The 54,908-nt window shown below is 69.5% G+C and carries 48 protein-coding genes and 3 pseudogenes (1 of these 51 only partly in view); 22 read left to right on the top strand and 29 right to left on the bottom strand.

Annotation, left to right across the window (positions count from 1 at the left end):
• Nucleotides 1-263, top strand: partial view of a choice-of-anchor P family protein gene (locus QIT00_RS01535; RefSeq protein ID WP_282533166.1) — the final stretch only. Its footprint begins 1,156 nt before the window's first position; 263 of the gene's 1,419 nt are visible here — the last part of the coding sequence; its start codon lies beyond the left edge, outside the window; the stop codon is at nt 261-263.
• A gap of 148 nt (nt 264-411) precedes the next feature.
• Here the strand turns inward: QIT00_RS01535 and QIT00_RS01540 are convergent, their stop codons facing one another.
• The 3 genes from QIT00_RS01540 to QIT00_RS01550 form a co-directional block, all read right to left on the bottom strand.
• The gene (locus tag QIT00_RS01540; protein ID WP_282533167.1) at nt 412-1,266 is read right to left on the bottom strand and encodes a hypothetical protein; all 855 of its coding nucleotides are present in this window, start codon (nt 1,264-1,266) and stop codon (nt 412-414) included.
• Nucleotides 1,266-1,505 (bottom strand): hypothetical protein, encoded by a 240-nt coding sequence (locus QIT00_RS01545; RefSeq protein WP_282533168.1) that lies wholly within the window; start codon nt 1,503-1,505, stop codon nt 1,266-1,268. Before QIT00_RS01545 ends, QIT00_RS01540 begins: the two co-directional genes overlap by 1 nt.
• A gap of 157 nt (nt 1,506-1,662) precedes the next feature.
• Nucleotides 1,663-2,499: an endonuclease/exonuclease/phosphatase family protein gene (locus tag QIT00_RS01550; protein ID WP_282533234.1), complete on the bottom strand. Its 837-nt coding sequence runs from the start codon at nt 2,497-2,499 to the stop codon at nt 1,663-1,665.
• Between the two features lie 288 nt (nt 2,500-2,787).
• On the opposite strand from QIT00_RS01550, the pseudogene QIT00_RS01555 reads away from it, so the two are divergent.
• The 4 genes and pseudogenes from QIT00_RS01555 to QIT00_RS01570 form a co-directional block, all read left to right on the top strand.
• Nucleotides 2,788-3,732: pseudogene (locus tag QIT00_RS01555) on the top strand (glycoside hydrolase family 16 protein); the annotation flags it as partial.
• 142 nt (nt 3,733-3,874) lie between these two features.
• Nucleotides 3,875-4,312: a MerR family transcriptional regulator gene (locus QIT00_RS01560; RefSeq protein ID WP_282533169.1), complete on the top strand. Its 438-nt coding sequence runs from the start codon at nt 3,875-3,877 to the stop codon at nt 4,310-4,312.
• On the top strand, nt 4,309-4,641 hold the full coding sequence (gene trxA / locus QIT00_RS01565) for a thioredoxin (RefSeq protein ID WP_282533170.1): 333 nt from the start codon (nt 4,309-4,311) through the stop codon (nt 4,639-4,641). The genes QIT00_RS01560 and trxA overlap by 4 nt, the downstream gene beginning before the upstream one ends.
• A gap of 194 nt (nt 4,642-4,835) precedes the next feature.
• Nucleotides 4,836-7,106 carry a HelD family protein gene (locus tag QIT00_RS01570; RefSeq protein ID WP_282533171.1) on the top strand — a complete coding sequence of 757 codons (2,271 nt, stop codon included), beginning with the start codon at nt 4,836-4,838 and terminating at the stop codon, nt 7,104-7,106.
• A gap of 17 nt (nt 7,107-7,123) precedes the next feature.
• Here QIT00_RS01570 and QIT00_RS01575 read toward each other — a convergent pair.
• From QIT00_RS01575 to QIT00_RS01600, 6 genes and pseudogenes are all read right to left on the bottom strand, one after another.
• Nucleotides 7,124-8,027: pseudogene (locus QIT00_RS01575) on the bottom strand (RNA-guided endonuclease InsQ/TnpB family protein).
• Between the two features lie 144 nt (nt 8,028-8,171).
• Nucleotides 8,172-9,554 (bottom strand): maltokinase N-terminal cap-like domain-containing protein, encoded by a 1,383-nt coding sequence (locus tag QIT00_RS01580; protein ID WP_282533172.1) that lies wholly within the window; start codon nt 9,552-9,554, stop codon nt 8,172-8,174.
• Between the two features lie 182 nt (nt 9,555-9,736).
• The gene (locus QIT00_RS01585; protein WP_282533173.1) at nt 9,737-11,236 is read right to left on the bottom strand and encodes a sensor histidine kinase; all 1,500 of its coding nucleotides are present in this window, start codon (nt 11,234-11,236) and stop codon (nt 9,737-9,739) included.
• A gap of 62 nt (nt 11,237-11,298) precedes the next feature.
• Nucleotides 11,299-11,997 carry a response regulator transcription factor gene (locus QIT00_RS01590; protein WP_282533174.1) on the bottom strand — a complete coding sequence of 233 codons (699 nt, stop codon included), beginning with the start codon at nt 11,995-11,997 and terminating at the stop codon, nt 11,299-11,301.
• Nucleotides 11,998-12,098: 101 nt separating this feature from the next.
• Entirely contained in the window at nt 12,099-13,673 is a 1,575-nt protein-coding gene (locus QIT00_RS01595; RefSeq protein ID WP_282533175.1) for a M4 family metallopeptidase, read from the bottom strand.
• Nucleotides 13,674-14,042: 369 nt separating this feature from the next.
• A complete protein-coding gene (locus tag QIT00_RS01600; protein WP_282533176.1) occupies nt 14,043-16,064 on the bottom strand; it encodes a M4 family metallopeptidase in 2,022 nt (673 codons plus the stop codon).
• A 371-nt stretch (nt 16,065-16,435) separates the two neighbouring features.
• Here QIT00_RS01600 and QIT00_RS01605 point away from each other — a divergent pair, with 371 nt between their 5' ends.
• Nucleotides 16,436-17,014, top strand: coding sequence for an O-methyltransferase (locus QIT00_RS01605; RefSeq protein WP_282533177.1), 579 nt, complete (start codon nt 16,436-16,438; stop codon nt 17,012-17,014).
• Nucleotides 17,015-17,187: 173 nt separating this feature from the next.
• Here the strand turns inward: QIT00_RS01605 and QIT00_RS01610 are convergent, their stop codons facing one another.
• From QIT00_RS01610 to QIT00_RS01640, 7 genes are all read right to left on the bottom strand, one after another.
• A complete protein-coding gene (locus QIT00_RS01610) occupies nt 17,188-17,463 on the bottom strand; it encodes a hypothetical protein (protein ID WP_282533178.1) in 276 nt (91 codons plus the stop codon).
• On the bottom strand, nt 17,463-18,605 hold the full coding sequence (locus QIT00_RS01615; protein WP_282533179.1) for a hypothetical protein: 1,143 nt from the start codon (nt 18,603-18,605) through the stop codon (nt 17,463-17,465). The genes QIT00_RS01610 and QIT00_RS01615 overlap by 1 nt, the downstream gene beginning before the upstream one ends.
• Before the next feature lie 16 nt (nt 18,606-18,621).
• Complete coding sequence (locus QIT00_RS01620; protein WP_282533180.1) at nt 18,622-19,029, bottom strand: hypothetical protein; 408 nt, start codon at nt 19,027-19,029, stop codon at nt 18,622-18,624.
• A 128-nt stretch (nt 19,030-19,157) separates the two neighbouring features.
• Nucleotides 19,158-19,790 (bottom strand): response regulator, encoded by a 633-nt coding sequence (locus QIT00_RS01625; RefSeq protein ID WP_282533181.1) that lies wholly within the window; start codon nt 19,788-19,790, stop codon nt 19,158-19,160.
• Nucleotides 19,780-21,144 carry a sensor histidine kinase gene (locus QIT00_RS01630; RefSeq protein WP_282533182.1) on the bottom strand — a complete coding sequence of 455 codons (1,365 nt, stop codon included), beginning with the start codon at nt 21,142-21,144 and terminating at the stop codon, nt 19,780-19,782. The genes QIT00_RS01625 and QIT00_RS01630 overlap by 11 nt, the downstream gene beginning before the upstream one ends.
• A 26-nt stretch (nt 21,145-21,170) precedes the next feature.
• Nucleotides 21,171-21,953 (bottom strand): ABC transporter permease, encoded by a 783-nt coding sequence (locus QIT00_RS01635; RefSeq protein WP_282533183.1) that lies wholly within the window; start codon nt 21,951-21,953, stop codon nt 21,171-21,173.
• Nucleotides 21,950-22,858 (bottom strand): ABC transporter ATP-binding protein, encoded by a 909-nt coding sequence (locus tag QIT00_RS01640; protein WP_282533184.1) that lies wholly within the window; start codon nt 22,856-22,858, stop codon nt 21,950-21,952. Before QIT00_RS01640 ends, QIT00_RS01635 begins: the two co-directional genes overlap by 4 nt.
• Before the next feature lie 280 nt (nt 22,859-23,138).
• Here QIT00_RS01640 and QIT00_RS01645 point away from each other — a divergent pair, with 280 nt between their 5' ends.
• The 10 genes from QIT00_RS01645 to QIT00_RS01690 all read left to right on the top strand — a co-directional run bounded on the left by QIT00_RS01645 (nt 23,139) and on the right by QIT00_RS01690 (nt 33,047).
• Nucleotides 23,139-24,329: a L,D-transpeptidase gene (locus tag QIT00_RS01645; protein ID WP_282533185.1), complete on the top strand. Its 1,191-nt coding sequence runs from the start codon at nt 23,139-23,141 to the stop codon at nt 24,327-24,329.
• Between the two features lie 199 nt (nt 24,330-24,528).
• Nucleotides 24,529-25,770, top strand: a complete 1,242-nt coding sequence (locus tag QIT00_RS01650; RefSeq protein ID WP_282533186.1) for a L,D-transpeptidase — start codon at nt 24,529-24,531, stop codon at nt 25,768-25,770.
• A 66-nt stretch (nt 25,771-25,836) separates the two neighbouring features.
• Nucleotides 25,837-26,604, top strand: coding sequence for an enoyl-CoA hydratase/isomerase family protein (locus QIT00_RS01655; protein ID WP_282533187.1), 768 nt, complete (start codon nt 25,837-25,839; stop codon nt 26,602-26,604).
• Nucleotides 26,605-26,955: 351 nt separating this feature from the next.
• Nucleotides 26,956-27,405 carry an ATP-binding protein gene (locus QIT00_RS01660; RefSeq protein ID WP_282533188.1) on the top strand — a complete coding sequence of 150 codons (450 nt, stop codon included), beginning with the start codon at nt 26,956-26,958 and terminating at the stop codon, nt 27,403-27,405.
• A 376-nt stretch (nt 27,406-27,781) separates the two neighbouring features.
• Complete coding sequence (locus QIT00_RS01665; RefSeq protein WP_282533189.1) at nt 27,782-28,552, top strand: polysaccharide deacetylase family protein; 771 nt, start codon at nt 27,782-27,784, stop codon at nt 28,550-28,552.
• Nucleotides 28,549-29,754 carry a YncE family protein gene (locus QIT00_RS01670; RefSeq protein ID WP_282533190.1) on the top strand — a complete coding sequence of 402 codons (1,206 nt, stop codon included), beginning with the start codon at nt 28,549-28,551 and terminating at the stop codon, nt 29,752-29,754. Before QIT00_RS01665 ends, QIT00_RS01670 begins: the two co-directional genes overlap by 4 nt.
• A gap of 95 nt (nt 29,755-29,849) precedes the next feature.
• Nucleotides 29,850-30,065: an EF-hand domain-containing protein gene (locus QIT00_RS01675; protein WP_282533191.1), complete on the top strand. Its 216-nt coding sequence runs from the start codon at nt 29,850-29,852 to the stop codon at nt 30,063-30,065.
• Between the two features lie 232 nt (nt 30,066-30,297).
• Entirely contained in the window at nt 30,298-30,810 is a 513-nt protein-coding gene (locus QIT00_RS01680; protein WP_282533192.1) for a plasmid mobilization protein, read from the top strand.
• Nucleotides 30,811-32,538 (top strand): relaxase/mobilization nuclease domain-containing protein, encoded by a 1,728-nt coding sequence (locus QIT00_RS01685; RefSeq protein ID WP_282533193.1) that lies wholly within the window; start codon nt 30,811-30,813, stop codon nt 32,536-32,538.
• A gap of 344 nt (nt 32,539-32,882) precedes the next feature.
• Complete coding sequence (locus QIT00_RS01690) at nt 32,883-33,047, top strand: hypothetical protein (protein ID WP_282533194.1); 165 nt, start codon at nt 32,883-32,885, stop codon at nt 33,045-33,047.
• Nucleotides 33,048-33,132: 85 nt separating this feature from the next.
• Here the strand turns inward: QIT00_RS01690 and QIT00_RS01695 are convergent, their stop codons facing one another.
• From QIT00_RS01695 to QIT00_RS01705, 3 genes are all read right to left on the bottom strand, one after another.
• Nucleotides 33,133-33,831 carry a hypothetical protein gene (locus tag QIT00_RS01695; RefSeq protein WP_282533195.1) on the bottom strand — a complete coding sequence of 233 codons (699 nt, stop codon included), beginning with the start codon at nt 33,829-33,831 and terminating at the stop codon, nt 33,133-33,135.
• A 99-nt stretch (nt 33,832-33,930) separates the two neighbouring features.
• Entirely contained in the window at nt 33,931-34,407 is a 477-nt protein-coding gene (locus QIT00_RS01700) for a hypothetical protein (protein WP_282533196.1), read from the bottom strand.
• 92 nt (nt 34,408-34,499) lie between these two features.
• Entirely contained in the window at nt 34,500-35,249 is a 750-nt protein-coding gene (locus tag QIT00_RS01705; RefSeq protein WP_282533197.1) for a DUF317 domain-containing protein, read from the bottom strand.
• 582 nt (nt 35,250-35,831) lie between these two features.
• Between QIT00_RS01705 and QIT00_RS01715 the strand changes: the two genes are divergently transcribed.
• Nucleotides 35,832-36,752, top strand: coding sequence for a hypothetical protein (locus tag QIT00_RS01715; protein ID WP_282533198.1), 921 nt, complete (start codon nt 35,832-35,834; stop codon nt 36,750-36,752).
• Nucleotides 36,753-37,115: 363 nt separating this feature from the next.
• On the opposite strand, the gene QIT00_RS01720 is transcribed toward QIT00_RS01715, so the two are convergent.
• The 9 genes from QIT00_RS01720 to QIT00_RS01760 all read right to left on the bottom strand — a co-directional run bounded on the left by QIT00_RS01720 (nt 37,116) and on the right by QIT00_RS01760 (nt 45,799).
• Complete coding sequence (locus tag QIT00_RS01720) at nt 37,116-37,565, bottom strand: hypothetical protein (protein ID WP_282533199.1); 450 nt, start codon at nt 37,563-37,565, stop codon at nt 37,116-37,118.
• A 25-nt stretch (nt 37,566-37,590) separates the two neighbouring features.
• Nucleotides 37,591-39,138, bottom strand: coding sequence for a restriction endonuclease fold toxin-2 domain-containing protein (locus tag QIT00_RS01725; RefSeq protein WP_282533200.1), 1,548 nt, complete (start codon nt 39,136-39,138; stop codon nt 37,591-37,593).
• Nucleotides 39,139-39,324: 186 nt separating this feature from the next.
• Nucleotides 39,325-39,519, bottom strand: a complete 195-nt coding sequence (locus tag QIT00_RS01730) for a hypothetical protein (protein WP_282533201.1) — start codon at nt 39,517-39,519, stop codon at nt 39,325-39,327.
• Nucleotides 39,519-40,307: a hypothetical protein gene (locus QIT00_RS01735; RefSeq protein WP_282533202.1), complete on the bottom strand. Its 789-nt coding sequence runs from the start codon at nt 40,305-40,307 to the stop codon at nt 39,519-39,521. Before QIT00_RS01735 ends, QIT00_RS01730 begins: the two co-directional genes overlap by 1 nt.
• 269 nt (nt 40,308-40,576) lie before the next feature.
• Nucleotides 40,577-41,593, bottom strand: a complete 1,017-nt coding sequence (locus QIT00_RS01740) for a glycosyltransferase family protein (RefSeq protein ID WP_282533203.1) — start codon at nt 41,591-41,593, stop codon at nt 40,577-40,579.
• The gene (gene serS, locus QIT00_RS01745) at nt 41,594-42,889 is read right to left on the bottom strand and encodes a serine--tRNA ligase (protein ID WP_282533204.1); all 1,296 of its coding nucleotides are present in this window, start codon (nt 42,887-42,889) and stop codon (nt 41,594-41,596) included.
• Nucleotides 42,882-43,592: a histidine phosphatase family protein gene (locus QIT00_RS01750; RefSeq protein WP_282533205.1), complete on the bottom strand. Its 711-nt coding sequence runs from the start codon at nt 43,590-43,592 to the stop codon at nt 42,882-42,884. The genes serS and QIT00_RS01750 overlap by 8 nt, the downstream gene beginning before the upstream one ends.
• 6 nt (nt 43,593-43,598) lie before the next feature.
• Entirely contained in the window at nt 43,599-44,465 is an 867-nt protein-coding gene (locus QIT00_RS01755) for an aminoglycoside phosphotransferase family protein (protein WP_282533206.1), read from the bottom strand.
• A gap of 50 nt (nt 44,466-44,515) precedes the next feature.
• Nucleotides 44,516-45,799: a methionine adenosyltransferase gene (locus QIT00_RS01760; RefSeq protein ID WP_282533207.1), complete on the bottom strand. Its 1,284-nt coding sequence runs from the start codon at nt 45,797-45,799 to the stop codon at nt 44,516-44,518.
• A gap of 170 nt (nt 45,800-45,969) precedes the next feature.
• Between QIT00_RS01760 and QIT00_RS01765 the strand changes: the two are divergent.
• The 4 genes and pseudogenes from QIT00_RS01765 to QIT00_RS01780 all read left to right on the top strand — a co-directional run bounded on the left by QIT00_RS01765 (nt 45,970) and on the right by QIT00_RS01780 (nt 51,525).
• Nucleotides 45,970-47,314 (top strand): annotated as a pseudogene (locus tag QIT00_RS01765) (tetratricopeptide repeat protein).
• A gap of 63 nt (nt 47,315-47,377) precedes the next feature.
• Nucleotides 47,378-48,550, top strand: a complete 1,173-nt coding sequence (locus QIT00_RS01770; RefSeq protein WP_282533208.1) for a serine hydrolase domain-containing protein — start codon at nt 47,378-47,380, stop codon at nt 48,548-48,550.
• A 253-nt stretch (nt 48,551-48,803) separates the two neighbouring features.
• Nucleotides 48,804-50,291: a hypothetical protein gene (locus QIT00_RS01775; RefSeq protein WP_282533209.1), complete on the top strand. Its 1,488-nt coding sequence runs from the start codon at nt 48,804-48,806 to the stop codon at nt 50,289-50,291.
• Nucleotides 50,292-50,415: 124 nt separating this feature from the next.
• The gene (locus tag QIT00_RS01780; RefSeq protein WP_282533210.1) at nt 50,416-51,525 is read left to right on the top strand and encodes a hypothetical protein; all 1,110 of its coding nucleotides are present in this window, start codon (nt 50,416-50,418) and stop codon (nt 51,523-51,525) included.
• Between the two features lie 214 nt (nt 51,526-51,739).
• Here QIT00_RS01780 and QIT00_RS01785 read toward each other — a convergent pair whose 3' ends face one another.
• The gene (locus QIT00_RS01785; protein WP_282533211.1) at nt 51,740-54,055 is read right to left on the bottom strand and encodes a hypothetical protein; all 2,316 of its coding nucleotides are present in this window, start codon (nt 54,053-54,055) and stop codon (nt 51,740-51,742) included.
• Between the two features lie 205 nt (nt 54,056-54,260).
• On the opposite strand from QIT00_RS01785, the gene QIT00_RS01790 reads away from it, so the two are divergent.
• Nucleotides 54,261-54,794, top strand: a complete 534-nt coding sequence (locus QIT00_RS01790; protein WP_282533212.1) for a hypothetical protein — start codon at nt 54,261-54,263, stop codon at nt 54,792-54,794.
• The last annotated feature ends 114 nt before the right edge of the window (nt 54,795-54,908 follow it).

Genomic DNA, 54,908 nt, shown 5'->3' on the forward strand with positions numbered 1-54,908 from the left:
CCTCGAAGTCGACCAGCAGCTGTGAGGCGTCGACCGGCAGCGTCGAGCTGGAACTGACGGTCGCCGGCAACCCGGTCGAGATCCCCGACACCCCGGGCTTCGAGGTCGACCTCGGCCTCGCGGGCAAGCTCGTGGTCAACGAGCAGATCCCTGTGGAGGGCGCCGACAAGGGCCTCACGGTCAACGCCGTGCACCTGACGACCCTCGCGGGCGCGGATGTGGTGATCGGCTCCAGTACATCCAGCGCGCACGACTGCGCGTAGCCGCTGCGCAGCTGTACGCACTTCGTCCCGTCGCCCCGCCGAGCGGAATCTGCTCGGCGGGGCGACGGCACCGTCCCCGTCCGCGACTCCAGGACCTCCGCCGGCCCCGTCCTGAACGTTCCCGCGGACGCGTTCGCCTCAGGGTCGTTCAACGCACCGTCACAGTAAGGGGCTTGGTGACGGAGAACTTCTTGCTCTCGGCCGTCTCGGCCTTGATTCCGTCCGTGCACCGGTAGCAGCCGAACAGCTTCACCTCGGTCGTGCCCTTGTCGACGGCCGTGAACTTGTACCAGTCCTGGCGGACCGTCGACGCGTCGCCGGTGGTGTGCACGCCGGACAGGTAGTCCGTCAGGACCGACTCGTCGGGCGGGCCCGCGATCTCCCACGTGTAGCCCGGCCGGTTGTCGTAGCGGTTGGCGATCCGGAAGGTCTCGCCGGGGTGCACGGTGACGTCGCCGTCGAAGTCCCCCTCGATCGTGCGGACGTGGTCCGGCGGGAGGTCCTCGTCGGGGCGGCCGTACCGGTCCTCGGGGTCGCCGAGGACACCGCTCACCTGGGTGCCCTCCTTGACCTCGACCGGGTACGTCATCGTCCGCTTCCCGTCGACCTCCTTGAGGACGATCGTCGCCGTACCCGTCTTCAGCGCGCGGAACCTGAAGTACCGCGTGCCGCCCACCTCCTTGACGCCCCGCGCGCGCACGACGCCCTCCGCCTCCCCGGACTCGGCGAGCCGCCAGCCGTCGGCGTCGCCGCCCGGCCGTACGTGGATCGAGAAGTCGTGGTTGACGAGCACCTCGGGCCGCAGGGACTGCGAGGCGATGTCGATCTCCCCGTCGGGGCCGCGCGGCACGTTGTGGAGGGGCGGGGGGAGGGCGCAGCACACCAGGTCGTCGTCGATGAACTCCTCGTAGACGACGAACCCACCGCTGCCGAGCACCGCCAGCGCGGCCCCGGCCGCGAGCCACCGGCCCTTCGCGCTGCGTGGCAGCCTCGGCTTCGGCATCAGGGACTCCTCTGCTTTTTCAGAGCGTCCCGCAGAACGGTCGCCTCCCGCTGCCAGCCCGCCACGAAGTCGTCGTACGCCGGCGCGGCCTCCTCGCCGCCCATGGCAGCCGGAGTGCTGCACTGCTCCTGCGGCATGGTCGACTTGACCGTCCCCATCTGGTCGGCAGCGGTGTTCAGCTTCCCCGCGACGCTGCCGACATCCCCGGCACGGATTCCGTACCCCGTCCCGTCCGTCATGTCCGCCCCCTCTGTTGCCCATCGGACATTCCATGGCGTTGACATGCGTGAACACCACTTCGGTTCCCGGGAGTCGGGAACCGACGAGAGACAGGGGCGGGACGGCCCGGATCAATGCCCTCTGGAGGCGGGCCGTCCCGCCTCACAGAGGATCGGCTCAGCCTTCGCCGCCCGCCAACTCCGCCAGCACCCCCGCATGATCCGACGGCCACACCCCGTCCACCGGGCCGTGGCCCACCCGCCGGACCGACCGGACGTGGCCGAGGCCGCGCGGGCCCGGGTGGCCCACGTGGATGTAGTCGACGCGGACGGTCGGGCTGAACGTCTTGGCCACGTACGGGTTGGTCGCGTCCCAGGTCGCCGATGGCTGGGCCGGGTCGGCGTACTCCCAGGCGTCGAGGAGGATCTGGCCCGGTACCGGCGCCGCCGTCCGCACCCCGCCGAGCAGGCGCATCTCGTCGGAGTCCGGCCAGGCGTTGAAGTCGCCGGTGAGGACGGGCGGGTACGAGGAACCGGCGCGGCGTTCGGCGATGAACTCGGCGATCGCCCGCACCTGCCGGACCCGTAGCGCCGACGCCGGGACGTCCGAGTTGAGGTGCGTGGTGAAGAAGGGCACGGGCCCGCCCGGCACGTCCAGGAGCGCGTACAGGGCGGTCCGGCCGTCGTCCTGGTTCGGCGGCGCGGGCAGCCGCAGCACCGCACGGTCGAGGACCGGCCAGCGGCTGAGCACCGCGTTGCCCACGTCGACCGCGCGGTCCGGCTCCGTGTCGGGCAGCCGACTGCGCCACGGCCCGGGCAGCTCCGAGGCCGCCCACGTCCAGTGCATGCCGAGCTCGTCCGCCAGCCACCCGGCGAGGTTCCGGCCGCCCACCGCCCACACCTCCTGCAGGCCGACCACATCCGGCCGCAGCTCGCGCAGCGTCGCCAGGATCGCGCGCTGCCGCTCCTCCCACGGCCCGAACCGCCACCACAGATTCCAGGTCATGACACGGATGGCCGTCTCCTCCTCGCCTTCCGGAGGGACCGGTTCCGGCCCCCGAACAGCACCGCGGCCACCATGCCACGTCCGGGCCCGGCCGTACGGGGAGCCGCACCGGGCTCACGCCATGGACCGGCCACGGGCGGCCACGGGCGGCCGCGGGCCGACTGGTAGGGCCAACTCCCGGGCTGCTTCGAGAAGTTGACGCGTCCGCCCCATTGACGCCCCACCCGCCTGCAACTACAAAACTCTGAGAGCGCTCTCACACCTTCCACCCCCCCTCTCCCCCCACGGAGGTGTTCCATGAGCAGAAGCGTCAACAAACGCTCCGCACTCGCCGCCGGCCTCGGAGCCGTGGCCGTCATCGCCGCCCTGCTGGCGCCCGGCACCGCGTCCGGTACGACCACCAGGGACGTACCGCCCCCGCCGGACGGCTGGACCGTCCAGTGGAGCGACGACTTCGACGGCGCGGCGGGGTCGCTGCCCTCCGCCGACAACTGGCAGATCGACCTCGGCCACAACTACCCCGGAGGCCCCGCCAATTGGGGTACCGGGGAGATCCAGAGCTACACCGACTCGCCCGACAACCTCAGCCTCGACGGCCAGGGCAACCTGCGCATCACCCCGCTGCGCGACGGCTCCGGCAACTGGACCTCGGCCCGCATCGAGACCAAACGCAGCGACTTCAAGGCACCGGAGGGCGGCGTCCTCGCCATCGAGGGGCGCATCCACATGCCCGACGTGACCGGTGACGCCGCCCTCGGCTACTGGCCGGCGTTCTGGGCGCTCGGCTCCCCGTACCGAGGGAACTACCACAACTGGCCGGCCATCGGTGAGTTCGACGTGATGGAGAACGTCAACGGCCTCGACAGGGTCTGGGGTGTCCTGCACTGCGGTGTGAACCCGGGCGGCGACTGCAACGAGACCCAGGGCCTGGGCGGCAGCCGCGCCTGCCCCGGCTCGACGTGCCAGTCCGGCTTCCACACGTACCGCTTCGAGTGGGACCGCTCGGTCTCCCCGAACCAGCTGCGGTGGTCCGTCGACGGCGAGCGGTTCCACAGCCTGTCCCAGGACCGCTTCTCCGCCGAGACGTGGGCCAATATGACGGACCACGCCGGGTACTTCCTGCTCCTGAACGTCGCGATGGGCGGCGCGTTCCCGGACGGCGTCGCTGGGAAGGCCACACCGGTGGCGAGCACGGAGCCGGGCAAGCCGATGGTGGTGGACTACGTGTCCGTGTCGACCAAGCCGTAGCCGTAGCCGTAGCCGTATCCGTAGCCCAAGCAGTAGCTGGCGTCCGTGCTCTCTGCCGGTGGGGAACCCGCGCCCTCCCCGGGCCTCGCCGGCAGGGCTGGCCTTGACGTCAGGGTCAAGGGTTACGTTCGTCCGCATGCGCATCGGTGAACTCGCGGAGCGTGCCGGTACCAGTACGCGGACGCTCAGGTACTACGAGTCGCGCGGGCTGCTGCCCGCGCGGCGGGACGGCAACGGCCATCGGACGTACGACGAGGCGGATCTGCGGCTGCTGCGGCAGATCCGGACCTTGCAGGACTTCGGGTTCGGCCTGGAGGAGACCCGGCCGTTCGTGGAGTGTCTGCGGGCCGGGCACCCGCAGGGCGACTCGTGCCCGGACTCGCTTGCCGTGTACCGCCGCAAGCTCACCGAACTCGACGCGCTGATCGGGGAGTTGACCTCGGTGCGGGCGCAGGTCGGGGCGCAGCTCGCGCGGGCCGAGCAGGCTCGTGAGGCGCTCGTGGCGGAGGCGGAGGCCCCTGGCGGCCCGGCCCCGCGATGCGAGCTGACGACTACGGAGGGGACAGAGATATGACTGCGGTGGTCGAAGTGACCGATGAGGAGTTCGGCGCGGAGGTGCTCGGTGTCGCGGACCGCGCGGTGCTCGTGCAGTTCACGGCCGAGTGGTGCGGCCCGTGCCGCCAGCTCGCACCGGTCCTGGCCGAGCTGGCCGGGGAGGAGCGGGAGCGGCTGAAGGTCGTACAGCTGGATGTGGACCGCAATCCCGAGACGGCGCTCGCGTACGGCGTGATGGCGACGCCGACGCTGCTCGTGTTCCGGGACGGGGAGCCGGTGCGGTCGATGGTGGGGGCGCGGGCGAAGCGGAAGCTGGCGCAGGAGCTCGCGGAGGTACTGAACGCGTAGTGAGCGGACGAACCGCACCCGTAGTGAATTGGCCGCCCGCGTATTCCTCGGGCTATATTGGGTGTTTCTGTGTGCGCACAGAAACGGCCACCAACTTGAAGGGAATTCCCCTCCTGGAGGTGGCCAACTAGAGACACCGTAGCCCATGAGGAGTGGAATTGTCAACCGGGGATTCCGTTGAATTGCTGCGTGAAATGCAGCGCGAACAGCAATTCGTCGACCGCCTCTACGTCCGTCTCGACGAACTCCGGGCCGAGCGGGAGGAGAACGCCCGCCGTGCGTTGGCGCAGCTGGGGAACAGCAGGCAGGCCAAGCTGGAGCGGGACATCACCGCCGATGAGCAGGCCCGTAGCGCCGCCGAACTCGCCGGTGTCGAATCCGGTCTCTGTTTCGGGCGAATTGACCACGCGCGCACGGAAGGCGGTGGCGGCGGCCACCATCACATCGGGCGTATCGGTATCCGCGCCGACGACGCCGCGCGCACCCCGCTCCTGATCGACTGGCGCGCACCCGTCGCCCGCCCCTTTTATCTCGCCACCGGGCACACCCCGATGGGAATCCGGCGCCGCCGTCACCTCACCACCGAGGGGCGTACGGTCACGGAACTCCACGACGAGATCCTCGACCTCGACGACCCGACCCGCACCGGATTCGAGGGCCACAACGCCGACGAGGTGCTGCTCGCCGCCCTGAACACGGCCCGCACCGGCCGCATGGGCGACATCGTGCAGACCATCCAGGCCGAGCAGGACCGCATCATCCGCGCCCCGCACCGCGGCGTCATGGTCGTCGAGGGCGGACCCGGCACCGGCAAGACCGCCGTGGCACTGCACCGGGCCGCGTATCTCCTGTACGCGGAGCGGGAGTTGCTCGCCAAGCGGGCCGTCCTGATCGTCGGCCCGAACCCGGCGTTCCTCGGCTACATCGGCGAGGTGCTGCCCTCGCTCGGCGAGACCGGCGTGCTGCTCTCCACCATCGGCGAGCTGTACCCCGGCGTGCACGCCACCGGCACGGACACCCCGGCGGCCGCGGCCGTGAAGGGGCGCGCGGACATGGCCGGGGCGCTCGCCGCCGTCGTGCGCGACCGGCAGTCCGTGCCCGACCCGGTCCTGGAGATCGACCACGACGACTACGGCACGCTCTACCTGGAGCGCGCCATGGCCGAGGACGCCCGCGCGCGGGCCCGTACGACGCGGCTGCCGCACAACCTGGCCCGGCCGTACTTCGTGTTCGCCCTCATCGACGCTCTGACCGAGCAGCTCGTGGACCGGCTCGGCGCCGACCCGTTCGGCGGGCCCAACCTGCTCGGGCCCGACGACATGGCCCAGATCGGCAAGGAGATCGCCACCAGCTCCGAGGTGCACGCCGCGATCGACTCGCTGTGGCCGCCGCTCTCCCCGCAGGGCCTGGTCGCCGAGTTCCTTCAGGACCCGCGGGGCTACGTGCCGGACGCCGACGCCGAGGCGATCAGGCGCGCGCCGGGCGCCCCGTGGACCGAGGCCGACGTGCCGCTCCTGGACGAGGCGGCGGAGCTGCTCGGCATCGACGACTCCGCGGAGCGGGCCGCGAAGGAGGCCGAGCGGCAGCAGCAGATCGAGTACGCGCAGGGCGTCCTCGACATGTCGTACGCCTCGCGGACCTACGAGTTCGAGGACAAGGAGGAGTCCGACGAGGATGCCGCCGAGGTCCTCGCCGCGCACGACATCATCGACGCGGAGCGGATGGCGGAGCGCCAGGAGGAGGCGGACCACCGCACGGCCGCCGAGCGCGCCGCCGCCGACCGGACCTGGGCGTTCGGCCACATCATCGTGGACGAGGCGCAGGAGCTGTCCCCGATGGCCTGGCGGCTGCTGATGCGGCGCATCCCGACCCGTTCCCTGACCCTCGTCGGCGACCCGGCCCAGACCGGCTCGGAGGCCGGCGTCGGCACGTGGGCGGACATCCTCACGCCGTACGTCGAGGACCGCTGGGAGATGGTCCGGCTCGGCGTCAACTACCGCACGCCCGCCGAGATCATGGACGTCGCGGCGGACGTGCTGCGCGCCGAGTCGCCCGGGTTCGAGCCGCCGAGATCGGTGCGGTCGACGGGGGTGAGGCCGTGGGTGCGGCGCACGGACGATCTGGCCGGTGCCGTCGCCGAGGCGGTCGCGCGGGAACTGCCCGAGGAAGGGCGGCTTGCGGTGATCGCGCCGCGCGGACTGCACGCGGAGCTCGCCGAGGTGCTCGACGGGGTCATCGCGGGCGCGGCCCCCGACCTCACGCATCAGCTGGTGCTGCTCGACGCGCGGCAGTCCAAGGGCCTGGAGTTCGACAAGGTCGTGGTGGTCGAGCCGGCCGCGTTCCGCACGAGCGACCTGTACGTGGCGCTGACCCGGGCCACGCAGGGCCTGGGCGTCGTGCACAGCCGCGAACTGCCGTTCGCCGAGGACGGATTGTCAGTGGCGGTTGACTGCTCTCCTGCCTGACGGCGGGGATTCACGGCTCAGGCTGCCTCCAGGGGCAGCGCCCCTGGGGGTCTTGTGCCCTCGACACCGTCCGGGTTCAGACCAGCCCGGACCAGCATCACGCGTGCGGAGTTCTTGTCCCTGGGGGACACGGCTCCGCAGGCGGCGCAGGTATAGGTTCGTTCCGAAAGAGGGAGTGCGTGCTTGGTTCTCGCTCCGCACCGCGCGCAGTCCATGGTCGTGCGGGCGGGGTGCACGAGGCGGACATCCCGTCCGTGTTTGCGGCCCATCTCAACCAGGGCTTTCTTGGTGGCGCCGATCGCGGCATCTGCGGCTTCCCGCGCCATGGTGGTCTTGGCGAGAAACGTCGGCCGGAAGTCCTCCACCGCCACTGCATCGTGATCGGTCACGACCCGCTTGGCCCACTTGCGGGCCGTGTCCTGACGTTGCCGTGCAACTTCTTGCAGGCCTTGGCCCGCAACTTCTTCGCTTTGAGGTAGCCCTTCGAGGCAGGCATGGCCCGGGACGACAAAGGATGCCCACCAGTGCCCGATGCTGTCGCGGTACACACGCACGCTGGACGGCGGTGCGGGAAGCTCGCGTGACCACACAGGTCGCACGACCGTCCCGCCCGCCAGGTGAAGGCGCCCCTCTTTCAACCGGAACCCGCGCTTCGTGTAGTTCAGGGTTGGAGCAGACTCGCGCTTCTTCTTGAAGCGGGGGCATCCCGGTGCGCTGCCGCATCGGCAGCCGGTCCTTGACGTCCTTCAGCGCCTTGGCGCGGGACTTGCCGAAGTCGCGTATCACCTGCTGTTGAGGAACCGACGAGCCTTCGGTCAGCCACGGCGTGCTCTTGCGAGCCACCGTCAGCATCCTGTCGAGCTGGGCCGGCCCACAGGTCAGCTTCTCGCCGGTCGCTTTCGCCGCCCGATGGACGGCCATGGATTTGGCGACGCACTCGTTCCACAGCCAGCGGCACCGGCTCCACTCGGGGGAAGCACTGGCAGTTGAGACTGACTGCGTCCACCGCTACGTCGACGCCTGCTGCGCCCGCCCCCACAGAACGGAACTCGGCGTAGACGGCTATCAGCGAGCGCCCGCCAACCGCCGTACCGCCGACATCGGCACGGGCAGCCAGTCCGGCCGGTGCCGGGCCTCGTACAGGACCTCGTACACCGCCTTGTCGGTCTCGTAGGCCCGCAGCAGCACCCGCTCGGCGCGCGGGTCGTGGCCCGCGGCCTTGGCGTACCCGTCGCAGTACGCCTCACGGCAGGCCGCCGCCCAGTCGGAGGCCCGGTGGGTGTACGCGGCGTAGTCGAAGGAGCGGAGCATGCCCGCGACGTCGCGTACGGCCGGGTGCGGGCGGCGGCGTTCGGCGAGGGGGCGGGCCGGCTCGCCCTCGAAGTCGATCACGTGCCAGGCGCCGTCCGCCCCGTGCAGGCACTGCCCCAAGTGCAGGTCGCCGTGGATGCGTTGGACGGTGCGCCGGGCGTCGTCGAGGGCGCCGAGCGCGGTGTACGCGGCGGCCAGAGCGGGGGCGTACGGGCGCAGGGCGGGCACGGCGCGGGCGGTGGCGTCGAGCCGTTCCGTCATCGCGGCGGCGAGTGCCTCCGTGCGCGAACGGGCGAGCGTGGCGGTCGGCAGGGCGCGGGCGAGCGCCTGGTGGACCTCGGCGGTGGCGCGGCCGAGCGCCGCGGCCTCGCGCGTGAAGGAGGCGCCGTCGCCGAGGGCGCGCAGCGCCAGCGTCCAGCCGTCGGCGGCGCCCGCGACGAAGGGCTGGAGCAGGCCGAGGACGTACGGCTCGGCGGCGCCGCCCGGCCGCGCCCCGGCCCAGGCCACCGGGGTCGGCACGCGCGGGCAGTCCGCTCCGGCCAGGGCGCGGGACAGCTCCAGCTCGGGGTGGGTGCCGGGGGCGACGCGGCGGAACAGCTTGAGGATGTACGTATCGCCGTACACGAGGGAGGAGTTGGTCTGCTCCACGTCGAGGACGCGGGGCGCGAGGGAGTCGGGGACGGCAGGGCTGCGGGGGCGTTCGAAGTGCAGCGCGCCGAAGGCGCCGGGTGTGCGCAGCCGGTCGAGCAGCTCCCCGGCGAGCAGCGGGTCGTGCAGCGCCTCGTACACGGCGAGTCCGGCGAGCGGGCCGCCGCGGGGACGGCCGAGCAGCGCGTCCGACAGGTCCGGGGGGAGTGTTCGCCGTACGCCGAGCAGGAGTTGGTAGCAGTCCGTGTCCCGGCCGGGCTGCTGGGTGTCGACGAGGAGGTGCAGCAGACCGGGCTCGGCCGGGGGCGGCCGCAGTGCCGTCACCGAGACCGGGGCGAACCCGGTGACGGGCCGCCCTTTCCCGGCGAACCACCGCTGCCGCGGCAGCCAGTCCCGCAGCAGCGGAGCCAGCGAGTCCACGAGTTGCCGAGGCTCGGCGCCGACGGGCCGGGCCGGTGCGGTCCCTGAACGCGTCACGGTTTCCGACATGCGTAGAGGTCCCCTTCCCGCCGCCGACTCCGCGTCGCGGCCCAGGGTGGAGTTGCCCGGAATGCGTGGGGTTCAGGTGCCCGGTGGCGCCACACGAGAAACGACCACGTGCCGTGCCGGGCCCTGACCGCTCCCCACGCCTGATCCCGACGGCCCCGCCCGCCGACCTCTGACAGGCGGCCCTACCGCCGCACCGACTTCGAAACCAACCGCCCGTCCGCGAAGCACAGCCGGTACGCCGTGTCCGTGAAGGCCTCCGCCCGGTAGTACACGCACTCCTGGCCGGCAGGCACACGCTCCGGGCCGTCCGGGCCGCCGTCCATCGTGAAGGCCGGGAGGTGCCGGTCGACGTCCGAGCGGGAGTCGCCGATGTGCAGGGTGTCGTAGGTGGAGCGGTCGAGGACCGAGCGGGTCTCGGTCAGGAGCCACAGGCCGCTCGCCAGGATCGCGAGCGCGCCGAGGACCACCACCGGCGCGAGCAGCGCCTGCCGTACGCGACGGCGCACCCGCGCGCGGGCCTGCGCGAGGGCTAGGGCCGCGGCCGAGGGGTCGACGGCGCATGCGGGGCCTCCGGCGGCGGGCAGTTCGGCCGTCACCGAGAAGCGTCCCTCGGCCGCCCCGTACGTGAGGGTGCCGCCCGCGAGGCGGACCCGTTCGTCCAGGCCGACCAGGCCCGAGCCGGTCCGGGCGACTGAACTGGCAGCAGCAGAGGATGAGTTGACAGAACGCACCTGCACCAGCGGACCGACCCGTTCCACCTGCACCGTCACCTCCGCGCCCGGCGCGTGTTTCGCCGCGTTCGTCAGGCACTCCTGGACGACGCGGTGCACGGCGCGATCCGTCATCGGGGAGAGCGACGGCCCGCCGGGCTGGTCGTTCAGCGTCACCGCGAGGCCGGACTCCCGGGCCCGCTCGACGAGTTGGGCCACCGTCTCGTCGGTGGGGGAGAACGGCGGCGCGGCATCGGTGCGCAGGACGCCGATGACGTCCCGCAGCCGGGACGTCGCCGCGGCCGTCGACTCGCGCAGCTCCCGGGCCGCGGCCTGCTGCCGTTCCGGCAGGGCGGGGTCGACCTCAAGTGCCGCCGCGCGCACCGCGATCAGGGCCAGTTCGTGTCCGAGGGAGTCATGCATGTCGGCGGCGATCCGGGAGCGCTCGCGCAGCCGCTCGCGGTCGGCGATCACCTGCTGCTCGCGCTCCAACCGCGCCGCCAGCTCCCAGCCGGACCGGACGAGCTGTCCGTACTGCCGTACGCAGCGACCCGCCAGCCACGGGACGAAGACGAGCGTCGCGAGCGTGAGCAGAAGCGTCAACCAGCCCCAGAGCAGCGGCCGTTCACGCAGCAGTGTCAGGGGAAGGCCGAGCGCGCCGGTGGCCAGAAGGAGGTGGACGGCCGGCCGGGCCCGGTCCAGGCGGAGTCCGGCGAGCCAGCCGAAGGCGACCAGGGCGGGGGAGCACGGCACCAGGAACTGTTCCGGTGTCAGCCACAGCACCAGGGCGAGCACCAGGGCGAGGGCGACCAGCGGCCGGGCCCGGGAGAGGAGGACAGCCCCGCCGAGCACGGCCACGGCGAGGGCTCCGCCGAGGCCGCCGAGCGGGGGGCCGGCCAGCAGTACGGGGGCGCTGACGGACGCCCAGAGCACCAGGTCGACAAGCAGGTCGCGGGGCCGTTCTCTGCGCATGCGACCACCTTGCCCGATCGGCGGCGGCCGGGCCCCCGACGAAAGTCAGGGACAAGCAGCCGTCAGGCCGAGTCGTCCGAGTGTGCCGCCCCCGCCTCGTACGCGAGGATCGCGAGCTGGACCCGGTTCTTCAGGCCGAGTCGGTTCAGGACCGCGCTGACGTGCGCCTTCACGGTGCCCTCGACGACATGCAGACGCGCCACGATCTCGGCGTTGGACAGGCCCGCGCCAACCAGGGCGACGACCTCGCGCTCGCGGACGGTCAGCGGGGCGAGCCGGGCGCGGGCGTCGGCGGCGCGGGTGAGGCGGTCCGGGCCCAGGTGGGCGATGACGCGGCGGGCGATCTCGGGGGAGAGGCAGGCGGCGCCGTCGGCCACGGCCCGTACTCCGGCGAGGAGTTCACGCGGGTCGCCGGACTTCAGCAGGAAGCCGCTGACGCCGCAGCCGAGGGCGCGGGCGATGTACGCGTCCTCGGAGAACGTGGTGAGCATGATCAGCGCCGTGCCGGGCGCGGTGCGGCGCAGCTCCTCGGCGGCCTGGAGCCCGTCGAGCCGGGGCATGCGGATGTCGAGCAGGGCCACGTCCGGGCGGTGCCGGAGTGTGAGGTCGATGGCCTCGCGCCCGTCGGCGGCCTCGGCGACGACGTCGAGGCCGGGGTCGGCGGAGAGGATCGCGCGCACCCCGGCGCGCAGCAGGGCCTCGTCGTCGGCGAGGAGCACTTTCAGTGGCTGCGGGGCGTGCGGGGCGTGCGGGGCGCTCATGCGGTCAGCGTAGACGGGCGATACCGGACCAGGTCCGGTACCGCCCGCCGTCGTCACGTCAGGTGCGTTGCGTCAGGTGCGTTGCGTCAGGTGCCCGCGGCTCAGTGCTTGCCGCCCTTGGCCGCCTTCACGTTGACCCCCGCCCAGGCCGCGTCCACGCCCTTGTACTCGGCGGAGTCCGCGCCGTACAGGTCCTTGGCGGCGTCGAGCGTCGCCGTGCGGGCCTTGGCGTAGTTGGTGTTGGACGTCATGTACGTGGTGAGGGCCTTGAACCAGATCTTCTCGGCCTTCTCCCGCCCGATGCCGGTGACGGCCTTGCCGTCGGCGGTCGGGGAGTCGTACTTCACGCCGTTGATCTCCTTCGCGCCACTGCCCTCGGACAGCAGGTAGAAGAAGTGGTTGGCGACACCCGAGGAGTAGTGGACGTCGATGCTGCCGATGCCCTTGTACCAGTCGTCCTTGGACTTGCCGTCCTTGGAGGGCTTGTCCATGTAGCGCAGCGGGGTGCCGTCGCCGCGGATGTCGATCTTCTCGCCGATGAGGTAGTCGCCGACGTCTTCCTTGTTGTTCGCGGCGAACTCGACGGAGGAGCCGAAGATGTCACTGGTCGCCTCGTTGAGGCCGCCGGACTCGCCGCTGTAGATGAGGCCCGCGGTGTTGGAGGTGACGCCGTGGGTCATCTCGTGTGCGGCCACGTCGATCGACGTGAGCGGCTTGGCGTTGCCTTCGCCGTCGCCGTACGTCATGCAGAAGCAGCTGTCGTCCCAGAAGGCGTTGACGTAGTTGTTGCCGTAGTGGACGCGGGAGTACGCGCCGACACCGTCGCCCTTGATGCCGTCGCGGCCGTGCACGTTCTTGAAGTAGTCCCAGGTGAGGGCGGCGCCGAAGTGCGCGTCGGCGGCCGCGGTCTCCTTGTTGGCGGCGGTGCCGTCACCCCACTCGTCGTCCTCGCCGGCCACCAGCTCGCCCTGGCCGGACGTGCCGCCACCGAGGTCGTACGTCTTGTGCTCGCCGCGCTCGACGTCGGTCAGCGAGAAGCCGCTGGACTCCTTCTTGGAGCCGAGCTCCACGTCGCCGCTGTACTGGGTGTGGCCTGCACCCGTGCGGATGTCGTCCCACTGGAAGATCTTCTTGCCGGAGCGGGCGTCCGTGACGACGTGCAGCCGGCTCGGGGTGCCGTCCTTCTTGGTGGACTTGACGACCTTCTCGTACGCGAGGCGCGGGGTGCCGCTCGCCGCCCAGACGACGGCGCGGGCGCCCTTCGGCGCGGCCTTGGCGCGCGCGGTGTCGACCTTCAAGTCGCCGCCGCGGGCGTTCGTGACGCCCTCCGTCTTGCGGGACTTGGTCTCGTGCACGACCAGGTCGCCGCCGAGGACGGGCAGTCCGTCGTACGTGCGCTCGTAGCGGGTGTGGACGCTGCCGTCGCGGTCCTTGACGACATCCCGGACGACGAGCTTCTCGGCACCGGAGAGGCCCAACTCCTTCGCCGTACGGGCCTTCTCGGCGTCCGCGTCGCGCAGCAGCTCGGCGCGCTGCGAGGCGGAGAGCTTGACGGGCGCGGCGGCCGGGGACGGCTCCGGGGTGGGCGCCGCGGAGGCGGTGCTGAGGCCGGCGCCGATCAGGGTGGCGGCGACGATCGCCGTACCGGCGGCGGTGGCGGCTCGTCTGGTGGACATGTGGCGCGATATGTGGGGCGACACTCTCTACTCCCTGGATGTGGGGGTGTCCGGACGGCGTGGGGGCCCATCCGGACGGGGAAGTACGTAGTGCTGGGTGTTGGGTGCTGTGGTGCGGCTGTGCCGTGCGGGGAGAGAGTTTCACCTAGGGCGCGTACATGTCAGGAGGGCATCCGCAGGTTGGCTGGAAATCGTCCGTTGCCCGAAGTTCTCGGTCCGGTATACGAACCGGGTATACGAACCTGGCAGGTGAACCGCCGGGCACACCAACCGGGCGGCGCCGAGGGCGAGTTGCCCCCGACGCCGCCCGGTCCCCGACGCCGCCCGGTCCCGGATGACGCTCGTGATCCAACGGATGGCGCTCGTGTCCTACGGGAACGTCAGCTTCCAGCTGTTGATGTACCCGGTGTCCTGCGCCGCCCGGTCCCGCACCCGCAACTTCCAGGTGCCCGAGGCGCGTTCACCGGAGGCGTTCACCGTGTACGTGGTCCGCACGTCGTCGGCCGAGTCGGACGAGCTGTACGGCTTCAGGTTGAACACCGTCCCGTCCGGCGCGACCAGGTCCACCACCAGGTCCCCACGCCAGGTGTGCTCGATGTCCACGCCCACCTTGAGGTCGGACGGCGCGTTCCCCGTCCGGTCCGCCACGGAGACGTTCGAGGTGACCGCCGCCCCGTTGTCCGGGATCGCCACGTCGGCGGTGTTCTCGTACACCGAACCGCCCGGGTCGCCGCCGCCCGGCCGCGCACCGACGTTGACGCCCGCCCACGCGTCCTGCACGGCCTTGTACTCGGCGCTCGACGCGCCGTACAGCTCGGCGGCCACCGCCTCCGTCCCGGCCCGCGCACCCGCGTAGTCCGTACGGGAGTTGAACTTGGTGGTCAGCGCCTTGTACCAGATCAGCGCGGCCTTCTCCCGGCCGATGCCGGTGACGGGCAGCCCGTCGGAGGTCGGCGAGTCGTACGCGACGCCGTTGACGGTCTTCTTCCCGCTGCCCTCGGAGAGCAGATAGAACCAGTGGTTGGCCGGGCCCGAGGAGTAGTGCACGTCGATGTTGCCGATGCCCGCGTACCAGGCGTCCTTCGAGGCGCCGTCGCGGCTCGGCCTGTCCATGTAGCGCAGCGGGGTGCCGTCGCCGCGGATGTCGATCTTCTCGCCGACGAGGTAGTCGCCCACGTCCTGGGCGTTGCCCGCGTGGAACTCGACGGCGGCGGCGAAGATGTCGCTGGTCGCCTCGTTGAGGCCGCCGGACTCGCCGCTGTAGATGAGGCCCGCGGTGTTGGAGGTGACGCCGTGGGTCATCTCGTGCGCGGCCACGTCGATCGAGGTCAGCGGCTTGGCGTTGCCGTCGCCGTCGCCGTACGTCATGCAGAAGCAGCTGTCCTGCCAGAAGGCGTTGACGTAGTTGTTGCCGTAGTGGACCCGCGAGTACGCCCCGACGCCGTCCCCGCGGATGCCGCTCCTGCCGTGCACGTTCTTGTAGTAGTCCCAGGTCAGCGCGGCCCCGTAGTGTGCGTCGGCGCCCGCGGTCTCCGGGCTCGACGGGTTGCCGTCGCCCCACACGTCGTCGGCCCCGCTGAACAGCGTGCCCTGCCCCGAGGTGCCGCGGTTCAGGTTGTACGTGCGGTGGTTGCCGCGGTTCGTGTCGCTGAGCGTGTAGCCGCTGCCCGACTGGGCGGTGCCGAGGGTGACCTGGCCGCTGTACTGGGTGTTGCCGGTGCCGTTGTGCACGGCCTGCCGCTCGAAGAGCTTCTTGCCGGTGCGCGCGTCCGTCACGACGTGCAGCTCGTTCGGCGTCCCGTCCTTCTGCAGCCCGCCGACGACGGTCTCGTACGCGAGGACGGGCGCGCCGCCGTGGCCCATCCAGACGACCTTGCGGGGCGAGGCCTCCGTGCGGGTCGAGCCGTCGGCCTTCGCGATGCCGACCGCCTGGCGTTCGGCGGCCTTCGCGGTCACCTCGGCCCGGGTGCCGACGCCGCTCAACTCGGCCCGGCTCGCCTTGGCCACGGCCTCGGTGCGGCCTGCCTCGCTCTTGCTGACGACCAGGTCGCCGCCGAGGACGGGCAGTCCGTCGTACGTGCGCTCGTAGCGGGTGTGCGTGGTGCCGTCCCGGTCCTGGACGACATCGCGGACGACGAGCCTCTCGGCGCCGGAGAGGCCCAACTCCTTGGCCGTACGTGCCTTTTCGGCGTCCGCGTCGCGCAGCAGCTCGGCGCGCTCGGACGGGGAGAGCTTCGCGGGCAGCGCACCCGGGTCGGCCTTGCCCGCGGCCGCGGCGGGCCCGGACTGGAGGCCGACGGAGAGCAGCGCGGCAGTGGCGAGCAGCGCGCCGACGGCGCCGGTGCGTCTGCTGCGGGAGCGGGGGGAGGTGCGTGGGGAAGTGCGTGTCACGGCTGACTCCTTCTGCGGGCCGCGGATCGCGCGGCCGACGGGACCGGACGGTGGGTGGCCGCCCGGGCAGAACAAGGCAGAGCACGGTGCACGTGGGGGAGTACGCGACGGACGCGTCGGCGGTGGAGCCGTGGGGGAGCAGACACGTCCGGTGCAGGGGAAGAGTGTCAGCAGAGACGGGACATGTCAGGACCACGTCAGCAGGTTGGCCGGAACTGGTCCGTTGGGCGGAGGGGGGTGTTCGCTATCCGGATACGGGCGGTCCGGTGGACCGGCGGACCGGCGGACCGGCGGACCGGTGGACCGGCGGACCGCGCACCTGATGGCATCATGCGCTGCGAGTCAAGCTTGAACAGGACAAGGGGGACCGCATGGACACCGTCAGCACGTCATCAAGAGAGATCCCGTCCCGCGTCACGACGGCCGAGGGGATCGCCGCCGATCTCGGGTTCGGGAAGAGCTGCATCCCCGAAGTCGGCCGACTGCTGCGGGCGTTGGCCGCGTCCAAGCCGGACGGACTGATCGCGGAGAGCGGTACGGGCGCCGGGGTCGGTACGGCCTGGCTGCACAGCGGCCTGGGCGCCGGGGCGCGCCTGGTGACCGTCGAGCGGGACGAGGAACTGGCGCGCCGCGCGTCGGCCGTGTTCGCGGGCGACCCGCGCGTGGAGGTGCTCACCGGCGACTGGCGGCTGCTCGAACAGCACGCGCCGTTCGACGTGTTCTTCTGCGACGGCGGCGGCAAGCGGGACGACCCGCAGGCCGTGGTCGACCTGCTCGCCCCCGGCGGGGTCCTCGTCATGGACGACTTCACCCCGTCCCCTGAGTGGCCGCCCCGCTTCGAGGGCGAGGTGGACGAGCTGCGGGTCTTCTACCTCACACATGGCGCGCTGGCCGCTACGGAGATCCTTACGGCGCCCACCAGTTCGGCGGTCGTGGCCACGCGCCGCTAGCCCCTGCGGGTGCGTGCCTTTTCCCCTACCCGCCCCTTCCCGAAAGTCCTGCCGGACAGGCCTCCTCAATCGCCGGAGGGGCTCAAAATTGAGCCCCTCCGGCGATTGAGGAGCGGGGTCCGGGGCGGAGCCCCGAAGCTCCGCAGGATTTCGGGAAGGGGCGGGTAGGGGAATCACAACGACTCGATCGCACCCACCACCAGCAACGGCGCAATCGACAGAACAATCGCCCCCGTAGCAAGCCCCGGCCGAATGTCCCGCTTCCCGATATGCCCCAACACCGCCGCCACCGGCGGCAGTACGAGCAGGGCGAGCAGGCTCCAGCGCCAGCCCTCCTCGTTGGCGAAGAAGAACAGCAGCGCGAGATACGCGGGCACCGTGAACGCCGACAGCAGCCGAGCCCGGGAGAGGTACATCTCCAGCTGCTCGTCCGAGAACGAGAACCCCATCACGAGACCACACGGTTGTCGTAGCCGGCGGAGCTGGCCTCGGGGAAGCCGTCGGCCGCCGAGAAGCCGTTGATCGCCGAGGCCATGGTGACGCCGAGCGCGGTGATCGCGAGCATCGTCGCGTCGAAGGCCTTCACCAGGGCCGCGTACCGCTCGATGATCATCACGGCCTGCGCCGCGGCGAGCGCGAACATGGCGACGGAGGCCACCTGGCCGCCGACGGGAATGGCGTTGATGGCGGCGGCCGCCGCCATGTTGGCCATCCAGATGATCGCCATGTCGGCGATGAAGACGATGCCGGCCTTCAGGACCTCGGCGAGCTGGAACGCCTGCATGGCCCCCTGCTCGTAGCAGGTCTTCAGCGACTCGAAGGTCTCCTTGTACTGCCCGAGCTTCCCGCCGAATTCGTCGAAGTAGACCTTCGCGGCGTCATAGGCGTTGCCCTGCCAGGTCACCCCGACATTCCCGGTGCCCTTCTTCAGGTTCGCCGCCGTCGCGTCACAGAACGAGCCGAGGTTGCCCCAGACGGTGGCGCAGTCGTTGTACTTGTTCCAGTCGCCGAAGACCCAGTTGTTGATCTCGCCGAAGATGTCCACGCCGAAGAGGAGTTTCACCGCCTCCACGGCCACCGTCGACGGACTGCCCAGGTCGAGCACCGTGCCGAGCGACTTCTGCACCGGGCTCTGCTGGAACTCCGCGGCGTGCCCCTCGCCGTACGCGACCAGCGGGTTGTCGCTGTCGCCTTCCGGCTTCTTCAGCGTCGCCGCGGCGTCCTCCGCGTCTCCGAAGTCGCTGCCGTTGCCGCCCTCGGAGGAGCCGCCGCCACCGCTCTTGGAGCCCGGGTAGGTGGAGTCCATCCGCTCGGCCTCGCCCCGGTCCGTCTCCCGGTAGTACGAGGCGGACTTGGTCAGCTCCGTGCGGGACGAGCCGAGGACGCTCTCCATCTTCCGCAGCGCCTTCTTGGCGCCTTCCACGTACTCGTCGTGGCTGCCGGCGACCGTGTCCCAGAGGCTGCCGCCGAGCGCCTTGTCGATCTGCGTGTTGTTGCTCGCGTACTCCACGGCCTTCGTGGCGCCCTCGGCGCCGCGCGAGACGAGCGAGGCGAAGCCGTCGATCGCACCCGGTTCTACGTTGAAACCCACGGTTGTCCCCCGCCCCTCAGTACAGTGACCAGCCGCGGCCGTCGTGCCGCTGCTTCTTCGCCGCCTCCGCGGCCGCCTCGCGCCGCTCCTCGTCGATCTGCTCCTGCTCGGCGGCGATGGCGCGCCGCCCCTCGGCGGCCACCTCCTCGCGCTCGACGTCGGACATCGACGCCCACTTCTCGGTCATCGGCTGCGCCTGCTCGATGAGCCCCTCGGAGTACGCGGAGACGTTCGCCGCCTCCCGCAGGCTGGAGCGGCCCGACAGGACCTCCTGCGCCATCTCCTTCAGGGTGTCGCCACCGTGCCCGGCGGCCAGGGTCTCCAGGGACTTGCGCAGCAGCCGGGCCTGCGCCGGGTCGCCCTGGGACATGTCGAGCAGTTCGGAGTCGTCGAACCGCTTCTCGGGATCAGGCCCCTCGGCCACGTGCCCTCCTCGAGGCAGATCGTCACGGGTGTCCTGCGAACCTATGCATGCAGAACAACGGCTCCGATGCGCCGCCGTCACAGAACTGTCACAGGGCCCGGCCCCGATACGCCCAAGGCCTGCCCGTTTCAGCCGAGAATGCCCCGGTCGTACGCCGTCGCCACCGCCGCCGCACGGTCCTTCACGCCCAACTTGCCGTAGATGTGCGTCAGGTGGGTCTTGACCGTCGCCTCGCTGATGAACAGCTCCCCGGCGATCTCCCGGTTCGGCGTGCCCTTCGCGACCAGGGCGAGGACCTCGCGCTCACGGGCCGAGAGGGGTTCGCTCCCCGGAGCGCGCACCCGGGACACCAGGCGCGAGGCGACCGCGGGGGACAGGACCGTACGCCCCTCGGCGGCGGCGCGGACCGCGTTGAACAGCTCGTCGCGCGGGGCGTCCTTGAGGAGGTAGCCCGTCGCACCGGCCTCGATCGCGGGCAGCGTGTCCGAGTCGGTGTCGTACGTGGTGAGGACCAGGACCTTCGCGCGGGCCCCGGTCCTGCTCAGCTCCTCGATGGCGGCCACCCCGCCGCCGCCCGGCATCCGCAGGTCCATCAGGACGACATCCGGGTCGAGCTCGGCGGCGAGACGGACGGCCTCGACCCCGTCGGCGGCCTCGCCGAGCACGTCGAATCCGGGCGCCGCCGCGAACATGCCGCGCAGACCGTCCCGTACGACAGGGTGGTCGTCGACGATGAGCAGGGTGATGCGGTCACTGGTCATGGCGGAGCAACGGTACGCGAGCGGAGACCGCCGTGCCCCGGCCTCGCTCGGACTCGACCGTCACCGCCCCCGCCACGCGTTCCGCCCGCGCCCGCATCCCGTCGAGCCCGAAGCCGCCCGAGCCGGAACACGGCTCCACGGCATTGGGGTCTCCCCTGCTCGAGCGCAGCCGAGAGCTTGGGGAAGGGTCGAATCCCCGGCCGTCGTCCCGCACGTCGAGGGCGACCTCCCCGGCCATGTACGACAGGGTCACGCCCACCCGGGCCGCGCCCGCGTGCCGGTCCGCGTTGGACAGGGCCTCCTGGGCGATGCGCAGCAGCGTCGCCTCGATCTCGTCGTGCAGCGGCTCCGCCGTACCCGTGACCGTGAACTGGGCGCGCACACCCGTGCGTTCGGCCCACTCCGTCACCGTCTGCTTCAGCGCCTCGGGCAGCGCGTGGTGCTCCAGGGCGGCCGGGCCGAGGTTCTGCACCGAGCGGCGGGCCTCGCCCAGGCTGTGCCGGGCCAGGGCGGACGCGCGGTTCAGATGCTCCTCGGCGAGGGCCGGGTCGGCGGCGTTTGAGACGACCTGGAGCTGGGCGATGATCCCGGTCAGGCCCTGCGCGATCGTGTCGTGGATCTCCGCGGCGAGCCGCCGCCGCTCGTCCGCGACGCCCGCCTCCCGCGCCTGTACGAGGAGTTGGGCGTGCAGCGCCGCGTTCTCGTCCAGGGCCTGCTGGAGGCGGGCGTTGGTCTCCTCCAGCTCGGCGATGGTCGCCCGGTGCACGGTCGCCCGCTTCTCCTCGTACGCGGCGAGCTGCCCGAACACGTAGATCAGCGCGATGTGCACGGCGAGCACCGCGGCGAACAGCAGCCAGCCGGACCGGCCCTCGGGCGGGAATCCGCCGGACTGCGAACCGGCGATGGTGACCGCGGTGCCGAACAGGCCGACGGGGACCATGCGGCGCGGCAGCTCCCGCTCCGCGCCGAAGTAGCCGAGCACCGCGTAGAACGCGGCGAACGGGTTCAGCCACGACAGCACGAACGCGATCGCCCAGCGCAGCCCGTAGTACACGGCCCCCGCGGTGCTCGGACCGGCCGAGTGCCGCGGACTCACCAGGGTCCACCACACCTGCAGCGCGAACCCCGCCACGACCAGGGCGGCCGCCGCCCACCGCTCGGCCGTCGACGTGAGCAGGAACCCGTCGGTGGCGACGAGCAGCACGGCCGTGAACCCGAGCAGGGCGTACGGGCCCCAGCGCAGGAACAGCTCCCAGCGCCGCTCGACCTGGGCGTGCGCCGTCGCCGCGTCGAGGGGCGCCGCCTCCGCCGCCCCTCGGGTCAGCCGGGAGGTGATGCCGCACCTGATGCCCATGGCCACAGTCTGGTCCACAGCCCGGCTCACTCCCAGCGGAACCAGCGGGCCGCCGCCCCCGTCAGGAGCACCGTCCACAGCGCGAGCGCGCCCAGGTGCGCCAGGCTCGGCCAGTCGCCCGCACCGGCCGCGCTCAGCGCCTGGGACGCGGCGCCGAACGGCAGCACCTCCATGATCCGGCCCAGCATGTCCGGCATGGTCTGCACCGGCATCCACAGGCCGGCGCTGAACATCATCGGGAAGAACGCCACCGCACCCACCGCGTTCGCCGCCTTCGACGTACGCGAGAGAGCCGAGAGCAGGGCGCCGAGGGAGAGCGCGGCGCACACCGAGAGCGCCAGCGCCAGGACGTACCCGAAACCCTGCTTCGGCAGCGGTACGTCGAACGCGAGCGCACCCACGGTGATCGTCAGGGCCGCCGAGACGAGCGCGGCGATCCCGTGCAGCGCCATCTGCGCGCCGAGGACCGTGGCGGGCCGCACCGGGGTCGTCGACATGCGGCGCAGGATGCCCTGCTCGCGATAGCCGGTGATCACCGGAGGCATGGCCTGGACGGAGGCCATGAGCAGGGAGGTGAGGATGGCGATGGGCACGTACACATCGATGAGCCGCATCCCCGGGATGGCCTCGCCGACCTCGCGGAAGACGGGGATCGTACCGAGGACGACGAAGAGCCCGGTCGGAAAGACCATGATCCAGAACAGGCTGCCGGGCTCGCGGCGGAACAGCGCCAGCTCCGCCTTGAAGACGGCCGCGTCGGCCCGCGACGGGGTGCGGCGGGAACGCGTGGGTGTGGCGAGGGCACTCATGTCGTGGCTCCCGTGAGGTGGAGGAACGCGTCGTCCAACGTGGCGTCGACGACGCGGAGCTGATGGGCGGTGACGTGCTGCCGGGCGAGCAGCGAGATGACGGCGTTGACGGTGTCGTCCGTGCCGTTGACCGTGACCCGGCCGTCCCGCTCGTCGGTCGTCACGGACGTCGCCGCGGGCAGCTCGGCGAGCTCGCGCGGGTCGAGCGGCCGGGACGGCGTGAACGAGATGACGGTGGAACTCGCGGACCGCCCGATCAGGCCCGCCGGGGTGTCGAGCGCGGCGAGTCGGCCCCGGTCGATCACCGCGATCCGGTCGCAGAGGCGCTGCGCCTCCTCCATGAAGTGCGTGACCAGGAGGACCGTCACGCCGCTCGCCCGCACCTCCTCGATCAGCTGCCAGGTGTCCCGGCGGGCGCGCGGGTCGAGCCCGGTGGTCAGCTCGTCGAGCACGACCACGCGCGGCCCGCCGATCAGCGCGAGCGCGATGAACAGCCGCTGCTTCTGGCCGCCGCTGAGCTTCCCGAAACGGGAGTCCAGCTTCTCGCCGAGCCCGAGCCGCTCGGCCAGCGGCCGCCAGTCGACCGGCTTCTCGTAGAACGCGCTGTACAGCTCCAGCGCCTCGCGCACGGTGAGCTTCGCCTGCAGTTCGCTCTCCTGCAGCTGGGCGCCGAGCAGCTGGGTGACCTCGCGGTGGTCCGCGACCGGGTCGAGCCCGGCGACCCGCACGAGCCCGGAGTCGGGGACGCGCAGCCCCTCGACGCACTCGACGGCGGTGGTCTTGCCCGCGCCGTTCGGACCGAGGACCCCGAAGATCTCCCCTTCCTCGACGGCGAACGACACCCCGTCGACGACGGCCCTGCCCCCGTAGACCTTCCTCAGGTCCCTTACCTCGATGATTGCCATGCACTTGAGCTTCGCGGAGCCGCCCGCCCCTGGACATCGCCCATCGCGCTCGAACCGGCATCAACCGATCGGTTGATGGACCGGTAAGACGGCCGGGCGCGGGAGCGGGACCCATTCCAGCCCGTCTGGGGGCACCTCCCGGCCGAAGGCTGGGGGAGTTTGAGGACGAGCCCGCAGGGCGATCGACGGTGCGCCAGTCGACGGTGCGGGCACGTTTCCCTTGAGCGGGCAGCGTCGTTGTGCAGGCGTGAGACGACAGCTTGCGACAGTACTGACATGGGTGGGCCTCGCCGCCCTCCTGGCCGCCCTCACCGGCTGCTCCGGCAGCGGGATCGACTCGGTCGACGCGGTGTTCGGCAAGGGCAGGGCCGAGGACGCGATCCGGATCACCCCACGCCACGGCGAGCGCAGCGTCAGCGCCGACCAGGCGCTGGAGGTCGAAGTGCCCGCCGGGCGCCTGGAGTCCGTGAAGGTGGTCAAGTTCCAGGACGCGCAGGACACCGTCGTACCGGGCCGGATCTCCGAGGACGGACTGCGCTGGGAGCCGAGGCACCAGCAGCTCGCCCTCGCCGCCAAGTACACCGTGGACGCGGTCGCGTTGGACGGCCACGGCCGCCGGCACGCCCGCCACGTCACGTTCACCACCTTCGTACCGGACGAGCGTTTCGTCGCGTACGTGAAGCCGGAGAACCGCTCCACGGTCGGCACCGGAATGATCGTGTCCCTGGAGTTCAACCAGGAGATCGAGAACCGCGAGGCCGTCGAGCGCGCCGTGCGGGTGCGGTCGGACCCGCCCGTGGAGATCGCCGGGCACTGGTTCGGCAAGACCCGCCTGGACTTCCGCCCGAAGGACTACTGGCAGCCGGACACCCAGGTCACCGTCGACCTCGGCCTGCGCGACGTGGAGGGCGCGCCCGGCGTGTTCGGCCTGCAGCGGAAGCAGTTCGGCTTCACGGTCGGCCGCAGCCAGGTCTCCGTCGTGGACGCCGCCAAGCACACCATGGAGGTACGCAGGGACGGCGAGCTCCTCTCGACCCTGCCGATCACCGCGGGCGGCGGCAAGAACACCACGTACAACGGCAAGATGGTGATCTCCCAGATGCTGGACGTGACGCGGATGAACGGCGCGACCGTCGGCTTCACGGACAACGACGGCAAGGGCGAGTACGACATCCCGGACGTGCCGCACGCCATTCGCCTCACCACCTCGGGCACGTTCCTGCACGGCAACTACTGGGCCCCGTCCTCCACGTTCGGCAACGCCAATGTCAGCCACGGCTGCGTGGGCCTGAGGGACGTCAAGGGCGGCCACTCGGACACCCCGGCGGGCTGGTTCTTCGACCGGAGTCTGATCGGGGACGTCGTGGAGGTCGTCAACTCCAAGGACAAGAAGGTCGATCCGGACAACGGCCTGAGCGGCTGGAACATGGACTGGAAGAAGTGGCGGGCGGGCTCCGCGCTGCGCCGCTGACCTCGGCGGGACCTCTCGTCGGCGGTGCCGCCCGCCTCCCCTCGCCGGGCCCGCAACCCCTCGCCTCCCGCCGCCACTTGGGACCGAACGGTGACATTCCGGGGGAGTCGTCGTCGCAGGTGGTGCCGGTAATCTTGCGGTGTGCGCGAGTTGCGCAGGGGTGCGGGGCCGGATCCGGCCTGGCGAGGGGAGACAGATCGTGAACGGGCGACCGATATCGGGGGCGTCGGTTGGTGCGCGGGGGCGCCGCGGCAGCGGGCGGGGAAGGGCCGGCTTGACCGTCGTACTGACCGCGGCACTGTTCGCCGTGACCGCCTGCGGCGGTTCGGGGGGAGACGACGGGAAGGGCGGCTCGGGCCGGGCGAAGGCCAACGAGCCCTCCAAGGCCGTGGTGACGATCGCACCCAAGGACGGCGCGAAGTCCGTGGCCACCAGCGGCGCCCTGAAGATAACCGCCGACGAGGGCAAGCTGACCGAGGTCGAGGTCGCGGACACCAAGGGCAATGAGATACCGGGCGAGATCACCGCCGACGGCTCGGCCTGGAAGCCCGACCACCACCTCGCCGCCTCGACGAAGTACAAGGTCCACGCCACGGCGAAGGACGCCGCGGGCCGCACGTCCGCGAAGGACGCCACGTTCACGACCCTCACCCCGCAGAACACGTTCATCGGGCACTTCACGCCCGAGGACGGTTCCAAGGTCGGTGTGGGCATGCCGTTCTCGGTCAGCTTCACCCGCGGCATCACGAGCCCGGAGGCCGTCGAGAAGGCCATCGAGGTCAGCGCCGAGCCGAAGGTCGAGATCCGCCACAAGTGGTACGGCAACGACCGGATCGACTTCCGCCCGGAGAAGTACTGGAAGCCGGGCACCAAGGTCACCGTGAAGCTCAACCTCGACGGCGTCGAGGGCCGCCCCGACGTCTACGGCGAGCAGGCCAAGACCGTCTCGTTCACCATCGGCCGCAGCCAGGTCTCCACCGTCGACGCCAAGTCGAAGAAGATGACGGTCGAGCGCGACGGCAAGCGGATCAAGACCATCCCGATCACCTCCGGCGCCCCGGCCACGACCACGTACAACGGCCAGATGGTCATCACCGAGAAGCACAAGGTGACCCGGATGAACGGCGACACGGTCGGCTTCGGCGGTGAGTACGACATCAAGGACGTGCCGCACGCCATGCGCCTGTCCACCTCGGGCACGTTCATCCACGGCAACTACTGGGCGGCGCCCTCCACGTTCGGCAACACCAACGTCAGCCACGGCTGCGTCGGCCTGCGCGACCAGCGCGGCGGTGGCGACGGCGGGACACCGGCCGCCTGGTTCTACAACCAGTCGCTGATCGGCGACGTGGTCATCGTGAAGAACTCCAAGGACAAGCAGATCCAGTGGTGGAACGGCCTCAACGCCTGGAACCTCGACTGGGACAAGTGGGAGAAGTAGGATTTTTTCCGGGGGGTTGGCGCCCCCCGGACCCCCCACGGGTGAACCCCCGTTAACCTCCGTCCCATGACCGTGAATCTCGAAGTCTCCGCGGGCGTCGGCACGATCCGCCTGGACCGCCCCCCGATGAACGCCCTCGACATCGCCACCCAGGACCGGCTCAAGGAGCTCGCCGAGGAGGCGACCCGGCGCGACGACGTCCGTGCCGTGATCGTGTACGGCGGAGAGAAGGTGTTCGCGGCCGGCGCGGACATCAAGGAGATGCAGGACATGGACCACGCGGCCATGGTCCTGCGCTCCCGCGCCCTGCAGGACTCCTTCACCGCGATCGCCCGTATCCCGAAGCCCGTCGTCGCCGCCGTCACCGGCTACGCGCTCGGCGGCGGCTGCGAGTTGGCGCTCTGCGCGGACTACCGGATCGCCGCCGACAACGCCAAGCTCGGCCAGCCCGAGATCCTGCTCGGCCTGATCCCGGGCGCGGGCGGAACCCAGCGCCTGGCCCGCCTGGTCGGCCCGTCCAAGGCCAAGGACCTGATCTTCACCGGCCGCATGGTAAAGGCCGAAGAGGCCCTGAGCATCGGCCTGGTGGACCGCGTCGTGCCCGCCGCCGAGGTGTACGAGCAGGCGCACGCCTGGGCCGCCGGGCTCGCCCAGGGCCCGGCGCTCGCGCTGCGCGCCGCGAAGGAGGCGGTGGACACCGGCCTGGAGACGGACATCGACACCGGCCTCGCGGTCGAACGCACCTGGTTCGCCGGTCTGTTCGCCACCGAGGACCGCGAGCGCGGCATGCGCAGCTTCGTCGAGGAGGGCCCGGGCAAGGCCAAGTTCCTCTGAGTCACTTCCGTCTCCGGAGTGTCAACTGCCTCACGTTGATGAGGAGTTGACACTCTCGGGGGAATGGAATCGGTGAGCTCCGGCTTTTCCGCTCCTTAAGCCAGCCTCAAGCGTGGGGCGCCCGGTGACGGGTTCGTACGACCGTCAACTACCGGTCATCGCAGGTCAGATGGGGCGTACCGGCATCATGTGTGCCTTGGGCATATGCCGGTGCGTACCCTCGGAATTGGTGGTTCCGGGGGGCGTATTCCGCAGGAACGGCCCCGGAGGGCGCTCGGGCCCGCCATGATGGGGGGCATGGCGGGGCTTGAGGGCAGTGAACGACCGCGGCGGCAGAGCGCAGTGGCCGCCATGCGGTGGACGCCGGCCGTCGAGGACGAACAGGCCCTGAAAGCACTGGAGTTGTACGGCAACCCCACCGACGCCGAGGTGCCGCTCCCGTCCCGCCCCGAGTCCGCGGGCGCCGCGCGCCGGCTCGCCCAGGTGGTCGTGCTCCGCAAGTGGGGGCTCACGCCGCAGGTCGCCGAGATCGTCGTGCTGCTCGTCTCGGAGCTGGTGGGCAACGCCGTACGGCACACGGGCGCGCGGGTCTTCGGCCTGAAGATGGGGCGCAGGCCCGGCTGGATCCGCGTCGAGGTCCGCGACCCCTCGCGCGGGCTGCCCTGTCTGATGCCGGTGCAGGACATGGACACGAGCGGCCGCGGCCTGTTCCTGGTCGACAAGCTCTCCGACCGCTGGGGCGTGGATCTGCTCCCGCGCGGCAAGACCACCTGGTTCGAGATGCGCATCACCGAGCGCTGAACTCCCGTACGGGCACGGTGTCGTGCGCTCGTAGGCTCGTGCGCTCGTGCGCTCGTACGCACAGAAGCCCCCTCACGCCGTGGTGCGGCGTCGCGGGGGCTTCTGTGTGGTGCGCCGCGGATCTTCGGGGGGTGTGATCCACGGCCGCTGGGACGACCTGGCCCGGGTCAATGGGGGTCGCTTCTTTCAACTATGGCAGATCGATCGGGTTCGGCCAAATGAATCGATGGTGATGTGTGGCACCTGCCTTGTAAACGTTGGTTAAGTGCAGCCTGTGTGCCGCCCGGCCCCCGGAAGTCGCACCCCGGGCGACCGTCAAACGTCCTAATTTGGGTGAATCGTTACTAACTAAGAGAGTTCGCCCTTAAATGGCGGGGTGACTTCAACGGACCGCCGCGGCGCCCTGCGTACCGGAGCCCTGTTCGCCCTCGCGGGCGCGCTCACCGCCGCCTGCGGCACGGACGACACTGCCAGAAGCACCCCCGAGAAGAAGACGCCCCCCTCCGCCGCGCCCCCGGCCGCCGGACCGCGCCGCTTCCCCGGGCTGCCCGGCCAGATCGAGCACGGCCCCCGCGACCGCCCGCACGTCGCCCTCACCTTCCACGGCCAGGGCGACCCCAAGACCGCCAAGGCCCTGCTCGCCGAGGCCGAACGCGCCGAGGCCCGCGTCACCGTCCTCGCCGTCGGCCGCTGGCTCGACGAGCACCCCGAGATGGCGCACCGGATCCTCGACGGCGGCCACGAGATCGGCAACCACACCCTGCGCCACCTCGACATCAACTCCCTGCCCGAGGACGAGGCATACGCCGAGATCACCGGCTGCGCGAACCGCCTGCGACGCCTCACCGGATCCATCGGCGCCTGGTTCCGGCCCTCCCGCGCCCAGTACGCGAGCCCGCTCGTGCAGGAGCTCGCCCACCGCGCCGGCTACCCGCACGTCCTGTCGTACGACACCGACTCCCTGGACTTCACCTCGCCGGGCGCACCGACCGTCGTGCGCCGCGTCACCGGCCGGATCAGGAAGGGATCGGTGGTGAGCCTGCACTTCGGGTACGCGGACACGGTCGCCGCGCTGCCCGCCGTCCTGGAAGAGATCGACCGCCGCGGCCTCGGCGCGGTGACCACCACGGAGCTGCTGACCACATGAACCCCCACCCGAAGACCCGCCTCCCCCTCACCCGGCGCACCCGCCTCCTGATGTGCGCCTCCCTGCTCGCCGCGAGCGCCGCCCTCGCCGCCTGCGGCACTCCCGCCGAGGAGACCGCCAAGGCCTCGCTCGGCGAGAAGAAGAAGCCCGCCAAGCCCAAGGAGGCCGACGGCCTGCCCGGCATGCCGCCCGTCCTCGACCCCGAGGACCTCTACGCCGCCGACCGGCCGAACAAGCTGTCCCCGGTGGTCAAGGACTTCCCCTCGCGCGTGTACGTCCCCAACACCAACTCCAACACAGTCTCGGTGATCGACCCGAAGAAGTTCGAGGTCATCGACACCATCGACGTCGGCACCCAGCCCCAGCACGTCGTGCCCTCCTGGGACCTCAAGACCCTCTGGGTCAACAACAACCGCGGGCACACGCTCACGCCCATCGACCCGAAGACCGCCAAGCGCCGCGGGCCCGACGTCGAGGTGCACGACCCGTACAACCTCTACTTCACACCGAACGGCAAGCACGCCGTCGTCATGGCCTCACTCGACCGCGAGCTGGTCTTCCGCGACCCGCACACCATGAAGCGCGAGCACACCGAACCCGTCAGCTGCTACGGCGTGAACCACGCCGACTTCTCCGCCGACGGCCGCTACTTCATCGTGTCCTGCGAGTTCTCCGCCGAACTCCTCAAGGTCGACACCCAGAAGATGAAGGTCATCGGCCAGCAGAAACTGCCCTTCGAGGGCGCCATGCCGCAGGACGTCAAGATCTCCCCGGACGGCAAGACCTTCTACATCGCCGACATGATGGCCCACGGCGTCTGGGTCCTCGACGGCGAGAAGTTCACCACCCCCAAGCTCATGCCCACCGGCAAGGGCGCCCACGGCCTCTACATCAGCCGCGACTCCAAGGAGATGTACATCCCCAACCGCGGCGAGGGCTCCATCTCCGTCTTCAACTTCCCGAAGAACAAGCTCACCAAGAAGTGGTGGCTCCCCGACGGCGGCAGCCCCGACATGGGCGGCGTCTCCGCCGACGGCAAGGTCCTCTGGCTGTCGGGACGGTACGACTCCGAGGTGTACGCCATCGACACCCGCACCGGTGTCCAGCTCGCCAAGATCCCCGTCGGCGGCGGCCCGCACGGCCTCGCCGTCTACCCCCAGCCCGGCCGCTACTCCCTCGGCCACACCGGCGTCTTCCGCTGACCTCTTCCGCTGACCCGGACTCTCCGGACGGACACCAGTACGGGCCCCGATAATCTGACCTCCGTCAGAAACGCACCAAAGAAGGGGTGGACCCAGTGGCGGACATCGAGGCAGCACGCGCGCAGTTCCAGCGGATCGACACGGACGGGGACGGCTTCATCACCGCCGCCGAGTTCAAGCAGGCGCTCGCGCAGGGCGGCGACTGGAACGTGACCGACTCCGTGGCCGAAGCCGTCATCGGCGCGCAGGACAGCAACCACGACAAGGTGCTCTCCTTCGACGAGTTCTGGACCCACCTCAGCAAGGCCTGAGCCCCACCCGCCGTGGGGGGGGGGGGGGGGGGGGGGGGGGGGGGGGGGGGGGGGGGCGGGGGCCCCCGCCCCCGCCCCCCCCCCCCCCCCCCCCCCCCCCCCCCCCCCCCCCCCCCCCCCCCCCCCCCCCCCGCCCCCCCCCCCCCCCCCCCCCCCCCCCACGGCCCCCCCCCCCGCCCCCCCCCCCCCCCCGCCCCCCCCCCCCCCCCCCCCGGACTCCTCCGCCCCGGGGGTGGCGGAGGAGCTGCTCCGGCACGAGGGCGTGCCGGAGCAGGAGCGGGTGGGTGCAGGCAAGCAGCCGCCGATCCCCACCGGTGGGGCCAAGCTGCGCACGCCGCACCGCCGCGCGAACCTCGACGCGCAGCGCTCCGAGCACGTCACCGTGCGCTTCGCTCCGTACGAGAAGCACGACGTCCAAGCTGCTGCGGATACCGAGCAGGTGACGATGGCCCGCTACATCTCGGACGCCACCATGGCCCGCGTCCGCGGTGAGATCACCATCGCCGCCCAGCGCACGGTGTACGACGACGCGATCGACGAGCTCGCCGCATTGCGGGCGCAGATCGCCCGGATCGGCAACAACGTCAACCAGATCGCCCGCCGCCTCAACACCGACGGCGATCCACACCGCGTGGACGCCGCCATCCTCCAGCGGGCGGAGCGGCTGCTCACCACCGCCCACGACACGGTCCGGGCGATCGACGACGCCGCCTTCCGCGCGGCGGAGCAGAAGGCGGCGGCCTGAGTGATCGCGAACATCGTCAAGCCGGGCAACAACACGTACGGCGTCCTGAAGTACCTCTTCCACAAAGGCCGCGCCAACGAGCACACCGACCAGCACATCGTCGCCTCCTGGGACGACTTCATCCCCGACCCCGGCCCCTGGGACAGCCCCGGCCACAAACAGCGGCTCGGCCAGCTCGCCAAGGCACTCGATCTACGGGTCGAGCAAGCCGGCGACAAGGCACCCGATGGGCACGTGTGGCACTGCTCGGTCCGCGCCGCACCCGAGGACCGCATCCTCACCGATGCCGAGTGGGCGACGATCGCCCGGCGCATGGTGGACGCGACCGGCATTGCACCTGAAGGTGATCCGGACGGCTGCCGTTGGGTCGCGGTGCGGCACGCGGACGACCACATCCACATCGTCGCCACGAAGGTGCGTGGCGATCTGCGTCCGCCGCGGAACTGGAACGACTACCACCGCGCCATGACCGAACTCACTGCGATCGAGAAGGAGTTCGGCCTTACCCAGGTTCCGCGCGGTCCCGAAGCCGCAGCGAGCACCGCAGCGGCGAAGCGCTCCACACGCGCCGAGCAGGAGAAGGCCAAACGGCAGGGCCGCGACATGACGGGGCGCGAGCAGCTGCGGCACACCGTCCGCGCCGCGCTCTCGCACGCCCAGGACCTGGACGAGTTCTTCAACCTGCTCGCCGACGCCGGCCTCCAGGTCGAAACCCGCACCCTGCCCTCCGGTGACCTCGGCGGCTACAAAGTCGCCCTGCCCGACGACACCACGGGTGATAAGCCGGTCTGGTACTCCGGCTCCAAACTCGCCACCGACCTCTCCCTCCCCCAGATCCAGAAGCGCCTGGCCGCAGCCGAAGCGCCAACTACCCCTGTCGCCTCACCGGCCGGGCATCGGCGCCTGAGCCCGTGGCATCAGGCCACCGCCGCCGCGGAACGCATCCCGCATCACCTCGATCACGCCGACGAACCCACCGCCCAGGCCCACCTGACGGTCTTCAGTGAAGTTCTCTACGCCCTGCCCGCCCACGTCGGCACTCCGCACCTGCGGGCCGAACTGCACCGGGCCGCGCTCGCCTTCGAACACGCCGCCCACACCCGAGCCCGAACCGACCACCAGCACGCCCGTGCCCTACGCGGCGCGCTGAAGGCCATGCGCTACCAGCCCGCGGACGGCACCGGTCTGGCCATGCTGCTGGACGCCGCGATCCTCGTGGTCCTCGCCGCCCAGCGCCGCAGCGTGATGCGCCACCACGACCGGCAGGTCGCTGCTGCCCGACAGACCCTCACCCATCTCCAGGCCGCCTACGACCAGATCGCGCCCGCCAGCCTCGCTCAACTCGGCAGGCATCGCCCTTCCGACGGTGCTGTTCATCGGTACGCCCGCACCCTGGTCGAGGTTCTGCCCTCGCACGCGGAGCAGATCCTCGGCGAGGACGCCTGGCCCGCGCTCACCGCCACCCTCGCCGCCGCCGAAGCCGCCGGCCACGAACCCGCGACCGTTCTCCAACAGGCAGCTCGGCAACGCTCCTTGGACGACGCGAAATCCGCATCCGAAGTCCTCGTCTGGCGCATCCAACGCCTCGGCGACCGACACGCCCCCAGCTCCCGTGCACGCGCCGCGCAAACCCGCAGCCCGCACGCCAAGCCCACTCCACAGGCCGCCACAGGAACACCCGCCGCGCACGTGCCGACGACGTCACCCCGAACCGGACGGTCCCGGTGAACGCGCATCAGCGCGCACAGGCGCTGACCAGCGTGCGGGGCAGCGGATCGTAACCGCACATCCCCGGTTACCGAAACCGGGGATTCTCCGGATCCTTTTGTTCCCAACCGCCCTCTGGAAGGAGCACCCGCATTCCCCGCAGCGAACCCCGCCCCGACGTCGTCGCCCTGCTGTGCAGCACTGTCACGTACCTGTCCGAAACCAACTCCTGGTCCCGCCGCAAGGACCGCCCCCTCACTCAGGAGGAGCGAGATGCGCTCGCTCATGCCACCCAGGACGAGCGCACAGAAGCAGGCGAGCAGCTCATTCGCTACTGGAAATACCGGCGCGAACAGAACGAGGCTTTGGAAGCCCTACACGACTACCTCAGCCCGTTCCTGGAGGAGCTCGTCCAGAAGAACCTCACCAACGTCATCCGTGGCATGACGCAGGACGAGCGGGACAAGGTCGCAGAGCTGGCGGGCGCCATAGACGAACCCGTCCGCCCGTTCACCCCCTACGCCTTCTGACGAGGAACGACACCGCCTGCTGACATGAGGAAGAGGGCCGGTAGCCAGGAAAGTCCTGGCTACCGGCCCTCTTCGTACGGCTGGATCATCGCGTGCGTTGAGCCTTACCGACGGCTCTGGCGAGGTGAGCGTCAACAAGGCCAGGATTGCCGGAGACGATCACCAAAAGGTTGCCGGTGCGGGCTGCCGTTTGCTTGACGATCCTGCGCTGCCCGCCGGCGGAGAAGGTCAGCAACTGGCTCCACCGCTCGTCAGCGAGGTCCGGCACGGACGCCCTCTCGGTGCGCACGTCGATGACACTGCTGCCCGACGCCACCTGGAACGAGCGGCAGGAGAGCATCGCATCGAACACCTTCCCGATGCCCCGGGACAGCTTCGCCGGGCTGTCGCTGTAGAGCTCCTCGCCCAGCTCGGAGCTACTGCTGCCGGTGTACGTGAAGGACACCTTCGCCTTCCGGGGGAAGGCGAGGCCGGAGCCGGTGGCCGCGCCGGTGCCGAGCTTTTCCAACGCTGGGCAACCGATCACGGCGACGTCGCCGCTGCGGCGCGGGGCCTCGGGCTCGCGGGTGTAGCCCTCACCGAGGTCGCGCCCGGTCAGCAACCGCTCGCTCAGCTGGGCCGAGGAAAGCGGAGCGGGCGCCGAGGGCGCGCTGTCGCCACGAGGCGCGGATGCAGAGGAGGCGGGCGAGGTACCGGCGGGCTCGGCGGGGCCGGCACAGCCAGTCAAGGCGAGGGCCGCGACAACGGTGCTCAGGGCGAGAGTGGTCGTGGTGGAACGGCGCATACGGGAAACCCCTTGTGGTGATGCGAGACGGGCGGTCTGACCAGGTCGGCTCTCCGGGTGCCGACGAACGCAGGGACGGCGGGAAGGGGTTTCGGCCTGTCAGTGGCCGAGGTGGCGCAGGCCGTCTTCGAGGGTGGGGTGGAAGCGGTCGACCGGACCGGAGTTGCGGTTGTACCAGGCCGCATCCAGCCGGGACTCCTTCACCTGGTGGCCGGCCGGGCAGCGCAGCCACACCGAGTTGTCGCGCAGGTTGAAGACGATCCAGTTCCGGTATGCACCGCAGTGGCACGCGTGGACCTCGCCGTCGATGACCAGCGGCTGGTACCAGCGCATCATGAAGCCCTCGACGTCCTGGCGGCACGGCGCCCGGAACTCCGCAGGCAGGAAGTCGTCCGTCACCGTGGCGTCCGGCACGGCTGCCGGGGTCGGATCAGCGGTGGCTGGCACCGCGTCCGGGACGGCTGCTTCGGGCAGTGGCCACTCGGCGTGCAACGCCAGCACGGCCTGGCCGGCACGCTGGACTTCACGGAACTCCCGGTCCGCACGGGAACGACGACGTCGGGGCATTCGGAACATGTGGTCTCCGTCTCTCGTCGGCGACGCCGACGGTCTCCTTCATCTGACAAGTACGTGGCGGTGCCCAACAGGCTGTCTGGGAAGGCGAGTTATCAGTCGCAGCGGACGATGCTGAGCCGGTCCGCGGTACGGGCAGGCAACGTGCGGCGCATCACCGGAGCCGGCGAAGCGGCCGACGACGCGAACACGGCGGCCAGGTCGTGCGGGACGCTGCTGCTGAAGCTCGCGCACCACAGATACGGATCACCGAACCCCAGATCCGCCCATGCCTGCCAGCCCACCTGGTCAGGGCGCGGATCGCCATCTTGGACGAGCGGGGGCAGCGGCTCCAGGGAAACGCTGGCTGAGAAGCCGGGGTCGAAGGCCGTCGTATGCAGGCGGTCCGCGTCGCGGAACCAGCCGCGCGTACCCAGCTCATCGAGCACGACCTCGGGCCCGTCGAAGCCCACACTCGGCGCGGTGCGTGCGTCGAGCGCGAGAAGGAAGTCCGTCAGCGGCTCGGGCGGCACCCCGACGGTGAAGTAGGCGTTCCACTCCACCATCACGGAGCCGGTCTCTGACCGGGCACTCACCTGCCAGGCCACAGGCAGCCCGCCCAGCTCGAACGGATAGGAAGCAAGCAGCCATTCGGCGCCGCACTGCCCGTCCGGGCTGACGTACAGAAGGCTGTCGCGCGCAGTCGGCCACACCCACCAGCCAAGACCGGCCAGAGTCTCGCCGACCCGTTCGGCAAGAGCACCGTCATCGCCGGCGAGATGACGCGGGGAAACCCGATAAACCGGGTCCTTAGGGAGGGGACGGACGGGTTCGCTCGGGCGGTGCGAGGACAGGGGCGCCTCCAAGGCTTGGGGGTATTCGCTGGTAGGGCGTTGTACGTTGACATGCCTTGCAGCGCTGCTCCAGTCCCTCCAGGCTCTTTCTCGTCTGCTGAAGGCGAACTTGCCCTTCGACCTTGCTCTGCCGGACCGGAGGTTCGCTCCGGTCAGGGGGCAGAAGAACTTCACGGGCGACTACTGGGCGGTGACCTCGCACGATCCAGATCGTGCAGCGCAGAGACAGCGGCTTCCGCCACACCTGGGCGCCAAGGCACGCGCGCCACGGTGCCGATGTTCGCAGTGGTGCCACGCCGTTGGGTAAGCGAGAGAAGTTTCGCCCGGTTGGTCCGTTACCGGCAACTCTCCAAGGATTACGAGTACCTGGCCACGATCAGGCTCCTAGCGGCGTCGCGCCGCACGAGCCCAGCCCTTAAACGGGGCTTCTCAGACACCCACTAATCTCATCTCCGGCTCACCGCCGGTGACCAACTATCAGACAATCATGTGACCACAAAGGTTGAGTTCTTGACTGCGAACGACGGGAACGACGACACCGTGCCGCCCACTAGACCGGAGAAGCCTCTGCCGGTCCAAGTTGACTTCCCACCAGTGGCCAACGGGATCGACTACCTGATGAGCGTCACCGAGCACCTCACCGCCGCCGACCCGCCTGCCCCGCGAGACCTCAAGTACGCGGTGCTGCACCTCCAGGGCGCGGTCGAGGTTCTCCTCAAGGTCCGGCTGCTGCGTGAACACTGGACCTTTGTCTTCCCCGACCTCGACCATGCCAAGACCACGCGCGACGCTTTCGACAGCGGTGACTTCAAGAGCTGCACCACCGAGACGGCCGTCTCCCGGCTGAAGAAGATCGCAGGTGTGGAGATCGGCGAGAGGCCGGCCCGCGCCCTCAGCCGACTCACCAAGTCGCGCAACGCGCTCCAGCACTTCGGCCTGACTGCCTCCGCCCCCCAGATTGAGGCGAACGCCGCCGAAGTGCTGGATTTCCTCCTGGACTTCCTCCACACTCAGCTCCTGCCGTCGCTGCCGGCCGCCGAAGCGGGCAGCACCTGGACGGACCTGAACACGGTGCGCGAGCGCCTGGCTACCATCAAGTCCTTCCTCGCCAAGCGGCACCAGCAGATCCGAGCCGAGCTCGCCCCTCTCCTGCACGCGACCGTGGAATGCCCGCTGTGCGGCCAGTGGGCCATGTCGGTCGGCGTCGAGGAACCGACCTGCCGATTCTGCCTCGTGACCTGGGACGACATCGGCCATCTGGTCATGAACTACCTCGGAACCTTCGACCGCCCCGGCCTCGAGGAGGCCCGCTGCCCGGAATGCGGGGAGCAGGACCTTATTCTCAACGCCCGGGTGGCCGCCCATCCCGACCGCGCCAGCGCCCTGTGCTTCAGCTGCACCGCCGTGTTGGAACATCCCGTGGAATGCAGCAGCTGCGAGGAACTGTACGAACGGAGCGCCGACGACTTCGGCCTGTGCCCGGACTGCCTACAACAGCGCATCGACCGGTTCTGACCACCACGCCCCTGCACGCGGTTCCGCGCCGACTCGCATGCTCCGGCGGACGACGACTCTCTGCCTCTGCGAAGGCGCATCGTTGCCACACCCGCTCTCCCTTGGGTGCGGGTCAGGGCTCACACAAGATTTTCGTAGACGCTGATCCTATGGTTGGCCGTGACATCCCGACACGCTGAATACAACAAGCTTGGCCGGGCACGGGCGCTGAGCTGTACTAACTCCGCTGCCAGTACGTACGTGCTGACCGCCAGGAAGCCGCGCCGAAGAACCTGCCTCACCGCCCCAGAATCCCAGGCTTAGTGACGAGAATTCCAGGCTTAGTGACGCACGCAGCCGCCGGCTACACACGCCGAGGGCTGATCAGTCCAGCCCTCCCGTCTCCTCCAGGTGCGTAACGAACAAGGCGATGAGCCCCTCCTGCGTCGAGTCCGGAACGACTGAGTCGGGCAGGTCCTCTTCCAGGCCCCACTCCGTATTGAAGGTCACGGCCGCGCCCGGCGGGACGATGTTCTCGCGGAGCCAGAGGGCGAACTCGGCCGCTTGGGGCGCGGTGCAGTCCGTGATGGCTACGCCTTCAGAATCCCGCTTGGCCATCCCTTCGAGATCCTCGTCGGCCAGCGTGATGCCGAAGTACATCGTCGTGCTGCGATCCAACGGACCTTCGCCGGGCTCTTCTACGCGGACGAACTCGTCCGGGTCCCTGTCACGGAGCTTCCGCTCCAGCGCATCAAAGGTCAGCCCCCACGTCTCGCCCTCAGCAGGCCCAAAGACGTACATCGTGCGGAGCTCAGCGATCTGGTCTGCCTCCATGGTTCCTCTCTCAGCGCGGCTTGGATCAGGGCACGTAGCGTGCGTAGCCCTTGACACCGTAGGCGGCCATCATGATGCGCCAGTAGGCGACGGAGTCCTGGTTGTTGGTGACGGTCTCCACTCCGCGCATCTCGGTGTTGCGGGGGTCTTTGAGGGCTTCGTGGTACTTCTCAAGCTCCTTGCGGTCCTTGTCGTACAGGAAGTCCTTCTTGCCGGACTGGTGGTTCTCGCGGAGTTCGTCCAGTGACCGGTAGCACTTCTTCTGCGGGTTGTTGACGTACTTCGCCTCAATGGCCATGCCGTCGCGGTTACGGAAGCCGTCCACCATCAAGGTGCTGTTCTTGCTGATGCCCGGCGGGATGGGCACCTCGTACTCCGGGTATCCGGCCACGCGTTTCTGGTAGGCGATCTCTGCGGGCTTGCCGCCGGAAACGTCGCCGGCGCGTAGCGAGTTGAGCCACATCCCAAAGTTCTGCTGCTGAGGACCGGTGAGCGTCGGGAACCGTGGGTCCTGCGGTGTGGGTGGAGGGATGGGCTGGACACGAGGGCCTACGGGCGGGCGGTACGCGGCCGGGATCATCACAGGCACGCGGACGAGTGGCGCGAGGAAGCCCGGCAGGTTCGGAAAGAGCCCGCCCCCGTCCGGCTGGGGCATCTTCACTCGTGACTGCGCTGTATCCAACGCGGGTGGGATGTTTCCAAGGCGGGTGATGTTCATGTCGCTCGCGAGGAGCTCGTGCAGACCACCGTCGGGGCCGTCTCCTCCGAACATGGGGCGTTCCCAGATGTGCTGCGCCTCCCCGGTGAGCGGATTCGATTCCTCCGGGAGCCGCTGCAGTGCCGTGTCGATGTGGTCCGCGTACGCCTCACAGGCATTGGCGAGCATCTTGCAGGCGGTGGGCAGGTTGGCCATGAGGGTCTCGTCCTCGCTGACCTGGGTGGGTGGCGGATTCTTGCCGACGAACTTGCGGAAGAAGTTCTCCACCGCGTCGGCGGTCTCGCCCGCCTGGTCGAGCGTGGCCCTGGTCCAGGCGCCTTCTGAGTCCCAGTACGCGTCGTTCAGGATGATCGAGGCAGCACGCCAACTCCCCGCGACATCCCGCAGTTTGTCGCGTTGCCCGTGGAAGCGGGAGTTGAGCAGGTGCTGGTCAGTCCAGCTAGTCTCACCGACGACCTCGGGAAGGTCTTCCGCGTTGTGACTGGAGCGGGGCGAACAGTCGTGTCGAGGCTGGTAGCCGATGTCAGGGTCGGCCGGGTTCCCTTCGAGAAGATCCTTGGCGATCTTGCTTTCGGTCTTGAGGAAGTTCTCGGCGGACTTCAGAAGCGCGCCAGCGCCGTTGGCCATGACCTGGTGGGCGTGTCCAGAGGCATCGAAGACGGCCTTGACCGCCGGCTTGTACACAGCGGCAAACGCACGCCCTGCTTCATCGTCACCGGCCATTCCGCCCTTGTCGCTCAGCTCGTCGAACAGCAGGCTGATCATGTTGAAGACCAGGTCGCGCAGATCCACCATGGTCTGCGACGCGTTGACGAAGTTCTCGGCCTGATGCCGGATATTGACCGTTCCCCCCACACGAGCCGGTCAAGCAGCCGAAACACGCTACATGGGTGCGAAGTTGAGGGAGCACCGGCGTCGGGAGGGTGGCTCAAACCGAATCCTGCGAACGCTTAACGGCATCCCCCGCTATGTGGTGTGGGACCGCGTAGCCTCTGGCTCAGGCACGAGGGCGCATCCGGGACCGGGCGGCGCCACAACAGGCTAGAAGTCGACCCCACCGACCATCTCCGCCACACTCCCGACAAGCCGATTGATGTCCGGTGCGGCACCAGTGTCCGCCAGGAAGAAGCCGAAGAGCACGGCCACAACCGCCGGTCCGGCCTTCAGAGACTTGCCGCGGATCATCACGACCAGGACTACGCCAAGCAGCAGCACCGCTGAGATGTTCAACTCCATCAGCAGCTCGTCCCTGTCCCGAGGGACATCACAAGCGCTGCGTCCGAGCGACATCGAGGTGACGTGCGCATGGATCGGCCTGCGGCCTCTTCCTCCAAGGCACCGCAGATCGCAGGCCACGGCACCGGAAGATTGGCGCTTGCCGCCCATTGCTGGTGGAACGCTCGGACGGCGGCGCTGGCCCCGAGCCGTACAAGGCCGGGCGGAATCGCCGCGATCACCCGCCGGGCAACCCCGCCGGCGCCTCTCGCGGAAGGCGTGATCCCGCTCCCCAACAGCAGCGTCGCCGTCCGGATCGCATCCAGGGCAGGCGCAGGTGCAGCGTCGGCGAACCGGCCGAACACCAGCTTCGACCACTCCCCACGGGTGCGCGCCCAGGCAAGGCGTTCGAGACCTGTGCCGAGGTCGAGGGCCATGCGCTCGGGGTTGTCCGTGTTCCACAGGAGCACGAGGTCGCCGATGGTGAGGTCCAGGTGGTTGAACATCAGGGTCACGCCCGCGACCTGTCTGCGGTGCCAGACCTCCACTCGACCGTGGAGCTCCATGTGCCGTGCGTGGAATCCGAGTTGGGAGAGGACGTAGAGCCAGTCGTCGAGCGCCTCGGCGTAGTTGTCGATGCTGGAGATGGGCTGGACTCGGGAGACGTTGACGAACGCGGTCAGGAAGCCGTCAAGCAGGGCTCCGTTTTCATCGCGGTCACCGGTGAACCGGACCACGGGCTGCGGCAGGAATCCCCTGCGGTACGTGAAGGCCCGGCCGTCCTTGAGGAGCGGGTCGAGGGCCTGCACGGCCGAGATCGTCAGCTCGGTTTCTCGGCCCCAGCGCAGGGGCAGGCACTCGCCCCGTGGGACGCCCCGGGCAGCAAAGGCTGTGGTGAGCGTGGACAGCAGATCCGACCAGGATGGCGTCGAGCGCGGCGGGATGTACGGACTTCCGCGGTCGCGATGTCGGATCCTGAACGTCCGGCCGTTGCGGTCCGCCAGGCAGAACTCCCATTGAGGGCCGAGCACTTGGCGTAAAGCAGCGACCGCCTGGTGTGCGCGCGAGTGGCTCTCCATCAGAGCGCCGCCATGGCCTTGAAGTGGTTCGCGGGGTCGAAGCGAGCGAACCCGGTTTCCTGGACGTCGGAAGGATCGAGCGTGGAGGCACGCTCTATGGCCTCGGCCAGTGCGTGGGCCGCGCTCTCATCGTCGGCCGCGGGGTCCACGACGACGGTGGCGCCCGTACGTTCGCAGAGCGCCGCCTGGGCGCAAGTGCCGTCACGCCAGGTCAGGCCAGCGATGGGGGTGCCGGCGCGTAGGGACTCGCCGAAGACGGCTGCGCCGGCTTCCACGTAGTCCCGCGCGTAGGTGTAGACAAAGACCGAGCCCTCGGTGATGGCGGCGGTCTTGGCTGCTCCGCCCAGTTCCCCGACCCATTCCACGTGGTCGGCCGCGAGGACGTCTTCGTAGCGGCGGACATAGTCCTGGTCGAAGACCGGGCCGACGAGGCGTATGCGGCGGCCGAGGATCTGCGCCGCGCGTACTGCGAGGTGGGGTGCCTTGTCTTCGTCTATTCGTCCGAGCCAGACGAGGTCCTGGCCCTTCACGGCCGGGGGCTCCTCTTCGTTGAGCCCCAAGTGGACGGCGAGTTCGCGGGTCGGGCTGTGGGCGGCGTACCGCTCGATCATCTCGGGCGAGTAGCAGTAGAGCCGCGAATGGTCGCCGTCGAAGGTGGTGGCGGTGTGCTGGAAGCTGGGCGAGTGCTGGAACGTGGCGACGTCGCAGTCCAGCTCGCGCCACGTCCTGACCCATGAGGGCCGTGAGGGGTATTCGTGGCCGACGACGAGAAGGTCGTAGCCAGCTGACTTCAGCTCGCGTTCGGCGAGGGAGCCGGCCGTGACGTCCTCCAGGCGGACCGGTTTGCGGACCCAGCGGTCTTCGAGGTCCTCAAGCCAGCCCGGCCCGATGAGGTGTACGTCGGCGCCTGCGGTGCGGGCTCCTACGGCGACTGCCCAGAGCCATCGTTCGATCCCGCCGTATCCGGCCGGTGGAAATGCGTAACTACCGGGGAAGTCGCAGACGCCGACAAGCACCTATTCCTCCGAGGGGGTTCCGTCCGCCTTGATCCGGCGGAAGCCGAGGTACTTCACAAGGGATTCGGGCAGCAGGACCGAGCCGTCGGCCTGCTGGTGCTGCTCAAGCACGGCCGCGAGGGTGCGGCCGATGGGCAGTCCGGAGCCGTTGACCGTGGCTGCCGGGGTGGGCTTTCCGTTCTCGTCGCGGGTGCGGATGCCCGCGCGACGGCCCTGGAAGGTGGCGAAGTCGGAGACCGAGGAGATCTCGCGGTACGTGTTCTGGCTGGGCAGCCAGACCTCCAGGTCGTACGTGAGCTGGGCGGAGAAGCCGGTGTCGCCGGCGGCGAGCGTGACCACGCGGTAGGCGAGGTCCAGCTCCTTCAGGCACGCCTCTGCGTGGCCGACCATCTTCTCCATCTCCGCGCGAGCCTGGTCCGCCGCGCAGATGCGCACCATCTCGACCTTGGCGAACTGGTGTTGACGGATCAGGCCGCGGGTGTCGCGACCGTACGAACCGGCCTCCGAGCGGAAGCACGGCGTGTGCGCGGTCAGCGCAAGCGGCAGCTCGGACGTCGGGACGATCTCGTCCGCGTACAGGTTCGTGAGCGGGACCTCGGCCGTCGGGATCAGGAACAGGTCCCGGTCCGCGACGCCCGTCTTGAACAGGTCCTCTTCGAACTTGGGCAGCTGCCCCGTCCCCGTCATGGTCTTGCGGCTGACCAGGAACGGCACCGAGTGCTCGACGTAGCCGTGACGACGGGTGTGCAGGTCGAGGAACAGCGCCGCCAGCGCGCGCTCCAGCGCGGCACCGACGCCGCGCAGGACGCTGAAGCGCGGCCCCGACAGCTTGGTCGCCCGGCCGAAGTCCAGGATGCCCATGCCCTCGCCGAGGTCGACGTGGTCCTTCGGGTCGAAGGAGAAGGCTTGCGGGGTGCCGACGCGGCGCTGCTCGACCGCGAACTCCTCGGAGTCACCGTCGGGCGCCTCGTCGGCGGGCAGGTTCGGGATGGTGAGCAGCAGCTCGGTCAGCTCCTGCTGTACGCGCTCCTGCTCGGCCTCGGCCTCCCGGATCTGCTCCTTCAGCTTGCGCGCGGTCTCCTTGAGGGCGGAGATGTCGCCGCCGGCCTTCGCCGTCCGCTGGACCTCCTGCGCGATGCGCTTCGACTCGGAGCGGAGCTCGTCGCCGGACTGGATGCTCTTGTTCCGAAGGGACTGGAGGGACTCCAGAGAGGAGAGGTCCAGCGAGTAGCCACGACGGGCCAGGCGGCGGACAGCGTCCTCGCCCATGTCGATCAGAACGCGAGCATCATGCATCGGGAAAATCCCTCTGTGCGTGCGGTTGGTTTACCCGATCGAAGGTAGCAACATCCAGACCCGCCTCCGCCCGGGATTTCGCCCCATCACCCCGCTGCTCAGCATCGCCCTCGGGCTCCGCAGCGACCGCGTTGAGGAGGCTCTTCACGCAGCTCAGCAATTCCTCGTCCTCGAAGGAGACCGGCTGGACGCACGGGGCCTCCGGGAAGAACAACGGCATGGACTCACCCGCGGGCCGCTCCCGGTACCAGAGGAGGACCGAGACCAGGAGCCCGTGGCACACGACAACCCGTGGGCCGGGGTGCTCCACGGTCGCCTGCAGTCCCACGAGCATCCGCTCGATGCCCTCCCGCTGGCACTCTCGTGCGCCCGGAGGCCGGCGCCGCCCGCCGTGCTCCTCCAGCCAGGCGGCGTACTCCAGGAACGGACCGCCTTCGAAGTCGCCGTAGTCCAGCTCGTTGAGCTGTGGGTCGACCACCGGGCCCTGCTCCGGGACGCCCATCAGCATCGAAGCCGTCTGGCGAGCCCGGCGAAACTCACTGGAGAACCACGTGGACACTTGCCGCAGGGGCAGCGTGTGCCAGACCAGACCGCAGGACTGAACGCCCGCCTTGCTGAGTGGAATCGCGCGGGACGGGTCGCCGTTCACCAGATACTCGCGGCTGTAGTGGGTCTCCCCGTGGCGCAGGATGTGCGTCGTCATGCCGCCTCACCCCTCCAAGCCCGACGCCATCAGCGCGGCCAGGACCTCTGCGGCCGTTTCCTGCGCCGGATCTCCGATCTCCGAGTAATAGAGGAGTCCGTCGAGGGCGACCGCCCGGCACCATGCGGAGATCTCTGGAACCGGGATGCGGGATATCCGTGACGCGATGGCCAGCCGTTGGAAGGTCGCTTGGCCGAGGTCGTAGTAGACGCTCCAGAACGCCCAGTCGTATGCCGCGTCGCCGACCAGCGGATGCGGATCGATGAGCCGGGGGTTTCCTCGGCCGTCGAAGATCACGTTTTCCCGGTAGAGGTCGGCGTGGAGCACGGTCGTGCGGGAGGGGGACTCCCTGAGCGCTTGGAGTTCCGGCATCGCCTCGCGTACGAGCCACGCGCGCCGGTCGAGGCCGAGGGTGCCCGCCCGGCGCGCGACGCGCGGCAGCACCGTGTGCTGGAGGTGATCTCCCAGGCGGGGCAGTGCCGGCCGACCACGCTTCGCGCCGACGGCATGGAGTCCTTGGATCACCGCGGCCACCATCTGGACCTCACGAGCGGGCCGGGCTCCGCCACCAGGTCGGCCGCCGACCAGCTCCAACGAAGCCACCGACAGGTCGTCCGCAGTCTCGATGACGCCTGCCGTCGGACCGCTGGCCCACAGCCGGAGCGCCGTGACCTCGTCGCGGTAGCGAGCACGCGCGTACCAGGCTTTGAGCAGGACTGCGGTGTCATGGATGTCCCTGGCAACGGCGACGACCGAGGAGTGCCCGGCGTCGTGGTAGCTCTCAAGCGTCAACTTCCACCGCTCGGCGGCCTCCGCCAGGACCTGCGGGGCTGCGTCGAGCCAGCTGCCGGCCTCCAGCCCGTAGTGGGCCAAGAGCCGAGACCGTGCACCCGATGGAACACCACCGAGCGATCGTGCCGTCATCAGCTCAACACCATCCCGGCCGATACGAGTTCGTCGGTCAGGGCGGGGAATTCGTCCAGGGCCTCGGTGATCAGTGCCTGCACCTTGTCGAGCTCCACGTCCGAGGAAGAGAGCCGCACCAGAATGCGCCACGGCTGGTCGAGCCGATGCCCGGTCGTGCTGACGAGATGGACCTCTGCGTGCTCGCCTGTGGCCTCGTACAGGCGGTTCGCCAACCGCTGCGCGGCGATGTTGTACAGCTTGCCCACGTGGTAGACGGGGTTCTTGCCGTTGGCGCCCTCCAGGTTCATGGGCCGCAGCGGCGTGATGAGCCCGTTGACGCGGTTGCCACGGCCGACGACGCCCTCGTCCCCGAATTCGATCGAGCTGCCGGTGTGGGTGAGGTACAGCTCGTCCTTCTCAGGCACGTCACGGGCGTTGAGCCTGAAGCTGACCTTGGCGCCTGGCAGTCGGAGCGCGGCCATGCGGTAGCACTCGGCCAGAACGGGCTCGGTGTTGCGGAGGTACTCGGCCAGAACGGGCTCGGTGTTGCGGATGTACTCGGCCCGGCTCGCGACGTGGCGGGACTTCTGGGGCACGCAGAGCACGACGTCGGCCTGCTCCCCGTCCCAGTAGCCCATGAGTTTGACGTCGGACCCGCACCAGCAGTGGGCGCGGGTGAAGTCGCTGTCGCCCGAGAAGTGGTCCACGAGCTCCCGTACGAACGACTCGAAGGCGTTCTCCGGCGCCCATCCCGTACCCAGCGACGTGTCGTTCGACAGCCGGACCCGACGTTCGCGCAGATCGTCGACCGAGCGCGGGTTGAACCACCGTGTGCGGTCGGGGACTTCGTCGCCGGTGAGTACGGCGCCGGGGCTGGAGTTGCTGGTGATGTTGAAGACGATGTCGAGGTGGTCCGAGACCTCGGGCAGCCGCTCGGCGAAGAACGCCCGGATCTCGGTCTCGACGATCTCGCTGACGGGGATGCGCTCGCCGCCACACATCGGCGCGGCCCGACCGTTGACCAGGACCCGGACGGGAGAGGTCATCTCCCCGCCGCCGTACCGGACTTCGCTGGCTCCGCCGAGCAGGGCGAGCTTGTCGAAGTTGTGGTGAAGGACGGCGCCGAAGTGCCGCACGGTGTACCGGCTGTACGCCCGGGACAACCGCTCGGCCAAGTGGTCGGCGAGGGTGTCCGGGTGGCCGAGGCCCTTGCGCTCGACGATGGTGGTCGCGTCGGGCCGGGATGCACCGGTCTCGATCACCAGGTGGCTGTTCCCGAAAGTCGTGCTCGTGCGGGGCATAGTCGTGCTCCCATCTCAAGGTCGACTGCTGGGCGGTGTGATCAGTGAAGCCAGCCGGCGACCTGGCGGGAACGTTTCTAGGGGGTTTCTCCTCACACCGAGGGCTCTCATGCGCACGTCAGCGTGGGTAACCTCCCCAACAACAAACGGGGTTGACGGGGAGGCCGCACATGACCGGTGAGGCGTTAGCCATGCACCCACTGACGTTCGTTCGCCAGTCGAGCGGATGGGGAAAGGCCGAACTTGCCCGCCTCATGCAGACACGGGGCAAGGAACTGGGCATCCCTCTGGCGACCAACCGCACCACCATGTGGAAGTGGGAACAGGGGCAGGAGCCGGATGCCGACGCACAGCGCGTCCTCGCCGAACTGCTGTGCGTTCCGTACGAACTGGTCCGGGCGGAAGGATGGCCCCGGTGGCTCCCCGTATGGGAAGTCACCGGCCTCACGGCCCCATGGACCGAAGCCGGCACCGTCGAAGCGCTGGCCGACCTGGTGGGGAGTGGCCGTATGGACCGTCGAGGCTTCCTCACCATCACCGGGGCCGCACTGACCGGGCTTGCGGCGAGCTGGGCCGATGCACCCGCCGCTTTCGCCTCTGCCCTGAACGGTGATCGCGTCACCGACACGATGGTCTCGACGATCGAGCAGCGCATCAGCACGCTCCGCACACTCGACGACCAACTCGGCGGCGCCCGACTCCTGGAGCAGGCACGCGGCGATCTCGCCCTGATCACCACCCTCTTGAGCACCGGCCGCTACACGGAAACAATCCGCATACGGCTGTACGCCCTCGCGGCCCGCGTATCGCACCTCACCGGCTGGATGGCCTACGACGCTGGGCTGCGCTCTGCAGGACAGCGGTACTACGTCGGGGCCATGCGCAGCGCCCGGACTGCTGGCGACGACGCCTTCGGAGCCTTCGTACTGGCGGAAATGGGCGTCCACGTCTCCGAAGCCGGCCGGACCGCCGAGCGAGTCGACCTCATCTCAACCGCCATCGACAACGCCCCTCGGACCCTGTCGCCCTACACCCAGTCCTTCCTCTACCTGCACAAGGCCGAAGCGCTCTCCCGCGACGGCGACCACCAGAGGGCCGGTAGCGCGCTCAACCGGGCTGCCTCCTTACTGGGAGCGTCACACCGTCGAGGAGAACCCGGACTGGCTCGACTGGTTCGGCGAGGCACAACTGAGGTCTACCGAAGGCAAAGTCCTCCTGCGCGCAGGCCAGTTGGACCGCGCGACGAAATCCCTGGAAACCTCCGTCAAGCAAGCCACACCCAGGGACAAGGCCGTACGCTCCGCCCGCCTCGCTGAAGCTCGCCTCGCCGGCCACGACCTCGACGGAGCCCTCGACGCTGCCAACTACGGCACCGAGCTCCTCGAAGACAAGGTCAGCTCCGTGCGAGCCATGGACCGCCTGAAAGAGTTCTCGGAGCAGCTCCAGCCTCACAAGGCAGTCCCGGCCGTCCGTGAGTTCCGCGAGCGGCTTCAGGCACTGCCTGACGCGGCGTGACGGGTTACCCGACCTCGGATGGGGCCCTCTCGGAGACGGTGACCGAAGTGCCAGGATGGCGGCATGACGACGATCAACGGTGAGGTTGCGTCCGGGTTCGAGCCAGTGCGCGAGGCGTTCGCGGCGAATTTCGATCAGCACGGGGACATCGGCGCGGCAGTCTGCGTGTATCACCATGGCCGTCCGGTGGTGGACCTGTGGGGCGGGATAGCCGACACCGACACTGGGCGTCAGTGGGAGCAGAACACCCTGCAGCTCCTCTACTCGGCAACCAAGGGAGTGACCGCCACCGCAGCACATCTGCTGGCCCAGCGAGGCGAGCTCGACCTGGACGCCCCGGTGGCCAAGTACTGGCCGGAGTTCGCTGCGAACGGCAAGGCAGACATCCCGGTGCGGTGGCTGTTGTCCCACCAGGCTGGCCTGGTGGCGCTCGACCAACCAGTGCCGCTGGAAGAGGCGTTGGCATGGCACCCGATGGCCAGTGCACTCGCCGCGCAACGCCCCCTATGGACGCCGGGAACGGCGCACGGGTATCACGGCCGGACGTGGGGCTGGCTGGTCGGCGAGGTCATCCGCCGGGTGTCCGGCCGTACGCCGGGCCGCTTCGTCGCCGACGAGATCGCAGGCCCTCTGGGACTCGACTTCCACATCGGGTTGCCGACGAGCGAACGTCATCGCGTCAGTCGCATGTCGTACCGGCAGCCCGAGGTCGACCTCACCACCGTTACCCAAGAGGAAGTCCCCGAAGAACTCCGTGACCAGGTCGCTGCCTGGCGCGACCCAAACTCCTTCAGCAACCGGGCGTTCCAGGTCACCGACCCGGCCAACATCGACTTCAACTCCCCGGAAGTCCAGGCCGCAGAGCTCCCGGCCTCCAACGGCATCGGCACCGCACACAGCCTGGCCCGCATGTATGCCGCGTTGATCGGTGAGGTGGAAGGCGTACGCCTCCTCACGCCGGACAGCCTTGCCTCGGCAGCCGAGGAGCAGGCCGCTGGCCTCGACCAAGTCGTCGTCACACAGAGCCGGTTTAGCTCCGGGTACATGCTCCCCACCGAAGACACCCCCATGATCGGTCCCAACTCGTTCGGCCACACCGGCCGAGGCGGGTCACTCGGCTTCGCCGATCTGGAAGTTGGGATCGCTTTCGGGTACACGATGAACCACATCATCGGGGGCGCCGACGACGTTCGTGCGTTGGCGCTGGTTGACTCAGTGCGAAGGTCGCTGGCGTAACGGATCGAGGAGCCGTCAAGGCTCTCCGCTCCAGGACCGGCCGTGACACAACGCACTGGCAGGGGCAGCAAGTAGCCGGGAAGCGAAGCGAGGCACTCGAACGCTCCTCCGTACTCTGGGAAGACGACGCCCATCTCGATCTCTAGTGCAGTCCAAGGGATCAGCCGCTGCGAAGGAGCTGGATGCGCAGGCTGCTTGGGCGATATCGACGGTCATTGCGCGCGGCGTCGCGGGCCAGTGGCACAGTGAGCGCATGCAGCCGCCTGCATGGGCGGGGACCGCGGACACCCCGATATCCGCGCCCGACGCCTTCGACATCCCCGTGTTCCTCCGCCGCAGCTCCCCGCTGACCCCGGCCCCACGGCCATCCCCCTCACAGGTGGCCTCGGCCTACCAACCCTGGCCCAAGGGCGCTGGCATCCCCGCAGACGGCGCGTATCTGGTCGGGGCGACGTGGCGTGCCCTCCTCGACGCCACGACCACGGTAGGTCGAGACATCGGCCCCTGGATCACCGCCACTCCACGGCTGGCCCGCCGCGAGATCATGGCACGCCGGTACCCCCTCTCGGCCTACCTCGTCCGTACCGGGCGCGAGGTCGTGCCCAGCGTCGTCTACTCCCACGGAACGGAGAGTTCGACTCGCACCGCCTTCGGCTACCACGTCGGCATGACGATGGCCGAGTGGGCGTGCCGGAAGATGGGGCTCGGTCCCACCACACACGCCGAGAGCGCGATACCGCCGGGTGCGGCGCCCGGCTGGGCCAAGACGCCCAGCCTGCCGGACCTTTTCGGGACGCACCCAGCCACTTCCGAGCTCTGGATAGTCGAGGCGAAAGGGAGCCGTCGGCTCGGCCTGCGCCCCAGGGTCAAGGGAGCGAAGCAACTCGACGTCGGGGCCCTCGTGCCCGTTCCGCACCAGAGGGTGCTGTGCGGGACCAGCTTGGAGCGACGCCTGTTCATGATGATCGATGTGGAGGGCGGCCCGACAGCTGGGAACCTCGGTGACCCATCGGCGGACAGCACCCCTGAGGAGATGCTGGAACAGGACGACGAGGCGCTCCTGGAGCTCGCTCGGTCGCGAATGCTGACGTATCTGGCGCTGAAATCGCTGCCCCAGGGCAAGCTGCGCGTCGCGGCTGTCGGCAGGCCCGAGGAAGGATCAGCAGCAGCGCGAAGGGATCCGATCCGACTGCTTGAGAGCGACCGGGCGACGACCGAGCTGCGCCGCCACGTCGCACCAGATGCCGGGGACGAGGCTATCCGGCAACAGAACGGCCTGGACATGCTGGCGGGACGAGTACCTGGAACGGATCTCATGCTCGGGATGTCCCGCCGCCTGTACGGCGCGTGCCAAGCACTGTCCTATGCAGAGCGTCGCGTCATCGCACGGGTCCGGGAAGAGCAGCCCAGGTACGTGGAGGAGCTACCCCGCGAAGTTCAGCGCTCGGACAGCGCAGTCGCGCGGCGGCACGACAGGCAGAAGAGCGATCGCGCGCGTGAGGAGAGGATCACCGAGGTTCAGGAATACGCGCGACGAGTCCGAGAGCAACAGCGGGACGACCAACTACGCTCGGTGCGGGACGGTTTCACGATGGGGGACAGCGGCTCCTGGATGCACCTCATCGACCTGGCTCCGCGCCTTACCTTCCCCAGGGAGGAAGGGTTCCTGGAGGCGGCAACCTCAGACACCTACCTCGCGGTTGAGGAAGAGGCGCTGGACCTCAACGCCGAAGTCGAATAGCCGCAGCCGGCAAGGCAGATTGGCCGCTGGCCACAGCTCGATGGATAGCCGGCATACCCCCGATGCACCACTTCCGTTGGAGGTATTCGCCCCATGCGATCTCGTATTTGAGCATCATGAGTCGATGCCGCAACGCAATCTCCGAGCCAACAGAGACAAGGCGGCTATCACCATGCCGTCCTTCGGCCCCCATCGCGCAGCGGAGGTGGACGCGTACCTTGCTGCAGAGGGGAACGCCCGTATCCGCTTCTCCACTCTGATCGAAGGGGAGACCAACCCGTACTGGGCTCCCTGGTGGGACCACATCAATACGCTCATCCACGATCACGCTCCCGCCAACCGGCAGGGCGAGTACGCGGCCGCACTACGCCGCGAGGGCGACTACTTGCCGCGTTTGATGGAGCTGGCGACCGGGCGCGCACTGCGGCTCGCCGGAGTGCGATGCGAGCTCGACCGGCCGCTACCGCGGGCGGGGTCCACCTCAGCGACCCCGGACTGGACTGGCCTCGATACCAATGGCGCCCCCGTAATCGTCGTGGACACGAAGACGATCATGCCGATCGGTGAGTTCGACCGCCAGCACCGCTGGGCCATGGTGGCGGAAGCCGTCAGGCAGACCATCCCCTATCCAGTGGCTTTCGTCGTCCGCGTTCGTGACGCCGTGCCCCCGCCCGCTGACGAGGACGAGGCCGCCGAGTTGGCCGCGGCCTTGCACCTACAGCTACGTCTGCATCCACGGCAGCATGAGTTCCAGGCGGGCGGCAGCACGTTCTATCTCTTCGACAGCGCCTACGAGCAGCAGCCGCGCCTGGACTGGTCCGGCATCCTCACGGGCCGGTTCTTGTTGCCTCGCCCGTGCTACGGCTTGGTGGACGAGACCCGCATCGCCGCAGCAGTGCAGGAGAAGGTGACTGACTACGCGCCGCACCTGGGCGACGTACCACTCGTCGTGGCATTGACCTGCCACCCCTGGGTGGGCCTGTCTGCAGGATCCCTCCACTCGCTCGTGGCAGGCGGCCCGCGTGTGCTGTTCAACCAGGACGTGAGCGATCAGCTGTGCCCCGAACCGCTTCCCGCTCCAGAGACCCACGCTCCGCCTTGGACTCCGCCTCCCGAGCTGGCTGCCGTGGTGTGGATCGACAACGTCCCACCCTTCGATGGCACGTGGTGGCACAACCCGGCAGCTCGGAACCCCTTGGCGGAGCACGTCAGCACACCACACGGACAAGGCTGAACCAGCAGTTCACAGCTCGTCTCCGCTACGAATCCGGGTCGCAGTTCCGGTTCCATTCGCCCCGCACACCCCAGTACCCCCACCCGTAACGGCAAGCGCGTGTGATCAACCGCGTTGGCAACTGTTTATCGTCAACGCACAAGCGGCCCCCGCTACTTCGGGCTGGAAGCAGCAGGGGCCGCCTGTGCGCTGGGGGTAATCCGCCGTGCGCCGGTCAGTTCTCCATGCTGCGCCGACGCCTCACGCGGGCCAGGACGAAGCCAGCGGCCAGGAGCGCAGCGGCGATGGCGGAGACGAGGCCGACCTGAGCGCCCGTGTCGGCGAGGCCGCCCTCCCCTTCGTCCTTGCCAGGAGGCGTGGACGGCTGGTCATTCCCCGGCGCAGGGCTGCTGGGAGCCTCGGTCGGGGTTTGGCTGGCCGGCGGAGTCCCCGGGGTGGTGGGCTTGCTGCTCTCCGTCGGGCTGGGGGTCGGCGTGGTGGGCGGGGTCTCGTCGGTGGACTTGCCGGCGGTGTTGCCGCCGAGCATCACGAGGCCATCGGTGTCGGCGTCATCGGTCATGGCGTCGGCGGCGATCTTCGCCGTGCGGGGCGCGTAGCGGTGCTCCACCTGGAATCGCAGGCTGGAGATGTTGCGCTTGGGCTGCTTGGAGAAGTCCACACCGCCGACCATGTAGACCATCACGCCTTGGGCAGTGTCCACGTTGTAGCGGAACTCGCCCTCGGTGAAGATCTTGCGGTACTTCTTGAACAGGGCGTCCTTGTCCCAGTTCTGGTTGGGGGCGCGCAGCGGCCACCGCTTCACATCGTTGCTGTTGATCAGCTTGCGGTAGTCGGTGGGGGACTTGGCGTCCTGGAGACGGATCCACTCCGCGGCCACTCGGGCCGTGTACACACGGCGCAGGTCGGCATACTGCGGGGCCGTGTTGATGGTCTTCTCCACCTCAGGGACGATCATCCGGTCAATGACCGCCTGGGCCTGACGCCGCTGCGCCTTGCTGGGGTTGCAGATCGCCTCGCCACCGCCGGGCTGGGTGGCGAAGTCCTGAGGCGTGGACTTCAGCTTCAAGGGTGTGTCGAGGATGTAGATGCCGCCGTCCTGCTCACGCACCGTCGCCGTCTTGGGCTCGATCCAGTTGCGGATCCCGGCGAAGCAGGGCCGACCGTTCTCCTTGGGCAGCGACGCCCAGAACCGCTTACCGAGGTCGGTCTTGGGGTCCATCGTCTTGAAGAAGTCGTGCTTCATCTGGAGGTCCGCTTCCAGGAGCACGCGGCCCGCGTCGGTGGACGCGAACTTGTCGTCCATGACCCGGTCGGGCTGGTCCGGGTTGAGGTTGACCCAGAACTTGTCCGGTGTGAGCGCGAGCCAGGTGAAGAAGGCGTCCGAGATGAGCTGTGCCTTGGGCTGCGCGCCCCAGCCACCGTCGTTCTCGTCCGGCAGCTTCTTCGCGCTGAAGGCGTAGTTCAGGCCCTCTCCCTTGACCGGCTTGCCGATGTAGCGCAGGTCCAGGGTGGTGAAGTCGACTCCGCCCGGCCCCTTGGCGAACCGGCCGTTGGTGTCGATGGCCTTGATGCGAGCCTTCTGTTCCTTCCATTCCTTGGCGGTGTTCGGCGACTGGTCGATGATGTCGTTACCGCCGCCCCGGGATCCGGTGCTCACGCCGTTCCCGATGGACATGATGGGCGAGTTCTTGCGGTAGGGGCCCTTCTCGGCCCACTTGGGTGCGCGAGGGACATGGTCGGAGTGGTAGTTGTACTCCCTGACGCGGTCGGCGCCGGCGAGGCGCTTCATGGACTTAATGAAGCGTCGCCCCTCGCTCGTCTGGTTCTCGCCGAAGACGAAGGTGTACTTGTACGACCTCCAGCCGGGGTGGCGCGCCCACGCCCGGTCGGCGGGAACCTGCTTGGGGTTGGGCTTGCCGTTGGACTTGATCTCGACGATGTCGCGGGTCTTCTTGTTGTAGGCGTCCAGGACCCGCTTGTAGCGCTTTCCAGTTGTGGGGTCCTTGAAATACACCTCCTTCTGACAGATCCAGTCCGGCCCGACCAGACCCATCTCCTTGACGACCTTCTTCTCGAAGGCTTCCCCGCGTGGGTCGCTGCCGTGGTTGGGGATGTACTGCTTGGTCAGGTAGTCGGTGAACTTCTTCCACTTCTTCTGGTTGTTGAAGCGGGCGTAGATCCGGCGAGGATCGTTGTGGGTGTACTTCTTGTAGTTCTTCCCTGCGGCCTTGACTTGCGCGTTGGTGGGCTTGAGGCCGTCGAACGCCATGGCTGGGTTGACGTACTGATAGGAGTCCCACAGGGCTTTGCTTCGGGACGCGTCACCGTATGGCAAACCCTTGGGCGGGATGCCGGAGCCCTTCAGGCCGTGCAGTTCGTCGCAGCGCTTACCGGGCTTGAGCGGTCCCGCGGCCTCGGCGGTGCCGGACAGGGCGGGCAAGCCGGTGAGGGCCACAGCCGTGGCGCACGCGAGCGCCAGGACGCTCTTGCGGACCGCGCGCCACGGGCCACCGAGTATGGGTTGATTCACGTGAGATGTTCCCCCGGGGGCCCGCGTTATCGACCTCATCCGGCGCCAGGGGCCCCGTGTTCGTGTGACGCCGGAGAGCCATCCCACCCTAGGCGTTCAAATGTTCGCCGTGGCACGGATTTTGAGTCATGCTGAGCCGCAACAGCCCGCCTGGTCACGGTAGTTACCCTGCGCGGACGTCAGCACCAACCGTTACGGTGGGCCCATGAGTCGCGGGAACTGGAGCACCAAGGACGTTCGCGAAGCACGGGAGATCGACGTGCTGCGCCTGGAGAACGACGTGCTGCCCCTGTGGCTGCAGGAGCAGCAGTCGCGGTTCTCCGAGTGGGTGCAGGAGATCGGCGGGGTGTGGGACTTCTCCCCCGAATCCCTGGACCGGCTGGAGGCGGTCGTACGGGAGCGGTACAAGGTCCAGGCGGAGTTCCGGAACCAGGAGGCCGAACCGTTCTTGCAGGTAGCGGCCTGGTACCTGGGGGAGGTTCACAATCGCTACCGGGGCACGCAGTGGCAGGTGCACCCCGATGCCAAGGGGCGTCATCGCTGGAAGTGGTACCCGTTCGTCATCCCCGCGTGGGACCGGGTCGACGACTATGAGGACGAGGACGGCATCGACTATGACGCCCGCCCCATCGTCGAACCGCTCAACAGCCTGCAGGCCATCGTGCTGGAGCCGTACGAGCGCCCCGAGCCGGGCCAGTCGCTACGAGACGAGCTGGACGCGTACGAGACGAAGGGTTGAGACCCGGCCCATGCCGACCGACGCGGTGCCGCGCAGCCGAGGCCACCGCCCCCACCGCGGGAACTGATCTGCGGATCTGCTTCGTCCACTTGGCACGCCAAGCGGGCCTCACAC

The organism is Streptomyces luteolus (assembly GCF_029968015.1).
Lineage (GTDB): Bacteria > Actinomycetota > Actinomycetes > Streptomycetales > Streptomycetaceae > Streptomyces > Streptomyces luteolus.

Coding starts and splice junctions, on each gene's coding strand:
- QIT00_RS01540 (WP_282533167.1), bottom strand. CDS start 1,266: ATGCCGAAGCCGAGGCTGCCACGCAGCGCGAAGGGCCGGTGGCTCGCG.
- QIT00_RS01545 (WP_282533168.1), bottom strand. CDS start 1,505: ATGACGGACGGGACGGGGTACGGAATCCGTGCCGGGGATGTCGGCAGC.
- QIT00_RS01560 (WP_282533169.1), top strand. CDS start 3,875: ATGCGCATCGGTGAACTCGCGGAGCGTGCCGGTACCAGTACGCGGACG.
- trxA (WP_282533170.1), top strand. CDS start 4,309: ATGACTGCGGTGGTCGAAGTGACCGATGAGGAGTTCGGCGCGGAGGTG.
- QIT00_RS01570 (WP_282533171.1), top strand. CDS start 4,836: ATGCAGCGCGAACAGCAATTCGTCGACCGCCTCTACGTCCGTCTCGAC.
- QIT00_RS01580 (WP_282533172.1), bottom strand. CDS start 9,554: ATGTCGGAAACCGTGACGCGTTCAGGGACCGCACCGGCCCGGCCCGTC.
- QIT00_RS01585 (WP_282533173.1), bottom strand. CDS start 11,236: ATGCGCAGAGAACGGCCCCGCGACCTGCTTGTCGACCTGGTGCTCTGG.
- QIT00_RS01590 (WP_282533174.1), bottom strand. CDS start 11,997: ATGAGCGCCCCGCACGCCCCGCACGCCCCGCAGCCACTGAAAGTGCTC.
- QIT00_RS01595 (WP_282533175.1), bottom strand. CDS start 13,673: ATGTCCACCAGACGAGCCGCCACCGCCGCCGGTACGGCGATCGTCGCC.
- QIT00_RS01605 (WP_282533177.1), top strand. CDS start 16,436: ATGGACACCGTCAGCACGTCATCAAGAGAGATCCCGTCCCGCGTCACG.
- QIT00_RS01610 (WP_282533178.1), bottom strand. CDS start 17,463: ATGGGGTTCTCGTTCTCGGACGAGCAGCTGGAGATGTACCTCTCCCGG.
- QIT00_RS01625 (WP_282533181.1), bottom strand. CDS start 19,790: ATGACCAGTGACCGCATCACCCTGCTCATCGTCGACGACCACCCTGTC.
- QIT00_RS01630 (WP_282533182.1), bottom strand. CDS start 21,144: ATGGGCATCAGGTGCGGCATCACCTCCCGGCTGACCCGAGGGGCGGCG.
- QIT00_RS01635 (WP_282533183.1), bottom strand. CDS start 21,953: ATGAGTGCCCTCGCCACACCCACGCGTTCCCGCCGCACCCCGTCGCGG.
- QIT00_RS01640 (WP_282533184.1), bottom strand. CDS start 22,858: ATGGCAATCATCGAGGTAAGGGACCTGAGGAAGGTCTACGGGGGCAGG.
- QIT00_RS01655 (WP_282533187.1), top strand. CDS start 25,837: ATGACCGTGAATCTCGAAGTCTCCGCGGGCGTCGGCACGATCCGCCTG.
- QIT00_RS01660 (WP_282533188.1), top strand. CDS start 26,956: ATGCGGTGGACGCCGGCCGTCGAGGACGAACAGGCCCTGAAAGCACTG.
- QIT00_RS01670 (WP_282533190.1), top strand. CDS start 28,549: ATGAACCCCCACCCGAAGACCCGCCTCCCCCTCACCCGGCGCACCCGC.
- QIT00_RS01695 (WP_282533195.1), bottom strand. CDS start 33,831: ATGCGCCGTTCCACCACGACCACTCTCGCCCTGAGCACCGTTGTCGCG.
- QIT00_RS01700 (WP_282533196.1), bottom strand. CDS start 34,407: ATGTTCCGAATGCCCCGACGTCGTCGTTCCCGTGCGGACCGGGAGTTC.
- QIT00_RS01720 (WP_282533199.1), bottom strand. CDS start 37,565: ATGGAGGCAGACCAGATCGCTGAGCTCCGCACGATGTACGTCTTTGGG.
- QIT00_RS01730 (WP_282533201.1), bottom strand. CDS start 39,519: ATGGAGTTGAACATCTCAGCGGTGCTGCTGCTTGGCGTAGTCCTGGTC.
- serS (WP_282533204.1), bottom strand. CDS start 42,889: ATGCATGATGCTCGCGTTCTGATCGACATGGGCGAGGACGCTGTCCGC.
- QIT00_RS01750 (WP_282533205.1), bottom strand. CDS start 43,592: ATGACGACGCACATCCTGCGCCACGGGGAGACCCACTACAGCCGCGAG.
- QIT00_RS01760 (WP_282533207.1), bottom strand. CDS start 45,799: ATGCCCCGCACGAGCACGACTTTCGGGAACAGCCACCTGGTGATCGAG.
- QIT00_RS01770 (WP_282533208.1), top strand. CDS start 47,378: ATGACGACGATCAACGGTGAGGTTGCGTCCGGGTTCGAGCCAGTGCGC.
- QIT00_RS01775 (WP_282533209.1), top strand. CDS start 48,804: ATGCAGCCGCCTGCATGGGCGGGGACCGCGGACACCCCGATATCCGCG.
- QIT00_RS01780 (WP_282533210.1), top strand. CDS start 50,416: ATGCCGCAACGCAATCTCCGAGCCAACAGAGACAAGGCGGCTATCACC.
- QIT00_RS01790 (WP_282533212.1), top strand. CDS start 54,261: ATGAGTCGCGGGAACTGGAGCACCAAGGACGTTCGCGAAGCACGGGAG.